General features: G+C 59.4%; 57 protein-coding genes (2 of these 57 running past the window's edge). 27 read left to right on the forward strand and 30 right to left on the reverse strand.

Annotated elements, in window-relative coordinates; all coding sequences use genetic code 11:
• The 4 genes from I9184_RS04000 to I9184_RS04015 all read left to right on the forward strand — a co-directional run.
• On the forward strand, nt 1-365 hold the 3' end of the coding sequence (locus tag I9184_RS04000; protein WP_171115602.1) for an ABC transporter ATP-binding protein. 730 nt of this gene lie to the left of the window's left edge; the window shows 365 of its 1095 coding nt (coding positions 731-1095); its start codon lies off the left edge, out of view; it ends in the stop codon at nt 363-365.
• A 114-nt stretch (nt 366-479) separates the two neighbouring features.
• Entirely contained in the window at nt 480-1262 is a 783-nt protein-coding gene (gene surE, locus I9184_RS04005; protein WP_171632035.1) for a 5'/3'-nucleotidase SurE, read from the forward strand.
• Nucleotides 1259-1909: a protein-L-isoaspartate(D-aspartate) O-methyltransferase gene (locus tag I9184_RS04010; RefSeq protein ID WP_152458180.1), complete on the forward strand. Its 651-nt coding sequence runs from the start codon at nt 1259-1261 to the stop codon at nt 1907-1909. The genes surE and I9184_RS04010 overlap by 4 nt, the downstream gene beginning before the upstream one ends.
• Before the next feature lie 63 nt (nt 1910-1972).
• Complete coding sequence (locus I9184_RS04015; protein ID WP_171723149.1) at nt 1973-3139, forward strand: LysM peptidoglycan-binding domain-containing protein; 1167 nt, start codon at nt 1973-1975, stop codon at nt 3137-3139.
• A 58-nt stretch (nt 3140-3197) separates the two neighbouring features.
• On the opposite strand, the gene I9184_RS04020 is transcribed toward I9184_RS04015, so the two are convergent.
• Nucleotides 3198-3869: a YafY family protein gene (locus tag I9184_RS04020; protein WP_209832910.1), complete on the reverse strand. Its 672-nt coding sequence runs from the start codon at nt 3867-3869 to the stop codon at nt 3198-3200.
• Nucleotides 3870-3890: 21 nt separating this feature from the next.
• The gene (locus tag I9184_RS04025) at nt 3891-4196 is read right to left on the reverse strand and encodes a hypothetical protein (RefSeq protein WP_171231525.1); all 306 of its coding nucleotides are present in this window, start codon (nt 4194-4196) and stop codon (nt 3891-3893) included.
• A 222-nt stretch (nt 4197-4418) separates the two neighbouring features.
• Between I9184_RS04025 and I9184_RS04030 the strand changes: the two genes are divergently transcribed.
• The 4 genes from I9184_RS04030 to I9184_RS04045 all read left to right on the forward strand — a co-directional run bounded on the left by I9184_RS04030 (nt 4419) and on the right by I9184_RS04045 (nt 6936).
• Entirely contained in the window at nt 4419-4634 is a 216-nt protein-coding gene (locus I9184_RS04030) for a twin-arginine translocase TatA/TatE family subunit (protein ID WP_152458176.1), read from the forward strand.
• A 6-nt stretch (nt 4635-4640) separates the two neighbouring features.
• Complete coding sequence (gene tatB, locus I9184_RS04035) at nt 4641-5099, forward strand: Sec-independent protein translocase protein TatB (RefSeq protein WP_152458175.1); 459 nt, start codon at nt 4641-4643, stop codon at nt 5097-5099.
• The gene (tatC, locus tag I9184_RS04040; protein WP_209832913.1) at nt 5096-5977 is read left to right on the forward strand and encodes a twin-arginine translocase subunit TatC; all 882 of its coding nucleotides are present in this window, start codon (nt 5096-5098) and stop codon (nt 5975-5977) included. Before tatB ends, tatC begins: the two co-directional genes overlap by 4 nt.
• A 116-nt stretch (nt 5978-6093) precedes the next feature.
• Nucleotides 6094-6936 (forward strand): ATP-binding protein, encoded by an 843-nt coding sequence (locus I9184_RS04045; RefSeq protein WP_209832915.1) that lies wholly within the window; start codon nt 6094-6096, stop codon nt 6934-6936.
• Between the two features lie 60 nt (nt 6937-6996).
• Here I9184_RS04045 and I9184_RS04050 read toward each other — a convergent pair whose 3' ends face one another.
• The gene (locus I9184_RS04050) at nt 6997-7641 is read right to left on the reverse strand and encodes an SDR family NAD(P)-dependent oxidoreductase (protein WP_171632046.1); all 645 of its coding nucleotides are present in this window, start codon (nt 7639-7641) and stop codon (nt 6997-6999) included.
• 42 nt (nt 7642-7683) lie between these two features.
• Complete coding sequence (locus I9184_RS04055; protein ID WP_152458171.1) at nt 7684-7932, reverse strand: hypothetical protein; 249 nt, start codon at nt 7930-7932, stop codon at nt 7684-7686.
• On the opposite strand from I9184_RS04055, the gene I9184_RS04060 reads away from it, so the two are divergent.
• Nucleotides 7931-8206 carry a hypothetical protein gene (locus tag I9184_RS04060; RefSeq protein WP_209832917.1) on the forward strand — a complete coding sequence of 92 codons (276 nt, stop codon included), beginning with the start codon at nt 7931-7933 and terminating at the stop codon, nt 8204-8206. The two genes, I9184_RS04055 and I9184_RS04060, sit on opposite strands and share 2 nt — an antisense overlap.
• A 24-nt stretch (nt 8207-8230) precedes the next feature.
• Here the strand turns inward: I9184_RS04060 and purF are convergent, their stop codons facing one another.
• From purF to I9184_RS04085, 5 genes are all read right to left on the reverse strand, one after another.
• On the reverse strand, nt 8231-9754 hold the full coding sequence (gene purF / locus I9184_RS04065; protein ID WP_171723152.1) for an amidophosphoribosyltransferase: 1524 nt from the start codon (nt 9752-9754) through the stop codon (nt 8231-8233).
• Between the two features lie 642 nt (nt 9755-10396).
• Entirely contained in the window at nt 10397-10990 is a 594-nt protein-coding gene (locus I9184_RS04070; RefSeq protein WP_171632054.1) for a CvpA family protein, read from the reverse strand.
• A gap of 40 nt (nt 10991-11030) precedes the next feature.
• Nucleotides 11031-12395 (reverse strand): DNA repair protein RadA, encoded by a 1365-nt coding sequence (gene radA / locus I9184_RS04075; protein WP_152458168.1) that lies wholly within the window; start codon nt 12393-12395, stop codon nt 11031-11033.
• Nucleotides 12396-12516: 121 nt separating this feature from the next.
• Complete coding sequence (locus I9184_RS04080; protein ID WP_209832919.1) at nt 12517-13299, reverse strand: DNA repair protein; 783 nt, start codon at nt 13297-13299, stop codon at nt 12517-12519.
• A gap of 150 nt (nt 13300-13449) precedes the next feature.
• The gene (locus tag I9184_RS04085; protein ID WP_209832921.1) at nt 13450-13902 is read right to left on the reverse strand and encodes a paraquat-inducible protein A; all 453 of its coding nucleotides are present in this window, start codon (nt 13900-13902) and stop codon (nt 13450-13452) included.
• A gap of 102 nt (nt 13903-14004) precedes the next feature.
• On the opposite strand from I9184_RS04085, the gene I9184_RS04090 reads away from it, so the two are divergent.
• Complete coding sequence (locus I9184_RS04090; protein ID WP_209832923.1) at nt 14005-14433, forward strand: thioesterase family protein; 429 nt, start codon at nt 14005-14007, stop codon at nt 14431-14433.
• Here I9184_RS04090 and I9184_RS04095 read toward each other — a convergent pair.
• Genes I9184_RS04095 through alr form a run of 3 tightly spaced genes read right to left on the reverse strand, consistent with a single transcriptional unit; the run spans nt 14430 to nt 16986 of the window.
• Nucleotides 14430-15176, reverse strand: coding sequence for an ABC transporter ATP-binding protein (locus I9184_RS04095; protein WP_152458164.1), 747 nt, complete (start codon nt 15174-15176; stop codon nt 14430-14432). The two genes, I9184_RS04090 and I9184_RS04095, sit on opposite strands and share 4 nt — an antisense overlap.
• Nucleotides 15173-15955 carry an ABC transporter permease gene (locus I9184_RS04100; protein WP_171723157.1) on the reverse strand — a complete coding sequence of 261 codons (783 nt, stop codon included), beginning with the start codon at nt 15953-15955 and terminating at the stop codon, nt 15173-15175. The genes I9184_RS04095 and I9184_RS04100 overlap by 4 nt, the downstream gene beginning before the upstream one ends.
• Entirely contained in the window at nt 15952-16986 is a 1035-nt protein-coding gene (alr, locus tag I9184_RS04105; protein ID WP_209832925.1) for an alanine racemase, read from the reverse strand. Before alr ends, I9184_RS04100 begins: the two co-directional genes overlap by 4 nt.
• On the opposite strand from alr, the gene I9184_RS04110 reads away from it, so the two are divergent.
• Together I9184_RS04110 and I9184_RS04115 are read left to right on the forward strand one after the other, a co-directional pair.
• Entirely contained in the window at nt 16985-17248 is a 264-nt protein-coding gene (locus I9184_RS04110) for a hypothetical protein (protein WP_209832927.1), read from the forward strand. The genes alr and I9184_RS04110 overlap by 2 nt on opposite strands.
• A complete protein-coding gene (locus I9184_RS04115) occupies nt 17227-17766 on the forward strand; it encodes an N-acetyltransferase (protein WP_209832929.1) in 540 nt (179 codons plus the stop codon). The genes I9184_RS04110 and I9184_RS04115 overlap by 22 nt, the downstream gene beginning before the upstream one ends.
• 46 nt (nt 17767-17812) lie before the next feature.
• On the opposite strand, the gene I9184_RS04120 is transcribed toward I9184_RS04115, so the two are convergent.
• The 7 genes from I9184_RS04120 to I9184_RS04150 form a co-directional block, all read right to left on the reverse strand.
• A complete protein-coding gene (locus tag I9184_RS04120) occupies nt 17813-18859 on the reverse strand; it encodes a Hint domain-containing protein (protein WP_171632074.1) in 1047 nt (348 codons plus the stop codon).
• Nucleotides 18860-18981: 122 nt separating this feature from the next.
• A complete protein-coding gene (locus I9184_RS04125; protein WP_152458159.1) occupies nt 18982-20472 on the reverse strand; it encodes a replicative DNA helicase in 1491 nt (496 codons plus the stop codon).
• 225 nt (nt 20473-20697) lie between these two features.
• The gene (locus I9184_RS04130) at nt 20698-21378 is read right to left on the reverse strand and encodes an orotate phosphoribosyltransferase (RefSeq protein ID WP_209832930.1); all 681 of its coding nucleotides are present in this window, start codon (nt 21376-21378) and stop codon (nt 20698-20700) included.
• A gap of 142 nt (nt 21379-21520) precedes the next feature.
• On the reverse strand, nt 21521-22702 hold the full coding sequence (locus I9184_RS04135) for an ammonium transporter (protein WP_171632079.1): 1182 nt from the start codon (nt 22700-22702) through the stop codon (nt 21521-21523).
• Between the two features lie 196 nt (nt 22703-22898).
• Complete coding sequence (locus I9184_RS04140) at nt 22899-23375, reverse strand: CinA family protein (RefSeq protein ID WP_209832932.1); 477 nt, start codon at nt 23373-23375, stop codon at nt 22899-22901.
• The gene (locus I9184_RS04145) at nt 23372-23869 is read right to left on the reverse strand and encodes a phosphatidylglycerophosphatase A (protein WP_171723162.1); all 498 of its coding nucleotides are present in this window, start codon (nt 23867-23869) and stop codon (nt 23372-23374) included. Before I9184_RS04145 ends, I9184_RS04140 begins: the two co-directional genes overlap by 4 nt.
• Entirely contained in the window at nt 23866-24996 is a 1131-nt protein-coding gene (locus tag I9184_RS04150; protein ID WP_209832934.1) for a bifunctional 2-C-methyl-D-erythritol 4-phosphate cytidylyltransferase/2-C-methyl-D-erythritol 2,4-cyclodiphosphate synthase, read from the reverse strand. The genes I9184_RS04145 and I9184_RS04150 overlap by 4 nt, the downstream gene beginning before the upstream one ends.
• A gap of 182 nt (nt 24997-25178) precedes the next feature.
• Here I9184_RS04150 and dusB point away from each other — a divergent pair, with 182 nt between their 5' ends.
• From dusB to I9184_RS04175, 5 genes are all read left to right on the forward strand, one after another.
• Nucleotides 25179-26162 carry a tRNA dihydrouridine synthase DusB gene (dusB, locus tag I9184_RS04155; protein ID WP_280922459.1) on the forward strand — a complete coding sequence of 328 codons (984 nt, stop codon included), beginning with the start codon at nt 25179-25181 and terminating at the stop codon, nt 26160-26162.
• Nucleotides 26159-27247 carry an ATP-binding protein gene (locus I9184_RS04160; RefSeq protein ID WP_209832938.1) on the forward strand — a complete coding sequence of 363 codons (1089 nt, stop codon included), beginning with the start codon at nt 26159-26161 and terminating at the stop codon, nt 27245-27247. Before dusB ends, I9184_RS04160 begins: the two co-directional genes overlap by 4 nt.
• On the forward strand, nt 27247-28614 hold the full coding sequence (locus I9184_RS04165) for a response regulator (RefSeq protein WP_209832940.1): 1368 nt from the start codon (nt 27247-27249) through the stop codon (nt 28612-28614). Before I9184_RS04160 ends, I9184_RS04165 begins: the two co-directional genes overlap by 1 nt.
• 123 nt (nt 28615-28737) lie before the next feature.
• On the forward strand, nt 28738-31002 hold the full coding sequence (locus I9184_RS04170) for a PAS domain-containing sensor histidine kinase (RefSeq protein WP_209833709.1): 2265 nt from the start codon (nt 28738-28740) through the stop codon (nt 31000-31002).
• On the forward strand, nt 30999-32408 hold the full coding sequence (locus I9184_RS04175; protein ID WP_171632094.1) for a sigma-54 dependent transcriptional regulator: 1410 nt from the start codon (nt 30999-31001) through the stop codon (nt 32406-32408). Before I9184_RS04170 ends, I9184_RS04175 begins: the two co-directional genes overlap by 4 nt.
• Before the next feature lie 18 nt (nt 32409-32426).
• Here the strand turns inward: I9184_RS04175 and I9184_RS04180 are convergent, their stop codons facing one another.
• Complete coding sequence (locus tag I9184_RS04180; protein ID WP_209832942.1) at nt 32427-32906, reverse strand: hypothetical protein; 480 nt, start codon at nt 32904-32906, stop codon at nt 32427-32429.
• A 96-nt stretch (nt 32907-33002) separates the two neighbouring features.
• Between I9184_RS04180 and trkA the strand changes: the two genes are divergently transcribed.
• The 5 genes from trkA to I9184_RS04205 all read left to right on the forward strand — a co-directional run bounded on the left by trkA (nt 33003) and on the right by I9184_RS04205 (nt 37886).
• A complete protein-coding gene (trkA, locus tag I9184_RS04185; protein WP_152458149.1) occupies nt 33003-34379 on the forward strand; it encodes a Trk system potassium transporter TrkA in 1377 nt (458 codons plus the stop codon).
• On the forward strand, nt 34379-35917 hold the full coding sequence (locus I9184_RS04190) for a potassium transporter TrkG (RefSeq protein WP_171723168.1): 1539 nt from the start codon (nt 34379-34381) through the stop codon (nt 35915-35917). The genes trkA and I9184_RS04190 overlap by 1 nt, the downstream gene beginning before the upstream one ends.
• Nucleotides 35918-36049: 132 nt before the next feature.
• The gene (gene hfq / locus I9184_RS04195; protein ID WP_005982826.1) at nt 36050-36289 is read left to right on the forward strand and encodes an RNA chaperone Hfq; all 240 of its coding nucleotides are present in this window, start codon (nt 36050-36052) and stop codon (nt 36287-36289) included.
• Nucleotides 36289-37566: a GTPase HflX gene (hflX, locus tag I9184_RS04200; RefSeq protein WP_209832944.1), complete on the forward strand. Its 1278-nt coding sequence runs from the start codon at nt 36289-36291 to the stop codon at nt 37564-37566. Before hfq ends, hflX begins: the two co-directional genes overlap by 1 nt.
• A gap of 14 nt (nt 37567-37580) precedes the next feature.
• Nucleotides 37581-37886 carry a putative quinol monooxygenase gene (locus I9184_RS04205; protein ID WP_209832946.1) on the forward strand — a complete coding sequence of 102 codons (306 nt, stop codon included), beginning with the start codon at nt 37581-37583 and terminating at the stop codon, nt 37884-37886.
• Nucleotide 37887: 1 nt separating this feature from the next.
• Here I9184_RS04205 and I9184_RS04210 read toward each other — a convergent pair whose 3' ends face one another.
• The 4 genes from I9184_RS04210 to hemB all read right to left on the reverse strand — a co-directional run bounded on the left by I9184_RS04210 (nt 37888) and on the right by hemB (nt 42740).
• Complete coding sequence (locus I9184_RS04210; protein ID WP_171632108.1) at nt 37888-38283, reverse strand: nuclear transport factor 2 family protein; 396 nt, start codon at nt 38281-38283, stop codon at nt 37888-37890.
• A 109-nt stretch (nt 38284-38392) separates the two neighbouring features.
• A complete protein-coding gene (locus I9184_RS04215; RefSeq protein ID WP_209832948.1) occupies nt 38393-40855 on the reverse strand; it encodes a penicillin acylase family protein in 2463 nt (820 codons plus the stop codon).
• A 168-nt stretch (nt 40856-41023) separates the two neighbouring features.
• The gene (locus tag I9184_RS04220; RefSeq protein ID WP_209832950.1) at nt 41024-41599 is read right to left on the reverse strand and encodes a YSC84-related protein; all 576 of its coding nucleotides are present in this window, start codon (nt 41597-41599) and stop codon (nt 41024-41026) included.
• A 142-nt stretch (nt 41600-41741) separates the two neighbouring features.
• Nucleotides 41742-42740 carry a porphobilinogen synthase gene (gene hemB / locus I9184_RS04225; RefSeq protein WP_171231541.1) on the reverse strand — a complete coding sequence of 333 codons (999 nt, stop codon included), beginning with the start codon at nt 42738-42740 and terminating at the stop codon, nt 41742-41744.
• A gap of 120 nt (nt 42741-42860) precedes the next feature.
• Between hemB and I9184_RS04230 the strand changes: the two genes are divergently transcribed.
• Complete coding sequence (locus I9184_RS04230) at nt 42861-43385, forward strand: component of SufBCD complex (RefSeq protein WP_152458141.1); 525 nt, start codon at nt 42861-42863, stop codon at nt 43383-43385.
• A 21-nt stretch (nt 43386-43406) separates the two neighbouring features.
• A complete protein-coding gene (gene mfd, locus I9184_RS04235; protein WP_209832952.1) occupies nt 43407-46865 on the forward strand; it encodes a transcription-repair coupling factor in 3459 nt (1152 codons plus the stop codon).
• Between the two features lie 141 nt (nt 46866-47006).
• Here mfd and I9184_RS04240 read toward each other — a convergent pair whose 3' ends face one another.
• The 4 genes from I9184_RS04240 to I9184_RS04255 form a co-directional block, all read right to left on the reverse strand.
• Nucleotides 47007-48665 (reverse strand): hypothetical protein, encoded by a 1659-nt coding sequence (locus I9184_RS04240; RefSeq protein WP_209832954.1) that lies wholly within the window; start codon nt 48663-48665, stop codon nt 47007-47009.
• A gap of 58 nt (nt 48666-48723) precedes the next feature.
• Nucleotides 48724-49932 carry a multidrug effflux MFS transporter gene (locus I9184_RS04245; RefSeq protein WP_171723176.1) on the reverse strand — a complete coding sequence of 403 codons (1209 nt, stop codon included), beginning with the start codon at nt 49930-49932 and terminating at the stop codon, nt 48724-48726.
• Nucleotides 49933-50008: 76 nt separating this feature from the next.
• Nucleotides 50009-50668: a DsbA family oxidoreductase gene (locus I9184_RS04250; RefSeq protein WP_209832956.1), complete on the reverse strand. Its 660-nt coding sequence runs from the start codon at nt 50666-50668 to the stop codon at nt 50009-50011.
• Nucleotides 50665-52182 (reverse strand): class I adenylate-forming enzyme family protein, encoded by a 1518-nt coding sequence (locus tag I9184_RS04255; RefSeq protein WP_209832958.1) that lies wholly within the window; start codon nt 52180-52182, stop codon nt 50665-50667. The genes I9184_RS04250 and I9184_RS04255 overlap by 4 nt, the downstream gene beginning before the upstream one ends.
• Before the next feature lie 64 nt (nt 52183-52246).
• Here I9184_RS04255 and I9184_RS04260 point away from each other — a divergent pair, with 64 nt between their 5' ends.
• Entirely contained in the window at nt 52247-52870 is a 624-nt protein-coding gene (locus I9184_RS04260) for an XRE family transcriptional regulator (RefSeq protein ID WP_171167898.1), read from the forward strand.
• Here I9184_RS04260 and I9184_RS04265 read toward each other — a convergent pair.
• Nucleotides 52859-53098: a hypothetical protein gene (locus I9184_RS04265; RefSeq protein WP_170344111.1), complete on the reverse strand. Its 240-nt coding sequence runs from the start codon at nt 53096-53098 to the stop codon at nt 52859-52861. The two genes, I9184_RS04260 and I9184_RS04265, sit on opposite strands and share 12 nt — an antisense overlap.
• Nucleotides 53099-53183: 85 nt before the next feature.
• Here I9184_RS04265 and I9184_RS04270 point away from each other — a divergent pair, with 85 nt between their 5' ends.
• Nucleotides 53184-53711: a hypothetical protein gene (locus I9184_RS04270; RefSeq protein ID WP_209832960.1), complete on the forward strand. Its 528-nt coding sequence runs from the start codon at nt 53184-53186 to the stop codon at nt 53709-53711.
• On the opposite strand, the gene I9184_RS04275 is transcribed toward I9184_RS04270, so the two are convergent.
• Nucleotides 53657-55474: an extracellular solute-binding protein gene (locus tag I9184_RS04275; protein ID WP_209832962.1), complete on the reverse strand. Its 1818-nt coding sequence runs from the start codon at nt 55472-55474 to the stop codon at nt 53657-53659. The two genes, I9184_RS04270 and I9184_RS04275, sit on opposite strands and share 55 nt — an antisense overlap.
• Nucleotides 55475-55771: 297 nt before the next feature.
• Between I9184_RS04275 and I9184_RS04280 the strand changes: the two genes are divergently transcribed.
• A protein-coding gene (locus I9184_RS04280; protein ID WP_171204850.1) for a 3-hydroxybutyrate dehydrogenase crosses the window boundary here: on the forward strand, nt 55772-56195 show its 5' portion. 350 nt of this gene lie beyond the right edge of the window; 424 of the gene's 774 nt are visible here — the first part of the coding sequence; the start codon lies at nt 55772-55774; the stop codon falls past the right edge of the window.

The raw sequence follows: 56195 nt of genomic DNA on the forward strand, positions 1-56195 counted from the left end.
TCAACGTGTTGCGGGCGCAGGTGAACGGAGCGCTGGCAGACACGCCGTTCGGCCAGTTTCTGGCACCGGGTATTCCGGATGGAACGGATGTCGAGATCGTATTTCGCCCCCAGCATGTCAAACTGGATTTCGACCGTAACGGCAAGGGCCCGCTGCCGACCGCAACTGATGGCGTTGCCGCGCGGGGCGTGGTCGAGCGCGCGCGTTTTCTGGGAAACGAAAGCCTGGTCGAGTTTCGCATGGACTACGACGGCTCGATCCTCAGGGCGACGGTCCCCAATGTCTTTGTGCCCAATCCGGGCCGTGTCATGTGGCTGACCATTCGTCGCGACAAATGTTTCGTTTTCCCCGAGGCGCAGAGTTAACCTCGCGATTTCCGTGCAAGTGGTGCGCGAAAGCCTCAGATTGCAGGGTCGCGTCGCTTGCCGCATCGCGGGGCTGGGTCTATCAAGGGCCAAACGCGGGGGTAAATCGGGCACATGCGTATTCTTCTGACCAATGATGACGGGATCAACGCTCCGGGTTTGATCACGCTGGAGGCGATCGCTGCCGAACTGGCAGGTCCGGATGGTGAGGTCTGGGTGGTCGCGCCCGCCTTTGAACAATCGGGTGTTGGGCATTGCATCAGCTATACCCATCCCACGATGATCGCCAAGTTGGGCGAACGGCGTTATGCGGCGGAAGGGTCGCCTGCGGATTGTGTGTTGGCGGGGCTGCATGACGTGATGTCAGACTGCCCGCCGGATCTGGTCCTGTCCGGCGTGAACCGGGGCAACAACTCGGCCGAGAACACGCTTTATTCGGGCACTATCGGCGGCGCGATGGAAGCGGCGCTGCAGGGGGTTCCTGCGATTGCTCTGTCACAGTATTTCGGCCCGCAAAATCTGGGGCTGGACGACCCGTTCGAGGCTGCCGCGCGGTTCGGGGCCGATCTGGTCCGGCGTATTCTGGATGCAACCCCGGTCGAGCAGGGCGATTACCGCCTGTTTTACAACGTGAACTTCCCCCCTGTTCCGGCAGATGAAGTGCGCGGTACGCGCGTTGCCGCGCAGGGATTCCGGCGCGACACGCATTTTACGGTCGAGCCGCACAGCTCGCCCTCGGGGCGGCGGTTCCTGTGGATCAAGGGTGGCTATCAGCATAACCCGACTGCGCCGGGAACGGATGCTGCGGTCAATCTCGAAGGCTATATCTCGGTTACACCGATGCGCGCCGACTTGACCGCATATGACATGCTGGAGGCATTGAAGGCGGTCGAATGAGCGGACTGGACCCGGAAACCGTGATGCAGTTCCTGTTTGCCCTGCGCAAACGGGGGGTCACGGATGCGCGCGTTCTGGAGGCAATGGAACAGGTTGATCGGGGCCGCTTTGTCACCGGCCTGTTCGCAGATCGCGCTTACGAGGACATGCCATTGCCGATCTCTTGCGGTCAGACGATCAGTCAGCCGTCGGTCGTTGGTCTCATGACGCAGGCGCTGGACGTTCGGCCGCGCGATACCGTGCTCGAGATCGGAACCGGGTCAGGTTACCAGGCCGCAATCCTGTCGAAACTGGCGCGCAGGGTCTATACGGTCGAACGCCATCGGCGGCTGGTCAGCGAGACAGGGAAGCTTTTTGCCGATCTGGGGCTTACGAATATCACGGCCATGTTGTCGGATGGATCCTTTGGCTTGCCGGAACAGGCTCCGTTTGATCGGATCATCGTGACGGCCGCAGCCGAAGACCCTCCGGGACCGCTCTTGGCGCAGCTGAAAATCGGGGGTATTATGGTATTACCCGTGGGTCAGTCGGACACGGTGCAGCAGTTGATCAAAGTAACGCGCACCGAGGCCGGCCTGGACTATGAAGAATTGACGTCGGTCCGTTTCGTGCCCCTGCTTGAGGGGCTTGGCAAGGACGAGGCGTAACAGGCTTGATAAATTTGGTCGCCGGAACCCCGGACAACAGGGGCGGGCGTTGAGGACAGTATTATGAGTGCAGTATCCAAATCAGCTATGCGTCGCTGCGCGACCGGAGTGGCCGCTCTGGCCATTCTGGCCGGGTGTGAGGGGCCACTGGATTACGACCTGCGCGGTCAGGTCGGCGGATTTTCGACCACTGATGCAGTGCAGTCGGCAACAACGTCGCGCCCGTCGCCCGACAGCCGGGGGGTGATAACCTATCCGAACTACCAGGTTGTCGTGGCCCGACGCGGCGACACGGTGCGCGATGTTGCCGCGCGTGTCGGCCTGCCCGAGGGTGAGCTGTCGCGGTTCAACGGCCTTCAGACAACCGATACCCTGCGAGAGGGCGAAGTTCTGGCCTTGCCGCGTTCGGTAGGTGCAGGCAGTGGCGTAGATATCGCATCAGTTGCCGGAGCCGCCATTGATCAGGCCCCTGAAACGGGGGGCGTCCGGACGACGACGCTGGAGCCCGCCAAGCCAGCCCCGGCGCCCGTCGCAAGCGGGCCGGAACCTGTCCGCCACAAGGTCAAGCGCGGCGAGACGGCGTACACAATTTCGCGCCTCTATCAGGTTCCGGTGGAATCGCTGGCGGAATGGAACGGCCTGGGGTCCGACTTCACCGTGCGTGAAGGTCAGTTTCTGTTGATCCCGGTCAAGAACCAATCCGCGCCACGTCAAAGCGCTGCTGCAACGGCACCGGTTGCGGCCACCGAGGTAACGGAGCCGGGGCGGGGGTCGCCGACGCCGACGCCTCCAAGTGCCACGCAGCCCTTGCCCGACGAAAAGGTCGCGCCGCGCGCTGAAGCCCCTGATGTGACGGCCGAAGCCCCGACAAACACGCGATCTACGGCCCTGTCCCTGCCGGTCAGCGGCACCATCATCCGCGGCTATAAAAAGGGCAAGAACGAAGGTATCGACATCGCTGCGGCCCCCGGGACAGCCGTCACCGCGGCTGAGGCCGGAACCGTAGCGGCGATTACCGCGGACGCGGATCAGGTTCCGATCATCGTGGTCAAACACAAAAACGATCTGCTGACGGTCTATGCCAATGTTGATGGCATCACCGTCAAGAAAGGGGATCGTGTACGCCGTGGACAAAAGCTGGCGCAGTTGAGGGGCGGAGACGATGCCTATGTGCATTTCGAGGTGCGCAAAGGGTTTGAATCAGTGGATCCAGATCCCTACCTGAAATGATACATCGCTCGTTTCGGGCTGTGCCTCTGCCCGAAACACTTCTGAATACGGCTGCCTGTCAGGCGTTTGGGTCGTAGTCGCTCAGGCGTTTTCCTGGCTCGTCTGCGAAGATCTCTGGCAGCGGCGAGACGGATTCGATCAGGTCGATACGGAAGACACGGAAACCGTTTCGCAATTCGCACCATGCGGTAAGTGTCCAGACCCGTCCCCAGTATTCCATATGCAAGGGACGGATTGTGCGTTCAGTCAGAACGCCGTCAATGCGGCGGTAGGACAGCCGAAGCTTTTGGCGTGATTTGATGGCCGCGCGGATCGGAGCCATATGTGCAAGCCCGCGGGCTGCATCTGCAAAAGGGTAGACCGCGAATTTCCAGCTTTCGGCTTCGGCCACAACCTGTGTGGGCAGGACGGCATCGATCTTGTCTGCCAGAGAGTTCGCGGCGGCTTTCAGGTCTGGATCTGCGGCTTCGGCCACGATCGCCATGCCGAGGTTCAGGGCCTCAAGCTCGGCCGGGGTCAGATTCAGCGGCGGCAGGGTGATCTGCTCGCGCACCATGTAACCCACACCCCGCTCTCCTTCGACAGGAACACCCGAGGCGACCAGCGTGTCCATGTCGCGATAGATGGTACGGACCGACACCTCGAGCCGGTCCGCGATGTCCTGCGCGCGGTGCAGTTTTCCGTCGCGCAGGATCTGGATGATATCGAACAGGCGGTCAGTTCGGCGCATGACACGCCGTCCGGACCGCGCCTAGGCAGTCATGTTCCATAAAACAGCCTCATGGCGCATCTGAACGCTTTCAGGGTTGATGGCCGCCATCATGCCTGCTGCACATTCCTGTTGCGGGAACTGTGCCGCAGCGTCCTGCGCGGCCTTCATGTCCGTCCAGACGACATAGTCAGTCCAGCGGCCGTCTGCGCCCTGGCTGAGCTGTCGATGGGCAAAGCCAGGTGCGCTGCGAACAAAGGCTTCGGATGCCTTGCTGAGCTTTACGAACTCTTCAGGGGTGGTGCCGTTGGCAAGAGTGAAGGTGACGATTTCAGCAACATGGGTCATGTGAGTCTCCGTTGACCAGGTTTCGATGCCATCGTTCTAGCCACTTCCAACTGACATAAACCTGTCAGTTGGAAAATGCGAGCCCATAGTTTTTTGCAGATGAGGTCAATTTTCGCCCTCAATCTGTGCCGGATCCCTTTTGGGACAGGGCCTGGGGGCGTAAACACGGACCCAGTTCATATTCCCGGCGCACAAGGGCGCCGATGAAAAAGGAGAAATGAGATGCTGAACAATATTGGCCTTCCCGGTCTTCTGCTGATCGCCGTTGTGGTTCTGGTTCTGTTTGGTCGCGGCAAGATCAGCTCGCTGATGGGCGAAGTCGGCAAAGGCATCACCGCGTTCAAGAAGGGCGTGAAGGACGGTTCGGAAGAACTGGAACAGGACGCGTCGGAACTGGCCAAGGACGTGACGCCTGAAACCGAGAAAGACAAGGCGTAAGCGCAGATGTTTGATCTGGGCTGGACCGAACTTCTGGTCATCGGCATTGTCGCCCTGATCGTTGTCGGGCCGAAGGACCTGCCGGTTTTGTTCCGCAATGTCGGGCGGTTTGTCGGCAAGGCCCGTGGCATGGCACGCGAATTCAGCAGCGCCATGAACGAGGCCGCCGATCAGGCCGGTGTGAACGAGATCAAGAAAGGTCTCAACGCCGCCGCGAATCCGGTTGGTTCGGCCATGGACGGCGTGAAACAAGCCGCGCAGGATATGGCAAAAAGCATGGATCCCACCAAGTTCGATCCTGACAGCGAAACCGGTAAACTGGCAGCCGAGCGAGCCGAACAGGCCAAGAAAATTCAGGCCTCAACGGCCCGCGCTGCCGCCGAGCGCAAGGCCAAGGAAGCTGCCGAGGCACTGGCCAAGGCCGAAGAAGCCGAAGCGGCGCTGAAGACTGAAGGCGAAACATGACCAAGACCGACGAGATCGAAGATACCTCGGCCCCATTGATCGAGCACCTGGCCGAGCTGCGTACGCGGTTGATCCACTGCGTCGTGGCTTTTCTGGTCGGGATGATCATCTGCTTTACGGTGGCCACGCCGATCTTCAATTTTCTGACCAACCCTTTGTGTGAGGTCCTGACCGAGCGCGGACAGGATTGCGGCCTGATCTTCATCTCGCCGCAGGAAGGGTTCTTTGTCGCGATCAAGGTTTCGCTTTTGGGGGGCTTCATTCTGGCGTTTCCCTATATCGGGATGCAGATGTGGCGCTTTGTGGCTCCGGGCCTCTACAAGTCAGAGAAGAATGCGTTTCTGCCCTTCATGCTGGCTTCGCCCTTCATGTTCCTTCTGGGCGCCAGCTTTGCTTTCTATGTCGTCACGCCCCTGGCCTATGACTTCTTCCTTGGGTTCCAGCAATTCGGCGCTGAAGGCGAAGCCGTGGCCGATGGCGCAACGGCTGCACCGCTGAGCGTGGTGTTTCAGGGTTCGGCACAGGAATACCTGAACCTGACGATCAAGTTCATCGTGGCCTTTGGGCTGTGCTTCCAATTGCCGGTTCTTCTGACCCTCATGGGCAAGGCAGGTCTGGTCAGCTCTGAGGGTCTGGGGGCCGTGCGCAAATATGCGGTGGTCGGCATTCTGGTGCTGGCGGCGATCGTGACGCCTCCTGACGTGATCACGCAGATTATCCTTTTTGTGGTGGTCTATGGCCTTTATGAGATTTCGATCTTCCTGGTGGCCCGGGTTGAAAGGAAGCGGGAAGAGCAGTTGCGGGCTGAAGGTTACTACGACGATGAAGAAGCCGAAGCGGACGAAGATCTGATGCGGGAATTCGAAGACGACAAGTAACCTGCTGAAACAACAGCCGAGGCGCGCCCCGTTCGGGCGCGCCTTTTTCGTTCGCGGGCCTTGTTGCGCCAATCAGAACATGCTTTGAACCGATCCGTATCTGACCGGAGAAGCCGATGGACGACCAAGCCCTGAACCGTATTGCTGCCGCGTTGGAGCGCATGGCGCCGGCGCCTTTGGCCACACCGGATTTCAATGCGGCCCCTGCCTTTGTCTGGCATGTGGAACCGGAACGCCTGGAACCGGTCGAACAGATCAATCGCGTCGATCTGGATCTGCTGGTCGGCATAAATCGGTCGCGCGACACGTTACTTGACAACACCCGCCGCTTCGCGGCCGGCTACAAGGCAAACAATGCACTGTTGTGGGGCGCGCGCGGGATGGGCAAATCCAGCCTCGTAAAGGCCGTCCACGGCACGCTGAGCGCAGATCATCCTGACCTGAAGCTTGTGGAACTACAGCGCGAGGATATGGCCTCGGTCGCGCGTCTGCTGAACCACCTGCGCGCGGCGCCTTATCGGTTCATCCTGTTTTGCGACGACCTTTCGTTCAGTCACGATGACCAGCATTACAAATCGCTCAAGGCCGTTCTGGATGGCGGTATCGAAGGTCGCCCGGAAAACGTGGTGTTCTACGCGACCTCGAACCGCCGTCACCTGATGCCGCGGGACATGATTGAAAATGAACGTTCCAGCGCCATCAACCCGTCAGAGGCGGTCGAGGAAAAGGTATCACTGTCCGACCGCTTCGGTCTGTGGCTGGGATTCCACCCCTGCGATCAGGACGAATATCTTGCCATGATCGACCGCTATTGTGCCGCCTATGGCGTTTCGGTCGATGCCGAAATCCTGCGCGCCGATGCAATTGAATGGCAGGCCACGCGCGGATCGCGTTCAGGCCGTGTCGCGTGGCAGTTCTTCGTCGATCTGGCCGGGCGGAACGGCGTTCATATCGCCTGATTCCAGCTTCATCTGGCTAAAAATATCCCCGCCGGAGGCATGGCCCGTCAGGGCCATTTCCTAAAGCAGCGCCAGGATCCGCGCAGCTTCATCTGCGGTGCTCGTCAGTGCATCGCGATCTTCGCCCGGGTGGAACCGGGCACGCACGGCGGTCGGCATCGGTGCTGGTTCCACGATCGAAACGCGCGGACCGGTGCGTTCGGTCTCGGCCGCCCAACTGCGGGCCAGCGCCATTTGCGCGGCCTTGGTGGCACCATAGATGCCATAGAACTTGTGACCGGCTTTCGGGTCATCGAAAAACACCGCGTGGCCGTTTTCACCCAGCAGCGGCGCGACATATGGGATCAGGACCGAGGTTGCGTTTGCATTCGTGTTGACTGCCTTGGTCCATTCCTTGGGGTCAACGAAATGTACCGGTGTCAGCGCCGAAGTGTGAATGGCCGTATGCAGCCACAAATCCACCTTGCCCCAACGGTCATGGATCCCGCGGCACAGGGTTGCCATCGCGTTCGGATCAGTGATGTCCATCGGTGCCAGCGTGGCAGAGCCACCCTTGGCCTTGATGCGATCGTCCAGTTCTTCCAGCCCGCCAGTGGTCCGGGCGACGGCGACAATGTGGTATTCGGGCGCCAGCGCTTCGGCCAGGGCAGCGCCCAGCCCGCGCGAGGCCCCGGTTATCAGGGCGATTTTGGTCGTATCGGTCATGCCTGCGGTTTGAACCCCCGCGCGCGGGGCGTCAAGATGTGATCAGCCGCCGGGGATGGCGATACGCCGGGTCTGGCCGCTTTGTCGCAGCATTATGCCATGCTCATCAATCGCGATAACTGTGCCCGAGGCAACGCGGCTTCCGGGTTTTACTTCTTTCACGCGGCCTGATGACAGGCGCATCAGGGCGCGCATATCCGCTTTCGGCCCGAATACGCCCAGAACCGAGACGGAATTCTTCTTCAGCGCGCCCCGCTGTGTGGCCGCGCTTTGGACTTTGGCGTTTGACATGATCCGCGGACCGGGCTGTGGCCCGGACCCCTTTTTGAGTGAGTGGTCGCGGCCAGATAGCAAAACGCTCAAGCGAACAAAAGCGCTGCACGGACAGGTGTCATCACGATTTGGCGCCCTTGAAAAAAGCCCTTGTGATTGCGTGGAATTCGCCGACTGGTTGTGGCAGATTTCCACTCATTCACATCCCATGACAGCAATCAAGCCGGTCGACAGCTATCGGTTGGCCGGGATGTTCCGCCGTTTTGATTCGCTTTTCAGAATGGAAAACTGACGGTGTCAGTCCCGTTTCGTCCGCTCAGCCCGAGGCCAGTTTCGCCGCGTTCCAAGACTCGCCCGGAACCTGCATGTCGGCGCGCTTCTGGCTGACACGGCTGCTGTTCTCCAGATTGTCCAGATAACCTTCGCTGACGCTGCCCGTGATGTACTTGCCGTCAAAACAGGAACAGTCGAAGGCTTCGATCTCGGGATTGCCCTCCTTGGCGGCCCAGATCAGATCTTCCAGGTGCTGATAGAACAGGGCGTCGGCACCCAGTTCTTCGCGGATCTCTTCGATTTCCTTGCCGTTCGCGATCAGTTCGGCCTTGGTTGGCATGTCTATACCGTAGACATTGGGGTATTTCACCGGCGGCGAGGCGCTGGCGACATAGACCTTCTTGGCCCCGGCATCGCGGCACATCTGAACGATCTTCTTGATGGTGTTGCCCCGTACGATGGAATCGTCGATCAGCAGAACACTGTGGCCGTCAAATTCCAGCGGCACGGCATTCAGCTTGCGGCGGACGGATTTCTGCCGCTCTGCCTGACCCGGCATGATGAACGTACGCCCGACATACCGGTTTTTCACCAGCCCTTCGCGATAGGGGATGCCGGTGATCTTTGCGGCTTCCAGGGCCACGGGGCGGGCGCTGTCGGGCACCGGGATGATCCGATCGATTTCCAGCCCCGAGTCCTGAATCTGTTTCGCCAGCGTCTGGCCCATGCGCATCTGCGTCTTGTAAACCGAAACACCATCCAGCAAAGAATCCGGGCGCGCCAGGTAGACATACTCGAATATGCAGGGTGTCAGCTTGCCTTCGACCGCCTGAAACTCGTGCATATTGCCGTCCAGATCGATCAGGATCGCCTCACCCGGGCGAAGATCACGCAGCTTTTCAAAGCCGTTGATGCCAAAGGCCACGTCTTCCGAGGCAAAGGCGTAATCATCACCGTCTCCGTCCACTTCGCGTTTGGCGACCGAAAGTGGGCGAATGCCAAACGGATCGCGGAAGGCCAACATACCGACACCCGCGACCAGACAGATCACGGAATAGGCGCCCTGAACGCGTTCCATCGTCATCTTCACACCGGCAAACAGATTGCGGATGGGTTCGCCGTTGCCATTCACCTTGATCGCGTCCGCCACTTTGTCGGCCAGCACGTTCAGAAGGATTTCAGAGTCTGACGTGGTGCGCAGGTGACGGCTGTATTTGCCGGTAACCTTTTCGCGCTGTTCGGCGGTGTTGGTGATGTTGCCGTTGTGAACCAGATAGATGCCGTAAGGGGCGTTCACGAAAAAGGGCTGCGCCTCGGCCGCGCTGAGGGACCCCGCCGTCGGATAGCGCACATGCCCCATGCCCACACGACCCAACAGGGTTTCTGCATCCTGGGCGTTGAACACATCCTTTACCAGACCGTTGGCCTTCTTTTCCCGGAAGAATTCGCCGTTGTAGGTCACGATCCCTGAGGCATCCTGACCCCGGTGCTGCAACATCAGCAGCCCGTCATAGATTTCGGCAAACACATCATGTGTCCGGCTTGCGATTCCCAAAATCCCACACATTTAAGGGGCTCCAACTTCTATGACGATTTGACCTGAGGGTTGACCGCCGTTCGGCATCGGATCCTCTGCAAGGCGCGTGCGGTCGGTTTGGTGGCAGGCGACAAAGACGCCAATAGGGCGACCATCACAACGACCAGCGCGCATTCGAACAGAAAGAACAAGATCGGTGGCTCCGATTCCGTGGCGGGTTGGCCTCCACATAATGCCTATTGGCGTGGCTGTCATCAAAGTATCACACTCACCTATTGCCGCAGGTCGGGATTTCGCGGATCGGGGCAGGGTCAGGAAGAAGATGACATGTGCAATCAAATGTGCTGTCATGCTAATTAATATGTGCAAAACAGGATGGGTGAAGCACGCAAAGGGCCGGAATGTGGCAACATAAACCTCAAAAGAAGCAGGACCGGATCAAACAACGGTGCCACAGGTGCCGGGGAATGGGCCGGGCGCCCTGTCAGATCTGCAACGGGGCGGGCGAAGTTGTCAAAAGCCGGGATATTCTTGGCAAACCGATCTCCAGCCGATGCGACGGGTGTTTTGGGCTGAAAACGATCCGCTGCACGGTCTGTGGCGGGGAAGGGTATGTTTGAATCGAAAAAGCCCGGACAGTGCCGGGCTTTCATCACGCAATGCACCCCAAGATTACCCGTCAGTTGGTGCTGTGGTTTCGGGTTGTTCGTTTCCTGCCGTGCAGCTGGCGACCAGTTCTTCGTATTGTGCAGTCACCCAACCCAGAGCGGCTTCGGGGTTTTGCTCTTCAATCTGGCTGCTGAACTGCTCGAACACTTTGGCCGAGCGGCTTTCGTCCACGATTGTATAGGATTGGCCGGTCATGACCGTATCATAGACAAAGAAGGCGATTGCAACCAGCAGAATGCCGCGCGCGATGCCGAAGAACAGCCCCAGCGCCTGATCCAGACCGCCCAATGCCGAGCGCTGCACCAGCGATGAAAACAGCGGTGTGAAGATACTGACCACAATCAAAGCCACGGCAAAGACGGCTGCAAAGCCGGTGATCACCGACAGTTCACAACTGTCGCGCAGGAAATCTCCGACCACAGGGATTTCTTTGACCAGCGGCACAGCCTGTGGGGCAAAGATGAATGCCAGAACGGCCGCCGCGACCCAGCCTGCAATGGCCAGAACTTCGCGCATGAAGCCACGTGAGTAGGCCAGCAAGCCCGACAGCACGATGATCAGGGCGACGACCCCGTCAATTATAGTAAAACCTTCCATGGCCCTCGCCTGTTCTTTTTCTGCCCCTCGGGGCGCGACTTTAACCTGCTCCGAAGGTTTCGCCAACAAACCCCACCAAATCAGAGGGTCGGGTGAGTGTCAGACCTGCCACAGTGCCGGTTTTGCCACCAGCCGGAGCAATTGCCGCCGTGAAACCAAGTTTTTGCGCTTCTTTCAACCTGTTTTCGGTCTGTGGGGCCGGTCTAAGTGCCCCGGACAGCGAGATTTCTCCGAAAACGACCGTGTCGGCGGGCAATGCTGTGTCTTCTCGGGCACTCAGAAGGGCGGCAGCCACAGCCAGATCGGCGGCGGGTTCGCTCACTTTCAAACCTCCGGCAACGTTGAGATAGACGTCGAGCCCGGCAAAGGGAATGCCGCAGCGGGCCTCGAGCACCGCAAGGATCATTGCCAACCGCCCGCTGTCCCACCCAACAACGGTGCGGCGGGGCTGTGAGTGGGGCGAGGGTGCGACCAGAGCCTGCAATTCGACCAGCACGGGTCGGGTGCCTTCAATGCCCGCAAAAACTGCAGAGCCGGGGCTTGGCCTGCCACGTTCGGACAGGAACAGGGCCGAGGGGTTGGTCACTTGCGCCAGACCCTTGCCGGTCATTTCGAACACGCCGATTTCGTCCGCTGGTCCAAAACGGTTCTTGACCGCGCGCAGGATGCGGAACTGGTGGCCGCGCTCGCCCTCGAAATAAAGGACGGTATCAACCATGTGTTCGACCACGCGAGGGCCCGCGATCTGGCCTTCCTTGGTGACGTGGCCAACCATGATGATCGAAACACCGTGCCGTTTCGCAAACGTGGTCAGTTCATGGGCCGCGGCCCGGACTTGTGATACGGAACCGGGTGCGCTGTCGACATTGTCTGCCCACATCGTCTGAATCGAATCGATGATGGCTAGGCCTGGTTTTTCGGCTTCCAGCGTCGTGAGGATGTCGCGCAGGTTGGTTTCGGCGGCAAGTTGAACGGGGGCGTCCTCAAGCCCAAGACGGCGGGCGCGCATACGCACCTGTGCGCTGGCTTCTTCGCCCGAGACATAGATGGTTTTCACGCCCGCACGCGCGAAACGCGCTGCGGCTTGCAGCAGCAGGGTCGATTTCCCGATGCCGGGGTCTCCTCCCACCAACAGGGCGGAGGCCGGGACCAGCCCGCCGCCCAGAACACGGTCCAACTCCTCGACCCCGCAGAGGGTGCGGGGCGGCGGTGTTTCCTCGGTGGACAAATCCGTGAGTGCGATGGACTGGCCGCGTTTGCCGCCGAGGGATTTTCTGGCCGGGCCAGTCGATATGGGCGCGTCCTGAACGATGGTGTTCCATTCGCCGCAACCGTCGCAGCGTCCGGACCATCGTGTATGCGTCGCACCGCAGGCCGAGCAGGAGAAGGATGTCGTCTTTGCCATGACGCACTTGGTGCCCGAGCTTGGGCGGTTCTTCAAGCCCTTGCGGGCGTTCCTCACCGCCGATGGCGCGCTGCGGCCTCAGGCCCGGTTGGGCCATCGTCCGCAGCGGGCGCTGACGCGCCTATTCCGCCGGTCGAAGGGGCGACATTGCAACCACGCTGGACGCCTTTGAGGCGCCCTTGTTGCGCGGTGTGTGCAGTTGGGTCGACAATTCGGGCAGAAGCTCGAACAGCTCATCCCGCAGGCGGGTAAGTTGCGACCTGGCGATCGTCTCTTCCATTTCCACATCCCGCGTCCATTGGCGCAATTCGTTCTGGATGACCTGCGCCTCTTCCAGACGCTGTTGAAACAGTTCGATCTCTTCCTGTCGCTGTTGCAGGAACATCCGCGCGCGTTCGACCTGCGCATCGCCATAGGTCCGGGCCAGTTCGTGGCTGATCTGGCTCATCTGTGCGGCCAGTTCCAGGATCTCGGGCTCGAGCGATTGCAGGTCGGGGTGCTGGCGCAGAAACCCCATGCGTTCCTTGACGGCGTCAAACTCGGACGACATCATGAACAGCCCGCCGCGATCGGCGGCATGGGCCATTTGATACGCGTCCGCGATGTCATGCATATTGAGCGCAAATTTGCGGTGGTTGTTTTCCAGCGCCATCATTCGGGCATTGGCCGGCAGGTAAAACGCCAGCATGAGAATCAGCGCTGTCAGGCCAATCTGGATGGACATGCCGGCATCCTTTGCCGGTGCCTCGCCAAATCCGGCCTGCATCGAGAGCCAGGGCAATACGCCCAAAGCGGATAACAATGTGGCTGAAACGGCCAACAAGGCCGCCAAACAGATCAGGAAAAAAGTCAGTCTTAAAAAGGCATTCTGAAATTGCAATGTGATACTGTGGAGGGCGGCCATGATCGTCGTACTCCTTCTTCAAACCGGTACACACCGGGCCGAAGCGGAAGGTAATCAAACGATTGCGTACGATCCGCTGCGGACCCGAAAACTACAAAACACTGCTGCTCGAAATATGAAGATGATACTTAGATTTGTGTTTTCAATCAATTAGGTCTGAGCTTTTCGTGAAGTGGATGTCATCTCTGTAATATGACCCAGTGCGATCGAAGCCAAAATGCAGGCCGTGAACAGGTAGAGACCCCATGCCGTCTCAATGGTGGCGTATGAGATGCCCTTGGCCAAAGTGATGTAAAGCGCAATCAGGAAAATGTCGGCCATGGCCAGCTTGCCAAGGATATTGAGCGCAGGTTGGACGCGGGCATCCAGCAGGTTCCATTGGATCAGCGCGGTGCCGATGGTTTTGATGTACGGGGCGAAGAGCGCGAAGATGGTGACGATCAGCGCGAGGAAAACGTCGGATTTCCATAAGGACTGGAGGCCGGTGATGACACTGATTTCGCTGAGGCCGAAGATCGGCAGAAACCCCGCGCGCATTAGCGGGGCGAACCATGCGATGGGGTAGAGGATCAGGAGGGAGAGGGTGGCGAGGCGGAGAGGCATGACTGGGCGTCTAGGTAAGATTTCGAAATTTGCGGCGATGATTTGATATGGTTACCTTAAACCAGCACTCGCCACTGAGTTATTTTTAGACGGGGAGGAATGATGTCGGGTTTTGTGGCCTTCAAGTCAATTGTCGATCCATCGGACTGTGATTTTCTGGGGCATATGAACGTGTCCAAGTATTTTGCGGCATGTTCGGATTCCGTTTTTGCGTTGCAGGCAGAGTTGGGGCTGACGTCCGAAGACATGCGGTCAGGAAGAAAGCTATCCTTTGCGGTGGTCCATGCAGAAAGCAATTTCCTTGCGGAATTGAGTGCTGGCGAGGCGATCCAAATGGAAAGCGAAATCCTGAAAGTAGGAACGAAGTCCATGACTTTCAGCCACAAATTAGTTCGAGTGATGGACGGTGAAACGACATTTTCGACGGTTTTTATATGCGTCTTGCTCAACCTGCAGACAAGGCGCGCCGAAGCTATTCCTCAGGACGTTCTCGAACGCTCGGCAAAGTGGCTGGCAAAGAGCGAAGGTTAACGCACCGCCTCAATCGGTCCCTCTGCGCTCCCGCTGATGAACTGCTCAACATAGGGATCACCCGAGGCATCCATCTGGCTGACCGGGCCGGTCCACTGGATCACGCCTCCGTGCAGCATGGCGACGTTGTCGGCAATCGCGCGGACGGAACTCATGTCGTGGGTGATGGTCATCGCGGTGGCACCCATCTCGGTCACGATTTCGCGGATCAGATCGTTGATGACGCCGGACATGATCGGGTCGAGGCCGGTGGTGGGTTCGTCGAAAAAGATGATCTCGGGCTCGGCGGCGATGGCGCGTGCAAGACCCACACGTTTTTGCATGCCGCCTGACAGTTCCGCCGGAAAGCGGTCGGCCACGTCGGATTTCAGACCTACGCGGCGCAGTTTTTCGATGGCGATTTCGCGGGCTTCCTCGGTTGGACGTTTCAGCGAGCCGCGCAGCAGGCGGAAGGCGACGTTCTGCCAGACGGTCAGTGAATCAAACAGGGCCGCGCCCTGAAACAGCATACCGAACCGGGCCAGAAAGGCATCACGGTCGCCCTTGCTGGCGTCTTTGCCGTCCACATAGATCATGCCGCTGTCGGGCTTGATCAGGCCCAGAATGCATTTCAGGGCGACCGATTTGCCGGTGCCCGAACCGCCGATGATGACCATCGAGGTGCCCTTGGGGATCTCAAGGTTCATGCCTTGCAGCACGTGGTTGTCGCCAAAGGCCTTGTGTACGTTCTCCATCCGGATCATAGCGAGAAGAATACCCCTGTGAGAACGAAGTTTGCGGCCAGGATCAGTACGGCGGCGGCCTCGACGGAGCCTTTGGTGGCGCGGCCGACGCCTTGTGCGCCACGGCCGGAATTCATGCCGTAGTAACAGCCCATGATGGCCGCGATCAGGCCAAAAGCTGCACCTTTGACCAGCGATGAGACGATGTCGCGGGTTTCCAGGAAATCGACCGTGTTTTTCAGATAGGCGGCCGGGTTGAAGCCCAGATTTTGCGTGGCGACGGTGTAGCCGCCGGCAATTCCGATGATGTCACCCACTGCCACCAAAGCCGGCACAGTGATCAGGGCGGCCAGAACGCGCGGGGCGGTGAGGTATTTCATCGGGTGGGTCGACAGCGTGACCAGCGCGTCGATCTGTTCGGTCACTTTCATCGTGGCGATTTCGGCCGCGATGGATGAGGTCACGCGCGCAGCAATCATCAGGCCGACCAGAACCGGGCCAAGCTCTCGCACCATGCCGATGGCGACGATCTGGGGCACCACGGCTTCGGCGTTGAAACGCGCGCCGCCGGCGTAGATCTGCAACGCCAGCGCACCGCCGGTGAAAATCGCGGTCAGGCCGACGACCGGCAGAGACAGCCAGCCGATGTTCAGCAGGGCCATGCCAAATTCGCGCGGATAGAAGGGGGGGCGCAGAATATGCGAAATCGCATCAAGCGCGAACAGTGCCACCCGGCCAAAGGCCGCAAGCAGGCTCAGAACCGTGCGGCCCAGACCTTCGAGCGCGGTGAGAGGGTTCATTCCACATAGCCCCGCGAGTAGCGATTGCCCATTGATGTGAGGATCTCATAGCCAATTGTCCCGGCAGATTCAGCCAGATCATCGATGGTCTGATGGCCATTCAGGATACGCAGGCGTTCCGGGTCTTTGGGCAGGTCCGTGACATCCACCGTGATCAGGTCCATCGAGATACGGCCAACAACCGGGCAGGGCTGATTGCCGGCGAAGGCGTCGATGCCGCCCCCGATGGCGCGATGCAGGCCGTCTGCATACCCGGCCGCGACTGTGGCTATACGGGACGGCCGGCGCGCAACCCAGCTGTTGCCATAACCAACAGTTTCGCCCACGGCCACCTTGCGCACCTGGATGACAGGCAGATCGACCGTGACAACGGGTTTGGCATCCGCAAAGGGCAGGCCGCCATACAGGCCGATGCCCGGGCGGCAGAAATCGAAATGGAACTCGGGCCCCAAAAGCAAACCGCCGGTCGCAGCCAGAGAACGCGGCGCGGCGATACCGTCGGTCATCTCGCGGAAGGTTTTTAGCTGCTGCCTGTTCATCGGGTGGTCTGGCTCGTCCGAGCAGGCCAGATGAGACATGACAACGGCTGGGTTCAGGGCCTCGGCCCTTGGGCGCAGTTGGGCCCAGTCGGCGGGTTCCAGCCCCAGCCGGTTCATGCCACTGTCCAGCTGAATGCCAAAGGGATGGTCGGGCAGGGCCTCCATATGGCGCTGATACTGCTCGCCCGAATTGATCAGCGGCGTCAGATCATTGGCGCGCAGAAGGTCTGTGTCGCCCTCCATATGGCCGGAAAAGACAAAGATCATCGGGCCGGGGCCAACCGCATTGCGGACAGCGGCGCCTTCTTCTGCGGCCGCCACAAAAAACTTGCGAACGCCTTCCTCGGCCAGCGTATCGCTGACGGGCCCGGCACCCAGCCCATAGGCATCGGCCTTGACCACGGCGCCGGTTTCGACCCCGGTTTTCGCGTCGAGCGCCCGCCAATTCCTGGCGAGCGCCTGAAGATTGATCGTCAAACGTGCAGTACTCATGGCACTGTTCATGACATTGCGCCGCTTAAGGTCAAGAGGGAATGGCGCATTTACCTGTCGGTTTATGTTGGTGTTTGGTCTGTTGTTACGGAAAACACCAAAAAACCAGAAGAAATGGCAGCATTCCGCCATGGTTGCAGGTTTTTGGGATTGTCTTCACGTCAAGGTTAAAGCGATCCTGAGAGCCGGATCGTTCGGTTCCGGTAAAGACCGGGCGCAACGTCAACTCATGAGGGAGCCATGGATTTTTCTACCGGTTTGACCCGGGACCCGTCGGAGATCATCCGTCTTTTTGCCGACGTTTTTTCCGCATCGGAAGGGCCAGAGGAAGGGGCGGCAATAGGTGCATTCGTACGTGAATTGCTCAACACCACGCCGCCTGAAGATATCCTTGTGTGCACGGCTCTACAGGATCACGAGCTGCTTGGCTGTGCCATCTTTTCCCGGATGACGTTTTCGCAGGATACGCGCAATGTGTTCATCCTGTCGCCGATGGCCGTGCAAACGGGCAAGCAAAAAACAGGTATTGGACAGGCGCTGATTACCTATGGTCTGGATCGCTTGCGGGCGGCAGGTGTGGACGTGGCACTGACCTATGGCGACCCGGCCTATTATTGCAAAACGGGTTTTGTGCAGATCACCGAGGATACTGCTCAGCCACCGCTGAAACTCAGCCATCCGCACGGCTGGTTGGGACAGGCGCTAGACGGTATTGACCTGAAACCGCTGAAAGGCCCGTCGGGATGCGTTTCCGCGCTGAACAATCCATTGCTGTGGTAGGCGGGATCGGTTTATTCGCTTTGGTCGATGGCCTTGGTTCCACAGCCTAGAACAGGGCCTGATCTATGATCGCCTTGCTGTTCCGGACATGTCGGGCCACCAGCTTTTTCTGTCGCCTGCCGCTGGGGATATAAAAGGCAGGGTCCATATCCTTATTGCAGTCGAGACCCGGAAAAATCTGCAACAGCTCTTGCAACGCTTCGGGCGGAAGGGATTTGAGGGCTTCGGGGCCGGTGAACAGGCTTTCACTTGGCGCGCCTTCGGCAAGAAGAACCACGTGACGGTCACAGACAACGTGATGATAAACCACCTGCGTCGCATCGTAATCCACGTAAACGCCCGGCAGGTCTGTTAGTCGGATGGCCGAGACCAAAACGTCTCTTGTGTCGAACATGCGCTGCGCGATGTCCGATCTGACCAGCATTCTGTGCTGTCGCGAAACCGTCAGGTCTCGGCGGGGCAGGCCGTGCCCCAAGGCGCCGGCCGTAATGCGGACTGGGCGCAGTTCGGGTGATTTCAACAGATCGGCCTGGCGCAGGGACCGGGATAGAACAAGCCGAACGGTTGCCGAGCTGCGTTCGGTCGTCATCACCTTGTCACCGGGGCGGATATCCTGAACGCTGATTTCGCCACGGTCCGTCAGGATCAGGGTGTCCGAAACGAAACAGGGGGCGCCGGGGCTGGGATTGGGATCCTCAACAAAGTTGACCCCGTCCTTCGATGACAGAGACGCGGTATCGTCCGTGCCGTTGCTGCCGATCTGGGTCGAAGTCTGGCCACTGGCCGGCCCCTGTGTCGCAGTTACCTGCGAGTCGAAGGATACAAAGCTGAGAACCGAACCATTGTCCGAAAGAGAAACCGCCCCAAACCGGTTGATGCGCGCCGAAATCACGTAATAGTCGAACCCGCCCACGGTGGTCATCGTTCCGTTGTCGACATCCGTCGAACTGCGCACCGAGCCATTGGGGTTGTAAACATCGACCTGCAAGCCGGTGACGTCGGTTCCGGTCGGAACCCGGATTTCAATGAAATCTCCGTCCGGAGCAAAGTTCGGGCCGTTGCGATATCTTATTTCCGATATGATCGCGGGCAAATCAGTGGGTCTCCGGGCGGGTTTGGCGCGTTGGGTTGAACGTCACCGTCACGTTAACACCGGGCAGGAAAAACACCAAAGGACTTGGCGTTCAATATCTGGGGCAGGTGTTCTGCCCGCGATCAATAACCCTCGATTTCACCACCCTGTTGCCAAGGCTTGACCAGATTGCCAAAGCGGGTGAATTGGGCCTCGAACGACAACTCGACCGTGCCGATTGGGCCGTGACGTTGCTTGCCGACGATGACTTCGGCCTTGCCGTGCAGACGTTCCATCGCCTGCTTCCACTCTTCCATCTTTTCCAGTTCGTGATCGCCGGGCTTTTCGCGCTCTTTGTAGTATTCCTCGCGGAACACAAACATCACAACGTCGGCGTCCTGCTCGATCGAGCCGGATTCACGCAGGTCGGACAGCTGCGGGCGCTTGTCGTCGCGGTTTTCCACCTGGCGCGACAGCTGTGAAAGAGCAATGACCGGGATGTTCAGTTCCTTTGCGATAGCTTTCATGCCCATCGAAATCTCGGCGATTTCGTTCACCCGGTTGTCGGCCATGCCCCGGCAGAGCTGTAGATAGTCGATGACCAGCAAGTCCAGCCCGTGGGTCCGTTTCAACCGTCGTGCACGGGCGGCAAGTTGCGAGATCGGCAAGGCAGGAGTGTCGTCAATAAACAGGGGACAGGCCTCAAGCTCTTTGGCCGCATCCACAAATCGACGGAACTCGGCCTCGGTCATGTCGCCCTGACGGATTTTGTGGCTGGAAATCTCCGAGGCTTCCGCCAGAACCCGGCCCGCAAGCTGTTCCGCGCTCATTTCGAGTGAGAAGAAGCCTACAACACCGCCATCGATCGCGCCTTCGCTGCCGTCGGGCTTTGTGCCACGCTTGTAGGCCTTGGCAACGTTGAAGGCGATGTTGGTCGCCAGCGAGGTTTTACCCATGGATGGACGGCCGGCCAGAATGATCAGGTCGGACGGGTGCAACCCACCCAATTGCTTGTCCAGATCGGCCAGACCGGTGGAAATCCCGGCCATGCCGCCGCCGCGCTGGTAGGCCTCGTTGGTGACGTTGACGGCTTCGGTGACGGCCTTGAGGAAGGACTGAAAGCCTTGCTCGGTCTGGCCCTGCTCGGACAGCTGATAAAGCTGCTGCTCGGCCTCGACGATCTGTTCTTTCGGCTCGCTCGAAACATCGACCCGCGCCGCCTTGTCCGAGATGTCGCGACCCAGCCGGATCAGCTCGCGCCGGATGGCAAGGTCATAGATCATCTGGGCATAGTCGTGCACCGCGAATGCGCTGATCGAAGCGCCCGCCAGTTTGACCAGATAAGCGGGACCGCCCAGTTCTTTCAGGCCCTCATCCTCGGCCATGAATGATTTGAGCGTCACGGGCGAGGCAAGCGCGTTCTTTGCAATACGGGCCGAGGCCACCTCGTAAATCCGGGCATGGACTGGATCATAGAAATGTTCAGCCCCGATGATCGAGGCGACCCGGTCGTACAGGTCGTTATTGGTCAGAATCGCGCCCAGCAATTGCTGCTCGGCCTCGATGGAATGCGGCATGGTTTCGGCATTCTGAATCTGTGCCGCTGCCTGCTCGATACTGCTGATCTCGTTCATTTTGTCCCCGCTGCCCGTTCCGAGGTTCTACACGCGAAACGTCACCGCAAGCTATCTGGAAATACCTGTGGCTAACTTGGGGTAAAGCCTAGGGATAACTTTCCAGACCGCTTGGATGCCTGCATATGCATCGCTTATTATGTAGGAATTGTCGGAAAAGTCACCATATATCGTGGCGAACTGCCCGATTCTTCCGGGTTTATCCCCAATCCTTCCACAAGAGGTTTACGCTGGTTTATTGGCCTCTTGCCATCCGCGCGGGTCGTTCAGGAAAGCTTCGACAGCCTCAAGTGTTTCCTGATCAAAGGCTTTCTGTGCCTTGGCCTCGGCCAGAACATCCCACCACGTGCAGAGCGAGTGCAGCTTGACGCCATGATCACCCAGCGTTTTCTCGGTCTCGGGGAAGATGCCGTAGTAGAAGATGACGGCGGTGTGCCCGCAGGTGGCACCGGTTTCGCGGATCGCATCGACAAAGGACAGTTTCGAGCCACCATCAGTGGTCAGGTCTTCAACCAGCAACACACGCTCGCCTTCGCTCATCGCCCCCTCGATTCGGGCGTTGCGGCCATAGCCCTTGGGTTTCTTGCGCACGTAGGTCATGGGCAGAGCCATACGCTCGGCGACCATAGCGGCAAAGGGGATGCCCGCCGTTTCCCCGCCTGCGATGTTGTCGAATGCCTCAAAGCCAGCATCACGCATCACCGTGACGGTCAGGAAATCCATCAGGGTCGAGCGGATACGCGGATACGAGATCAGTTTGCGGCAGTCGATATAGGTCGGGCTAGGCAACCCGCTGGCCAGCGTGAACGGTTCCCGCGAGTTGAAATGCACGGCCTTGATCTCCAGCAGCATCCGTGCAGTCAGGCGGGCGATTTCGGTGCTGTCGGGAAAAGAACTGGGGATCATGGCGCAAACCTCGGGGCTGAAAACACGTTGCGGGCTGATAGCCCGACCCTTGGGCTGGAGTCGAGAGGGATTGGGCAAAAGAAAAGCGGACCCCCAAGAGGTCCGCTTTTGCCCTTACGGGCGATGGGCAGCCAAGGTGGGCTTAACTGCTCATGTCATAGGCCCGCTCGCCATGTACCGAGAGGTCGAGGCCATTTGTCTCGGTCTCGGCGTCTACGCGAAGTGGCGTGATCTGTGCAACCAGTTTGACCAACACAAACGTGACAACTGCCGTAAAGGCACCCACGACAATCAGCCCGCCCAACTGAGCGGTCCAGGTTCCAAGGCCAAAAAGGGCGATCATGAGCGTGCCAAAGATACCGCCGACACCATGCACGGCGAAGACATCCAGCGTGTCGTCGATATTCAGTTTGTTACGCACGACGCTGACGGCTTCCTGACACAGAACACCGGCCACCGCGCCAATGATCAGGGCCTGAACCGGACCGACGAAACCCGATGCAGGCGTGATCGAGGCCAGACCCGCGATTGTGCCGGTGACCAGACCGACCATCGAGGCCTTGCCAAAGCGGATACGCTCCCACAGGGCCCAGCTTAGCGATGCCGTAGCCGCGGACAGGTGCGTGACGGTCAGGGCCATCGCCGCTCCGCCATCGGCGGCCAGTTGCGAACCACCGTTGAAACCGAACCAGCCGACCCACAGCATTGCTGCGCCGACCATGACGTAACCGGGGTTGTGCGGCGGAGTGGTGCGGTTGCGACGCGGCCCGAGGATGACCGCGACAATCAGCGCTGCCAGACCAGCGGTTTCATGCACCACGATGCCACCCGCAAAGTCGCGAACGCCGATCTCGCCCAGAATGCCGCCATCAGCCAGCATCCCGCCGCCCCAGATCCAGTGCACCACGGGCGCATAGCACAGCAGCATCCACAGCGCCGAAAAGGTCAGGACAAAGCCAAAGCCCACACGTTCGACATAAGCGCCAACGATCAACGCAGGGGTTATGATGGCAAAGGTCATCTGGAAAGCAAAGAACAGGATCTCGGGCAGGGTTCCGGCAAGGCTGTCAACATCGACGCCGTTGAGGAAGGCCTTGCCCAAACCACCCCAAAGCCCGCTTTCACCGGGTCCGAACGCGATGGAATACCCTGCGACCAGCCACAGGACGCTCATCAAACAGGCAATGGCAAAGCAATGCATGAAAACGCTGAGTACATTTCGGGCACGCACGAGCCCGCCATAGAACAGGGCGAGGCCCGGCACTGTCATGAAAAGGACCAACGCGGTTGCAACGATGATCCAGGCTGTATCGGCTCCGTTCATGGGCCATTCTCCCTTCCGAATGAGTGCGCGGATCCGTGGAAACTGGGCGCGGATCGGCGCTGCGTGAGCGGTGTGGGCTGTTTCAAGCCACCGTCGGTTGGAGAAAAAAGAGGCATGGCAAAAAAAAGCGCCTGTTTTGGCGGCCTTTTTTCAACTGACTTTAAAAGCAGCGGTTCTATTGGCAGGTGCTGAAAGATTAGGCACCTGCGGAAAGGGCCGTATACAGCAGGGCCAAGGCGTGGTCACGCGCCGCGCGACGCACGGCATCGCGACCGGGTGCGCCGAATTCGATGGTTTCGACATGCGTCGGCCGCCCCTCGGCGGCCAACCCGAAACACACACGCCCTTCAGGTTTGAATTCGGACCCGCCTGGCCCGGCAATACCGGTGATCGCGACGGCAAGTTGCGCCAGTGAATTGCGCAGCGCACCTTCTGCCATTTCACGGGCCACCTGTTCGGAAACCGCACCGTGCGCGTTCAGCGTTTCGGCCTGAACGCCCAGCATGTCCTGTTTGGCCTCGTTGGTGTAGGTGACGAAACCCCGATCCACGACGGCAGAGCTGCCGGGAATATCGGTCAGGGCCGCAGCGACCATGCCGCCGGTGCAGCTTTCGGCGGTGGCGATCATCACGCCCTGCGCCTTGGCGCGGTCCAGCAGGTCTGTCACGTTCATAGCCCCAGAACTCCGTGTGCGATACCTGCCAGAACCATCACTCCGATGGCTGCAAATATACCTGCAATCACGTCATCCAGCATCACGCCCATCGGATCGCCACGCCGATCGGCCCAGCCGACAGGGCCGGGTTTGGTGATGTCGAACAGACGAAAAAGGATGAACCCGGCAACCCAGCCGGGCCAGAGCGCGGTAATGTCGATTCCATGCGCCCAGGACGGATAGGAAATTGCCCAAAGCGCGATGAACTGGCCTGCGACCTCATCAATGACGATTTCGGATGGGTCGTGGTCATCCTGACCTTCGGTCATCACGCGTGTGGCCCAGAGGCCACCGACAAAAACCGCAACCGTTGCGAGGGCCAGCAACGGGAAACCACCCAGCATGTGCAATACCCAGGCCATCGGCAGGGCCACCAGCGATCCCCAGGTGCCCGGGGCAGGGCGCAAATGGCCGACGCCGCCGACAGTCCCGATCATCTGTGCCGCGTTCATGCTTTCACCAGACAGGCTGTGGCCAAAGAGGCGATGCCCTCGCTGCGGCCGGTGAAGCCCAATCGCTCGGACGTTGTCGCCTTGACCGAAACTTGATCTGCACGCAGGCCCATGATTTCAGACATCTTTTCTCGCATGGCCACTGCGTGCGGGCCAATCTTTGGATATTCGCAGACCAGCGTGCAATCGACATTCGAGATGCGGTATCCCATCTGCCCTGCCAGCTCGACCGCGTGGCGCAGGAAAATCTCGCTGGCGGCGCCTTTCCATTGCGGGTCCGAAGGCGGGAAATGCTGCCCGATATCGCCCTGTGCCAGAGCGCCATAGATCGCATCGGTGACCGCGTGCATTCCGACATCGGCATCCGAATGGCCTTGCAGTCCGCGGTCATGCGGCACTTTCACACCGCAAAGGATCACATGATCCCCATCGCCAAAACGGTGCACATCGTACCCGTTGCCCAGCCTTACATCCATTTCCGTTCCCATTATGCGTTCCGCCCGGGCAAAATCCTCGGGTCGGGTGATCTTCAGATTGTCCGCGTCGCCCGGTACGATGCAGACATCAAGTCCGGCGGCGCGGGCCACTTCGACATCGTCCGCAGCTTCGCCCGGATGGGCGGCGTGGGCGGCGATGATCGCGTCATAGTGAAACCCCTGCGGAGTTTGCGCGGCGAACAGGTTTCTGCGATCCTGCGTGCCGGTCACGGCCTGTTCATGCCCAACCCACAGCGCATCCGTCACCGCCAGCCCGGGCGCCGCCGCCGGACATGTTTCCAGGGCTTTCAGAACGTCGGTGATGATGCGGGGTGTGACGCAAGGCCTTGCAACGTCATGGATCAAAACGCGCTGTACGTTCCGGCCGGCCAGTGCAGCCAATCCATTGCGTACCGATCCCGCGCGATCCGTTCCGCCCGAAGCCAGGATCAGGTCGGTTTCACGGAATTCTTCCCATGCGACGCTGTCTTCGTCGGACAACACCAGAACAATGTGATCCACCTGTCCGCGAAAGCGCTCGATCGTCCAATCGGCCACCCGCCGGCCCGCAAGGCTGCGCCATTGCTTTGGCACGCCACCCCCGGCGCGCGACCCGCGACCGGCGGCAACTATGATGGCGGCAGTTGTCATATGTGCGCGCTCTCCTCGTGATGGGCATTGTTTAGGCGGCGGTGAATGCAGAGGCAATCACCCATGGTCATGTGATCAATAATTAGGCAAATGATGATTTTGCGGGCTTGCTGCGTGCCGATTTGTTGTTCATATGCGCAGAAAACGATATCAAATCCACAACTGCCCAAGGATTAAGCACGTTGACACTGCACCTTGCCGACAAAGAAATAACACCGCCTGTTTTGCTGGCCCCCATGGCCGGAATCACCGACCGCCCGTTTCGCGATCTGGTGATGCGTTTCGGTGCGGGTATGGTCGTCAGTGAAATGGTCGCCAGTCAAGAGATGGTGCAGGCCAAGCCCGGTGTGCGGGAACGGGCGGAACTGTCCGCGGATGTGGAAAACACCGCCGTGCAACTGGCCGGGCGTGAGGCCCATTGGATGGCCGAGGCGGCCCGTCAGGTGGCCGACCGTGGCGCGCGGGTGATCGACATCAACATGGGGTGCCCCGCCAAGAAGGTAACAAACGGTTATTCCGGCTCGGCCCTTCTGAAAACACCGGATCACGCGCTGGCACTGATCGAGGCCGTGGTGGGCGCGGTCGATCTGCCGGTGACGCTGAAAACCCGGCTGGGATGGGACGACACTCTGTTGAACGCGCCCGACGTGGTACGCCGCGCTCAGGACGCGGGTATTCAGATGGTCACGATCCATGGCCGCACACGCTGTCAGTTCTACAAGGGTCACGCCGATTGGCGGGCAATCCGGGCGGTGAAAGAGGCCGTATCGATCCCGGTCATCGCGAACGGAGATATCGTGAACACTGACGCCGCCCGATCCGCGTTGCGCCAATCCGGCGCGGATGGGGTGATGGTCGGTCGTGGCGCCCAGGGCAAGCCTTGGGTGTTGGCGCAAATCTGTCACGACCTGTACGGGGCCGAGGCGCCCGAGATTCCGACCGGTCATGATCTGGTTGATATGGTTTGCGCGCATTATCAGTCGATGCTGGATTTCTACGGCGCCGATCTGGGTTTGCGTGTCGCCCGCAAGCATCTGGGATGGTACATGGACGACGCCGCAACGCCCGCGCCCTTGCGTCGGGCTGTGCTGACGTCACGTGATCCGGCGGAAGTTCTGCGCCTGTTGGCGGATGCACTCAGCGACACGGACGAGGTGGCGGCATGAATTCCGATGCCAGCATCTGGAACTCGCTGCCGGTTCCGGCGTTCATTATTGATGAACAGGATCGGATATCCGATGTGAATGCTGCGGGTGAGGGGTTTCTGAACGCGTCGCGCAAATCGGTGATCAGCCATCCGGTGTGGGATCAGATCGCCGTCGACGCGCCGTTGGAAGAGGCGTTCGAGCGCGCCCGCTGGCAGGGCACGCCATTGTTCGTGAATGATGTGGATGTGGGGTCGGGTAGCCGGGCGCCGCTGCAATGCGCGTTGCAGATTGCGCCTTTGGTCGGGCATCCGGGCTCCATGATCATGATCATCTCGCCTCGTGAACTGGCAGGTCGGATGACGCGGGGGAATACGGTCAAATCCGCGGCACAATCCGCCATCGGCATGGCGGAAATGCTGGCGCACGAGATCAAGAACCCGCTGGCCGGGATCACTGGTGCGGCGCAGTTGCTCAGCATGAATATACCGCCGCAAGATCTTGAACTAACGGATCTTATTGTTGCCGAAAGCCGCCGGATCGTGAAGTTGCTGGAACAGGTCGAGCAATTCGGGAACCTTCAGAAACCTGACTTCAAGCCAGTCAACATCCACGATGTGCTGGATCGCGCAAGACGGTCGGCATTGTTGGGATTTGGCGCTGACATGACGATCGTCGAAGACTATGACCCGTCGCTGCCGCTGGCTTACGGAGACCCGGATCAGATTCTGCAGGTGATCCTGAATCTGCTCAGGAATGCGTCCGAAGCGGCAGGACCGCAGGGCGGAACGATCCGCCTGCGGACCTATTTCGAACATTCCTTCCGGTTGCGTCGCAGTGACGGGTCAGGGCATTCGCTGCCCTTGCAGATCGAGATCATCGATGATGGTCCGGGCCTGCCAGAAGACATCCGCGGCGATATTTTTGATCCCTTCGTATCCGGCAAGGAAAACGGCACCGGCCTGGGGCTGGCGCTGGTCAGCAAGATCATCTCGGACCATGACGGCTGGATTTCGGCCGAATCCGTGCCCGGGCGAACGGTATTCAAACTGTCGCTGCGCCGCGCGCCGCGAGACGCAATCGAGGACAAGAAGGAGAGCACCTGATGGATGGCACCGTACTGGTCGCGGACGACGATCGCACGATCCGCACTGTTCTGACACAGGCCCTGACGCGTGCCGGGTGCAAGGTGCATGCGACCTCATCACTGACCACGTTGATGCGCTGGGTCGGCGAGGGAAAAGGCGACGTGGTGATTTCCGACGTGGTCATGCCCGATGGAAACGGTCTTGAGATGCTGCCGAAGATTGCCGAAGACCGCCCCGGTTTGCCGGTGATCGTGATTTCCGCACAAAACACCATCATGACGGCGATTCAGGCGACAGAGGCGGATGCGTACGACTATCTGCCAAAACCCTTCGACCTGCCGGATCTGATGAAACGGACGGCGCGGGCGCTGGATCAGAAGCAACGCGCCCAGCCAGAGCCGGCCGTGGGCACAAGCGAGCGCCCCGAAGAACTGCCACTGGTCGGGCGAACACCAGTGATGCAGGCTCTGTACCGGTTGGTCGCCCGGGTGATGAACACGGACCTCTCGGTCATGATTTCCGGTGAAAGCGGCACGGGCAAGTCACTGATAGCGCGGGCCATTCACGATTTTTCCGACCGTCGAACCTTGCCCTTTGTCACTGTCACCGCTGCCGAACTGCGCGATCTGGAAGGCCCGGCCCGTGTGATGGCGCGGGTTCGCGGCGGCACGCTGTTGATAGACGAAATCGCAGATATCGAAGATGAGGTTCAGGCGCGCATCGTCCGCATGATGGATACTCCGGGCGATCACGTTCCCCGTTTCATGGCCACCAGCCAATCAGACCTGACCGAAGGGATGGAGAACGGGCGCATCCGTCAGGACCTTTATTATCGTTTGTGCGGGGCGACGATCCACGTTCCATCACTGCGTGAAAGGGTGGATGACATTCCGCTGCTGGCCGAGCACTTTCTGGCTCGGGAAGAGCGGGAAAACGGCACCAAACGCTGGCTCAGCCCCGAGGCGGTGGAACTGGTGCGGCGCTATTCCTGGCCCGGGAACGTGCGGCAACTGGAAAATGCCGTGCGCCGGTTGGGTCTGACCAGCCGAGCCGATGAAATCACCAAAGCCGAAGTGGAAACGGTGCTGGGCAGCCAGCCAGAGGCGGAACCGGTCCTGAGCGGCGGCGAACGCGAAAAGCTTTCGACTTCGGTCGAGCGGCATTTACGAAGGTATTTTGACCTGCACGGCAACATTCTGCCGCCCCCGGGCCTGTATCAGCGCATTTTACGGGAAGTTGAGGCCCCGCTGATCGAAATCGCGCTGGATGCAACTGGCGGAAATCAGGCGAAATGTGCCGATTTGCTGGGAATCAACCGAAATACGTTGCGAAAAAAGATTTCGGATCTCGATATTCAGGTGACACGTCGACGCAAACTGATGTAATATCGCCACACAAACCGTGGCATCCCGGCATCTGTTGGGAAAAGATCACGATATATGGCGGTAAGCCGCGCAAGCGGCACATCAGGATGAGGGCAGACAGTGGCAACCCGAGCACAGAGCGGGATGATCCCATCGATCAGTCGATGGCGTAAATCACGGAAACTGCGCAATTTTGGCACGTTTGGCCTGGTTCTCATGGGGCCTGTTCTGGCGCTGGCCACTTACCTTGTTATCGGTCCTTTCGATCTTGGCGCCACGGCACCGACTTTGCGGCTGATTCTGTTGGCCGATCTCGTATACGTTCTGGTTGTTGCTGCACTTGTGCTTGGGCAGGTTGGCAGCTTGATTGCCGCACGTCGGGCCAAGTCGGCGGGTTCGCGCCTGCATTTGCGCCTGATCGGGGCGTTTACTCTGCTGGCGCTGGTTCCAACCGTGACCGTGGCGATTTTTGCCGGATTGACCGTCAATATCGGCCTTGAGGGCTGGTTTTCCGACCGCGTACGTCAGGTTGTGGGATCTTCGCTGACGGCAGCAGAAGCGTATGAACAGGAACACCGTCGGGGGTTGACGCAAGACGCGTCTGTTCTTGCGCGATATCTGGATAATGCGCGATCGCTGGACTTCTATATCTCGGACGCTGAACTGCGCGAAGTTCTGGCGCAGGGGCAGGCTCAGATTCAACGGGGGCTGCGCGAAGCCTATGTCATCGACGGTGGTGGCGAAATCAAGTCGCGCGGGGACCGGTCCTACCTGTTCAACTACGAAGCCCCAACCCCCGAGCAGATTGCAGAAGCCACGGACAAGGGCCTGCTGATCATCGCCGACTGGCCCAACAATGAGTTCCGGGCGCTGGTCCCTCTGAAGGCTTATCTGGATCGCTATCTCTATGTCAGCCGCGAGGTGGACGGACAGTTGTTGACGCTGCTGGACGATACCAAGGAAACGGCACAGTTCTACCAACAACTTGAAAGTGAACGGGGCCGGGTGCTGTTCGAGTTCGGCCTGTTGTATCTGGGCTTTGCCTTGATCCTGATCCTTGCGGCAATGTCCCTGGGCATGTGGTTTGCCGAACGGCTGTCGCGTCCCGTGGGGCGGTTGACCACTGCGGCACAGAGGGTTGGGGCCGGTGACCTGAGCGTCCAGGTTATTGAAGAAGCCAGCGACGACGAAATCGCGATGCTGGGCCGGTATTTCAACCAGATGACCCGGCAGTTGAAAGGACAGCGCGATACGCTGTTGGAGAACACGCGGCAAATTGAAAGCCGGCGCCGTCTGTTCGATTCGGTGCTCAGTTCGGTCACTTCGGGTGTCGTTGGAGTGGACCCGGAAGGATGCATTACATTCGTGAACCGTTCGGCCGAGCGGTTGCTGGATTGGACCGGGGGCGAGCAGCATCTGGCCATCGGCATTGCGGTGCCGGAATTTCTGCCCCTGTTCGAAAGTCTGAAAGACAGCGGGCAAGAGGCCGTTCAGGGCGAAATCAAAGTGACCCGCAAGGGACGGCTTGAGAACCTGTTGGTCCGCATGGCCATCCGTCGCGGAGAAGATGGTGGCCTGGAAGGTTATGTGGTTGCCTTCGATGACGTCACCGATCTGGTCAGCGCCCAACGGATGGCGGCCTGGGGTGACGTGGCCCGCCGCATCGCGCATGAGATCAAGAACCCTCTGACCCCGATCCAGCTGAGCGCGGAACGGATCAAGCGCAAGTTCTCGCGCAAACTGGACGACGAAGACAGCAGCAGCCTGGATTCGATGACGAACGTGATTGTGCGGCAGACCAACGACCTGCGTCGCATCGTGGATGAATTCTCGAAATTTGCACGGATGCCTGAACCTGAACGCAGGGAAGAAAACCTTGTTGATCTGGTGCACGAGGCTGTCCTGCTGCAACAGGCCGGGCAGCCGGATGTGCAGATTGATGCCGATCTGCCGCAACAGCCCATCATGGCCGATGTGGATGCAACCATGCTGAACCAGGCGCTTACCAACCTCATCAAGAATGCCGGGGAAGCCATTGCAACCCTTAAGGAAAAAGGGGCGCCCGACAACCTTCAGCCCCAGATCAAAGTGGCGGTCACCAGTGATGATGCGGGTACGGTCATAACCATTGCAGACAACGGGATCGGCCTGCCCGAAGATCGGGCACGGCTGTTTGAGCCCTATGTAACGACACGTGACGAAGGGACCGGGCTGGGCCTGCCCATCGTCAAGAAGATCATTGAAGAGCATGGCGGCGCGCTGACCCTCGAGGATGCGCCCGTATTTGACGGACAGGACCATTTTGGCGCGATGGCCGTGATCCGATTGCCGGGGATTACTGGGTCCCAAGCGGCAGCGCCACAGAAGCAGGCAATTAGAACCAACAAACTGAAAGCAGGCCAAAGATGAGTGACATTCTGATCGTAGATGATGAGCGCGATATTCGCGAGCTGGTGTCCGACATTCTGGAGGACGAAGGCTATTCAACCCGGCTGGCGGCCAACTCGGACGAGTGCATGGCGTCAATCAACTCGGAGCCGCCGGGGTTGTTGATCCTGGATATCTGGCTGAAAGACAGCCGAATGGATGGCATCGATATCCTGAAAGCGGTGAAACGCGACAACCCGGATGTGCCGGTGGTGATCATTTCCGGCCACGGCAACATTGAAATTGCCGTCGCCGCAATCAAGCAGGGCGCCTATGATTTTATCGAAAAGCCGTTCAACATAGACCAGTTGATGGTGGTGATCCGCCGCGCGATGGAGACCTCTCGCCTGCGTCGCGAGAATGCGTCTCTGAAGCGGAAAGAAGTCAATAATTCCGACATGATTGGCAAATCCGCGGCGTTCCGCGCCATGCAGGGGCAGTTGGACAAGGTGACCAAGTCGAATGGCCGCGTGATGCTCAGCGGCCCAGCTGGGTCCGGCAAAGAAATTGCAGCACGGTATATCCATGCCCATTCAAATCGCGCCAACGCGCCATTTGTCACGGTAAACTGTGCCGGGATCGAACCCGAACGTGTGGAAGAGGTGCTGTTTGGCCGGGAATCGGCGGAACGCGGCGTGGAATCGGGTTTGCTGGAAGAGGCGCATGGAGGCGTGATCTATTTTGACGAAGTCGCCGACATGCCCCTTGGGACACAGTCAAAAATCCTGCGGGTGCTGGTGGATCAGCAGTTCCAGCGTGTCGGTGGCAGTGACAAGGTGCGCGTGGACCTTCGCGTGATCTCGTCAACAAGCAAGGATCTTGACGAAGAAATCGCGGCGGAACGGTTCCGGGAAGAGCTGTACCACCGTCTGAACGTCGTCCCGATTGCCGTGCCGTCACTGGAAGATCGGCGCGAAGATATCCCGGTTCTGGCGCAGCACTTTATTGAGATGTGCAACGAAACCCAGGGTTTGCCGATCAGGGAATTGTCGGAAGAGGCCGTCGCTCTGTTGCAGACGATGACATGGCCCGGCAACGTGCGCCAGCTCAAAAACCTGATCGAGCGGGTTCTGATCCTTGGCGATGGCTCCGGCCCGATTGAGGCGCGTGAGTTGCCTAACGAAGAAGAAAAGGCAGAAGATTCAGGTCGTGTCGTATTGTCTGGCGCACTGGCCACCTTGCCGTTGCGCGAAGCCCGCGAGGCGTTCGAGCGAGAGTATCTGCTGACACAGATCAACCGGTTTGGCGGCAATATCAGCCGCACGGCCAGCTTTGTAGGCATGGAACGCAGCGCCCTGCATCGGAAGTTGAAATCGCTGGGCGTGGTGACTTCGAACAAATCCGGTGCGCGCGTGGCGCAAATCGATGAACCCGAACCGGCAGAATAATCTGCCGGTCGCACGGCCTCAGCCGGCCTGGCCAGGCGTTATGATCTGAAATGAGCCGTCATCGAATTTCACAAAGCACGACGCGCTGTTGAGCGGTGGCAAAGTGGTTGTTCGCGTTGCGGGCACGCGTGATTTCACGTTCTGTTTGCACGGCGGCAGGCTTACGGGTCGAAACCCTTTCTGTGCCATGCATTGCGCTTCGACCGAGTTGCGCAGGCCCTGATTCACATCCACGGTATAAACACGGCCGGGCTGCCACCAGCCGGGTGATTGATAGCAACGACCCCTGCCATCGCAATATGTGCGCCCCGGCCAATAGGTTGGCGGGCTTTGGCGGATCTGATTGGCTACCGGCACTTCTTTGACCGCCTTCAGCTGGCACTGAGTTGTCTCTTTTTGCAGGCGCGATACGGTTTCACCTTCGCGGTAGTACAGCGAAAGTGGTCCGCAAGAAGACAGCACCATCAAAGGTAACAGCATAGGAAACAGCGTTTTCATATGCTTATCATGCCTCAGCCGGGCTGCGATGACAATTCAATTGACCGCTCTGGGGGCATCTGTCATTCAATCCTTTCAGGCAGAAGGGCCAGAAGCATGAAGGTCATTATTTGCGGTGCGGGTCAGGTCGGCTGGCAGATCGCGCGGCATCTTTCGGGCGAGCTGAACGATGTTACCGTCGTGGACAACAATCCCGACCTTGTAAGGCGGGCGACTGAAACGCTTGATGTGCAGGGGATCGCCGGGTTTGCAAGTTATCCGGACGTGCTGGAACGGGCAGGGGCCCGTGACGCTGACATGATCATTGCCGCCACCCATTCGGATGAGGTGAACATGGTCACCTGCCAGATGGCGCACTCGGTCTTTTCGATCCAGCGCAAGATCGCGCGCCTGCGGTCGAAATCCTATCTCGAGGCGATCCACTCGGATCTGTACCGTCGTGATCATCTGCCGATTGATGTGGTGATCAGCCCCGAACGGGAAGTTGCCGCCGCCGCCATGCGCCGCCTGTCCGCCCCATCCGCCTTTGACACCGAGATTTTCATGGACGGTAAGGCGCAGCTGCTTGGGGTGCGGGTGGAAGAGGATTGCCCGATCGTGAATACACCGTTGCGGCAGCTGACGGATCTGTTCTCGACCCTCAGTTCCATCGTGGTTGGGGTGCGGCGCGAAGGCACGCTGTTTGCGCCCGAGTCCGAAGATCAGCTGTTCGTGGGCGATGAATGCTATGTCTTCACCAACGTCAAGGACGTGGATCGCACCATGGAGGTGTTCGGCAAGGCGCAGAAGCGGCAGGATCGCGTGGTGATCGTGGGCGGCGGAAATGTCGGGCTGGAAGTGGCCAGAACGCTGGAAGAACGCGAAAGCCGCGTGCGGGCCAAGATCATCGAACGCGACCGCCATTGCGCTGAACTTGCCGCCGAAGCTCTGGAACGGACGATCGTGCTGCATGGCGACGGGCTGGATGCCGGGTTGCTGAGCGAAGCGGGGATCGAGCGGGCGGATGCGATGCTGGCAGTTACGGATGACGACCGTACGAACATGCTGGCTGCGGTGCGTGCCAAGGCCGAAGGCTGCGCTCTGGCGATTGCATTGATCAACGATCCCAGCATGGTGGCCCTGATGGGGCCTTTGGGGATCGATGCCTATATCAACCCGCGGGCCACGACCGTCAGCTCGATCCTGCGGCACATCCGGCATGGACGGGTGCGTCAGGTCTATTCAATCGGGGACGCCGAGGCCGAAGTGATCGAGGCCGAGGTTCTGTCGACCTCGCCTATGGCCGGGCAACGTCTGCGCGATATCGACTTCCCCGAGGGGGTGCTTGTGGGCGCGGTCCGCAAGGGAGACGAGGTTCTGCGACCGACAGGCAGCCTGCGGATCGATGAAAAAGATGTGGTCGCAATCTTTGCCATGGCCAAGGACGTGCCAGAGGTTGAACGCCTGATGCAGGTTTCAATCGATTTCTTCTGATGGCGCATGCAGGGACACAACAGGTTGGATTGTTGCGGCGGTTGCCGTTGTTCCTGCTGATCTGGGGCATTGCATCCCTGACCATGTGGATTCCGGCGATCTATGCGTTGGCTCTGGACGATCACGACACGTCACGATCCTTTCTGTATTCCGGGATTCTCGGCTTGTTTCTGGTAGCCACCATCGCGATGGCGTCCTCCAACCGGATACCCCGGCGCGGCACGTTGGGGCAGCTGGCGGTGATGCTGGCCTGTTTCACGCTGCTGCCCATATTTCTTGCGATCCCATTTCACGACGCGCTTGGTACGACCACCTTTCTGAACGCCTATTTCGATATGGTCAGCTCTCTGACGACCACGGGGGCGGACCTGTTTCCGGATCCGGCCCGCCTGACGGCCCCGTTGCATTTGTGGCGCGCCATGGTCGGTTGGATGGGCGGCCTGCTGATGTGGATCGCCGCTGCGGCGATCCTTGCGCCGCTGTCGCTTGGCGGGTTCGAGGTCACTGCCAAAGGCCAGCCGGGGCGCCCGGTGTCAGGGGTGGCGCAGAGCGAACGCGTGGACCCGCGTGGCCGTCTGATCCGTGTCGCCAGGACCCTGACGCCAGTCTATGTCGGGCTGACGACCGTGATCTGGGTTCTTCTGTTGATCGCCGGTGAAGTCGGTCTGACGGCGGTGTGCCATGCGATGGCAGTGATGGCCACGTCCGGCATCTCTCCGGTCGGGGGCATGGAAGGGGCGCAGGCCGGGTTTACGGGCGAAGCCATCCTGTTTCTTTTCCTGTTCTTTGCTCTCTCGCGTCTGACTTTTTCGAAGGATACCGCGACAACAGGCTATTCCCGTCTGGATACGGACCCCGAGTTTCGTATTGGTCTGATGATTGTCCTGGGCGTCGCAATCCTGTTGTTCTTCCGGGTTGTTGCGGGCGTGACGGAAATCGGTGGTCAAATGGAACCATTGCAGGCCTTGCAGGTCATCTGGGGGATGCTGTTCACCGTTCTGGCTTTCCTGACGACGGCCGGATTCGAAAGCGCGAACTGGAACGACGCACAGCAACTGTCGGGTTTGGGAACGCCCGGTTTGCTTTTGATGGGGCTGGCATTGATCGGCGGCGGGGTCGCGACGACAGCCGGAGGGGTCAAGCTGTTGCGGGTCTTCGCGCTGTATCTGAATGGCGCACGAGAGATCGACCGCCTGATCTATCCCTCATCCGTCAGCGGTGCAGGGGGGGGCAATCGCCGCATTCAAAGCGATGGTGCGTTCATCGCCTGGATCTTTCTGATGCTCTTTGCGCTGACCCTTGCGGTATTCAACCTTCTGCTTGCGGCGATGGGGTCCGGATTCGAACAGGCCATGGTGCTCAGCGTGGCCACGCTCAGCACGACGGGGCCGTTGATCGAGTTGGCCACCGACGTACCAATTCGCCTGATCGATCTTTCTGCCAGCGCCAAGCTGACGCTGTGCGCGGCCATGGTCATCGGGCGTCTGGAAACGCTGGCGATCATCGCCCTGATCACCCCGTCGCTTTGGCGGGATTGAGCCGGGCACATCGTGCGGCGGCTAACGCCTGATTTTTCATCTGGAATATCTGTGCGTAGCACTCCATACTCTGCCGGAGGGAGCGCGTTGGTCCGCAGCGCGTAGCAAGAACAATGGCGAGATTATAAAAATATGGCTTCGGACAGACAGAATCTTCAGGATGCCTTCCTGAACAATGTACGGAAAGCTAAGGTTCCGGTCACGATTTTCCTGATCAACGGTGTGAAATTGCAGGGTGTCATCACCTGGTTCGACAATTTCTGCGTATTGTTGCGCCGCGACGGACAGTCGCAGCTGGTCTACAAACACGCGATTTCGACCATCATGCCGTCACAGCCGATCAACCTGTATGAGGGCGAAGACGCCTCTTGATGGAACATGAGCGGGCGCGCACCCGGGCCTGGGTGCTGCATCCCGAAATCAAATCAGACGAACAGCGCCGTGTCCCCGAACCGGCGCTGGAAGAGGCGGTGGCACTGGCTGCCGCATTGCCCGATCTGGACGTGATCGGGTCAGAAGTCGTGCGACTTCAACGCGCGCAGGCCGGGTATTTGTTCGGCAGCGGCAAGATTGAAGAACTTGGTGCGCGTTTTCGCGACAACGAGGTTGAGCTGGTTCTGATCGACGGGCCGGTGACCCCGGTGCAGCAGCGCAATCTGGAAAAGGCGTGGAAGGTCAAGATCCTCGATCGGACCGGGTTGATCCTTGAGATTTTCAGCGATCGCGCCCGCACGCGGGAAGGGGTATTGCAGGTCGAGATGGCCGCGCTCAGCTATCAGCGGACGCGACTGGTACGGGCGTGGACTCACCTTGAACGTCAGCGCGGTGGTTTGGGATTTGTCGGCGGACCCGGCGAAACCCAGATCGAAGCCGACCGCCGCGCCATTGACGAGCAACTGGTGCGCTTGCGGCGGCAGTTGCAGAAGGTGGTCAAGACCCGGACACTGCACCGGGCCGCCCGGGCCAAGGTGCCTTATCCAATCGTCGCACTCGTCGGGTATACGAACGCAGGGAAATCGACGCTGTTCAATCACCTGACCGGGGCCGAAGTGATGGCCAAGGACATGCTGTTCGCCACACTGGATCCGACCATGCGCCGCGTACAGTTGCCCGACGGCCCCGAAGTGATCCTGTCGGACACGGTGGGCTTTATCTCGAACCTCCCGACCGAGCTTGTGGCGGCTTTCCGGGCGACGCTGGAAGAAGTCCTGGGGGCCGACCTGATCGTCCATGTGCGTGATATCAGCCACGAGGAAACCGAGGCGCAGGCGCAGGATGTCGAGGCGATCCTGACCTCGCTGGGCGTCGACGAAGAGAGGCCCCGGCTTGAGGTCTGGAACAAGATAGATCTGCTGAGCGCTGATGAACGCGAGGCGACATTAGCGCGGGCGGACCGAGATCCTGAGATATTTGCGATTTCGGCTGTAACCGGGGAAGGCATCGCACCTTTGCTGTCCGAGATCGCGATGCATCTGCAAGGTGCACGGCGTGAGGCGGTGTTGGATCTGTCTTTCTCGGACGGGGACAAGCGGGCCTGGTTGTTCCGGCAGGATGTGGTGTGCACAGAAGAACAGACCGATGACGGTTTCCGCATCACGGTATTGTGGACCGATAAACAGGCGGCTCAGTTCGAGGCGCTGAAGAATTAGCGATGGGGCCTGATATGTCCGACAAGCCGGACCAAAGAGTGTTCCTGACCGTCCATATCGATGTGCCTGTGGACCGTCTGGAAGAGGTGCGCGCGGCGTTGCCGGACCATGTGAAACTGACCCGTGCTGAACAGGGCTGCGTATCCTTTGACGTGATCGAAGATCAGACCTGTCCGGGTCGGTTCAACGTGTCAGAAGTATTTGCAGATCAGCAGGCTTTCGATGCACATCAGGCCCGGACACGGGCGTCTGACTGGTCGCGGGTCACTCAGGGGATACCGCGGGACTACAGGATAGAACGCGCATCCTGCGGACGTTGAGTCAGGCCCCGTCAATCTGCCGTTGATGGTCATCGGCGTCGAACCAGCCCGATGATGATTGTACAAGGTAATCTGACGTCAGTTCCCACTCTTCCCAGCCGCGCGCTATGACGTGATTGCCGGTTACGGAATGGTGCCCTTCGCGGGTCCAGACAAATATGGCATGAGATCCGGCCCATCGCATCATGTCGCAACGCAGCTCAAGATCCGGAAAATCCGCGTAAAAACTCCGGGCCATGTCGGCGATCGCCACGCGCCCCTCGATCGGGTCGCCCCGGTTGATGGTGACCTGCCCGTTTGACGCGAAGAAGCCGGCAACCGCGTCGGGGTCACCCGAGCTCCAGGCTATTGCGTAGTCTCGCGCGAGGTTATTCAGAGTATCCCGAATGCTGGCCATACTCGCCCCCTTTTGGTCCCACATGATCGGTGCCGTTATGTTAGGCGAATAAAGCTGTCGGTGCCACGATGCCCCCGCGAACAGGGCGGGGACTTGCCGAATAGGCGGATTATCGCGGGATCAGATTGGTAACCCCGACAGCCGCAGCGCGGGCCAGATCAAGATCCAGTGACATGGGTATGTATTCTCCACGCCGCCACAGCTGCGCCTGATCGTCATAGTAACGCGACAGGAAATGACCCGATTGCCCGGTCGCCGTAATGAAGACCGAGCTGTTGGGGTCGGCAAAGTCATAAACCCCGCGATACCCGGCGCCGTGCACATTCTGGAACGGATCAGGCCCTTCGCCCGATGTTCGGCCACGCAGCAATGTGTTGTCGCCGCCGCTGGTCGATTGGCGAATGTTCACAAAAAAACGCAATATCGGGACAGAGCCCAGCACGGGGTGATCATGCGTTGCCTGATGCGCGTCGCCCCAACGCAGGGATTCAAGTGCGCTGCCATATCGTTCAGAGATCCAGATCAGTGCGTCGTCCAGCGCAAGCCGTGCCATCTCGGTGCATGTCTCGACCGGTGCGCTTTGGATCACGTCGCACCAGACACCCGCGCCGTCAATGTCGCGGTAGACTCGTTCGATGAACAGCGGTTCGACATGTTTGTATTCGCTGGCCAAAGGCCCAAGCTCGTCCGAAATCAGCCGGATTTGCAGCGCACGCAGCCAGGCCGCATAGATCAACGGCTCGGGCAGGTGTTCGTTCATCTCACCGTTCCAGTCCGCAAGCAGCGACAGCGCGATCTGGCGCTGGCGCTCCGGCGTTCCTTCGGGGGCCGAAGCCCCGGTGAACCACAGATCGGCACCGATCAGCGGCAGCAGAGACCGTGCGGTAAAGCTGACCGTGTCCAGCTGTGCCTCGATAAAGCTGTCGCGGGTATGCACCTCGCGCGATTGCATCAGGCGTTCCCAGCGATGCACGCGCTGCGTATCGCCCCATTCATACGAGACGTGATCCGGGAACGGGCGGTCTATGATCTTGTTGTTCGTGTTGCCCAGAACACCGCCGACGGGGGCCACGAATTCCGGGTTGCCGGCATAGGGCAGGCGGCCTTGCCAGCGATTGGCCTCGATCCAGCCGGGCGAGGGGATGCGCCCCCGGCTTTGGTTTAGCGGATCACGCCGAGGCATGGCGCCGATCAGCTTCATCCCGATGGTCGTTTTGTCGACCAGCGACAGGTTCTGAGAAGGCGCGATGAACTGCTTACCGACCGCGATGGCCTGCTCCACGTTGTCGGCGTTCATCAGCGCCATGGACGCCGACATCGACGTGTCCCGCGGGCTGAGCGCCGTCCAGGACAGCGACGCCACATGGCCCGGCGGCGTGATCGTTTCCAGCTTGTAATCCGTGCCCGGCAGCACTGGCCCATTGTCTGTCCAGCGCAGGGTCAGCGTAACCGGAGCTTCCCCCTTGATCTCGATGATCGAAGGGCGGGTCTGGAATTCCTTGAAGCCGGTCGGGGTCAGGTATTCCTCGGGGTTGTCAGGATTCAGTTGCTCGATATGTACGTCCTGATCGTCAAGATACGAGGATGTAAGCCCCCATCCCAGCCGGTCGCTGCGTCCGGTCATGATGGCGGGCACACCGGGGATCGAGGCCCCGATGACACCGCCTTTTTCCAATCCGAGATGTGCCAGGTACCAAATCCCGGGCGCAGTGAAACCCAAATGAGGGTCGTTGGCCAACAGGGTTCCGCCACTTGCAGAACGTGACGGCGCGGCGGTCCATGCGTTTGAAGCTCCGGCCAAACCACGTTTGGGAAGGGGCGAAAGAGGTGTGTCGGGAATGTCCGTTCCCGCCGCATACCGCGGAAGATTTGGGAACAGGGTGGCATATTCCGGCAACGCCGCGATCCCGGGTCCGGGAACGTCGGGCAGGATATCGGCCAGACGCTCGGGGTTGTTCAGCATCAGGGACGTGCGCGCACGCAGAACTTCATCGGTCAGGTGGCCTGACAGTTGCAGCGCCATCAGCTTGATCATCGCGATACTGTCACCCGGTTGCCAGGGTGAGACCGGGGCGTTGAACAGGAACATCTCGGGTGCGCCGCGACCCAGCGCCTCTTCGTTGACCTCGGTCAGGCGGGCATTGACCCCGGCGGAATAGGCGCGCAAGGCGGCCTTGGTATAATCGTCCTGCACCTCGACCGAGCGGTGGGCCAGCCCGTAAAGGTCCAGTCTGCGCAGCAGCTTGTCGATGTGAAGCGTGCGCGGGCCAAAGACCTCGGACAGTCGGCCTTGCGCGGTACGGCGCATGACGGTCATCTGCCACAGTCGGTCCTGAGCATGGGCATATCCCAATCCAAAGAACACATCGGGATCGGTCTGACCCAGAATATGCGGCACGTTGGCGGTGTCGCGTACGATTTCAACCGGGCCGGTCAGACCGTCGACCTCAAGCGTTTGGTCATAGTCCGGCAGGGATTGGCTGGCCAGAAAATAGACAAGGCCCATGGCGGCGAGGATCAGGATGATCAGACCCGACGCGATGCGCACCAGCCAGCGGAAAACAAGACCCATTACTGCCCCAGATTCTTATTCAGATGAAGGTTGGACAAAGACTAGAGGATGGTGGGTCTGACCGAAAGAGGAACGCGGCAAGAACCTGCGTGGAAAGGGTTAAAACGAATGCCCCGCCGCAGTTTTACGCTGCGACGGGGCCGTTTGAGGGGGAAGTGGTAATCCGGGTTAGGGAATGATGCGGGTGTATTTCGTACCTTCGACGGTCGCGCCGAATTTAAGACCGGCCTGGCCAAAGACCACCGCCAGCACCGGCGAACGCAGTGTTGTCGTGTCCGTGGACAAGGAATTCCCGGTTGCGTCAACCACATATCCAATATCGGCACCGGCTGTCCATCCACTGGAACGGCGGAAATCGTTCAGCGCATCTTCGGTCATGAAGAACAGGATATGCGCATATTGCTGCGCACCGATTTGCAGACCAGCGGTTCCGGAAATTGCAGAATAGTAATCGACCGTGGCGCCGTTGATGCGCAGCGCGCCTTGGCCATAGGCACCGCCAAAGAAGATCAATCCGGCGTCGGTGATCAGGGGCATAACCAACATGCCGTTGGCTTTATTCGCGATTTCCACGGTGTTGGGGTACCGGCTGTACATTTCGGTCAGCGTGGCATCGACGCGGGCGTCGATGTTGGCCGAATTTGAATTGCCGACGCCGTTGCCACAGGCAGCGGTCAGGGTCAGGCCTGCCATGCCCAAGGCAAAGCCGCGACGGTTCAGTCGGGGGGAGTTGGAACTGCTCATGGTTTTTTTCTCTGTAACTGTGCCTGATATGTCGGGTGATCCCGATCTTGCCGGCAAGGATACGCCGATTAGGGCGTTGTGTCACGGGAAAGCTGCCCGCTCAAGGGGGGATGTCGGCGAAAAGTTGCGACTCTTCGGGGTTTTAGCCCTGCAGGATGCGGGCAACCTGAGGCGAGAAATAGGTCAGAATACCGTCGCACCCGGCGCGTTTGAAGGCCAGCAGGCTTTCCAGCATCGCCTTCTCTCCGTCGATCCAGCCATTCTGCGCGGCCGCCTGGATCATCGCGTATTCCCCCGATACCTGATAGGCATAAGTGGGCGCACCAAAGCTGTCTTTCACACGACGGCAGATATCCAGATAGGGCATTCCGGGTTTGATCATCACCATGTCCGCGCCTTCGGTCAGATCGCGTTCGATCAGGCGCAGGGCTTCGTTCGAGTTGGCCGGGTCCATCTGATAGGTTTTCTTGTCACCGGTCAGCGCGCCCGAGGCGCCGACGGCGTCGCGGAAGGGCCCATAAAAAGCGCTTGCGTATTTCGCGGCATAGCTGAGGATCATCACGTTGTGATGCCCGGCACCTTCCAATGCGCGGCGCATTTCCCCGATCCGGCCGTCCATCATGTCCGACGGTCCTATGATGTCGGCACCGGCATCGGCCTGGGCAAGGGTCATCTTGACCAACGCTTCGATGGTCTGATCATTCACGATCTCGCCGTCGACGACATAACCGTCATGACCATTGATATTGTACGGGTCCAGCGCCACGTCCGTCATCACCGCAATGTCAGGGGCTGCCGCCTTGATCGCCCGGATCGCCCGGTTCGACAGGTTGTCGGGGTTCCAGGCCTCGGCGCAATCCTCGGTCTTGAGCGCGGAATCCGTGTAGGGAAAGATGCATATCGCCGGGATTCCAAGCGCTTGCGCTTCGACGGCCGCTTTTGCAATCAGATCCACCGACCGGCGAACCACGCCCGGCATCGAGGGAACGGGTTCTTCAACCCCTTCGCCGTCGCGGACGAAAACGGGCCAGATCAGGTCATCCGTGGTCAAGGTGTTCTCGCGCACAAGTCCGCGGATTGCCCGGGATTGACGGGCACGCCGAAAGCGGGTCATGGGATAGGGGGCAATGGTCGGTTTCATGGCGCGTTCTCCTTGAACATTCGTGCATTGGGTGGCATGAATTCACAAAGGTCTCAAGGGTATCAATGGACGCGGCAGCGTGGCCAATCCTCCCTGAGTGGTTTGAATAAAGGGTTGGGTTTGGACTGGTACTCTTCGATCTTTGAAGTCATCGACATGCGCAGCTTTTCGAATCTCTGGTTCTGGATCGTGCTGGCGGTTGTCTGGTCTTCGGCGAGTCACTGGGTAATGGGCATTCCCTACGATCTGGTGGTACGTGCCCGACGCATTGGCGGGCAGGTCGAGATCGACCTACTGGACATCGTTCGCATACACACCAACCGGATCCTGTTGATCGTCGACATGTCAGGCACCATCCTGTTGGCATTCGGGTGTTTTCTGTTCACCGGTCTGGCCACACTTGGGTTCTATTACGGTGTCGAGTTCGCGCAGGCCGTGTTCCTTCTTCTGTTTCCATTGACGCTTGTTCTAGTGGTGAACATCGTGCATGCGCGACGATTGCGGCGGCAGGAACTGACGCTCGAGTCCGTTTCGAAAACCATTGCGCGCTGCCGGCTCTATACCCAGATCATAGGCATGATCTCGATACTGGTCACTTCGTTCTGGGGCATGTATCAGAACATCTCGATTGGCGTTCTGGGATAGCAAAATCTGAAAGGCGAGGCGATGAAGGCTCCGAACCACGTGACAGTTGGCGGCGCCCCCGAAGGGTTTGACGCGCAGCTTGTGCTGAACGAAATCGCCCGCAGCAACGGGCCGGTGGCCCATGTCGCACGTGACGACAAGCGGATGGAGGCGATGCGCGCGGCACTGGCCTTCTTTGCCCCCGACATGCCGGTCTTCGTGTTTCCGGGCTGGGATTGTCTGCCTTATGACCGGGTGTCACCCAATGCCGACATTTCAGCGGCCCGCGTTGCGACGCTGGCGGCGCTGGTTCACCAGATGCCGCAGAAATTCGTGTTGTTGACGACATTGAATGCGGCAACCCAACGCGTCCCGGCGCGAGACGTGCTGCGCGAAGCTGCGTTCACCGCCCGTGTCGATCAGCGCATAGATGAGGCCGCGCTACGCAACTTCCTGGTGCGCATGGGCTTCACGCAAAGCCCCACCGTGATGGAGCCAGGCGATTACGCCATTCGCGGCGGAATCATCGATATCTTCCCGCCGGGTGAATCGGGCCCCGTCCGTCTGGACCTGTTCGGAGACGTACTGGACGGCGCGCGCCGTTTTGATCCCGTGTCTCAGCGCACGACCGAAAAGCTGGACGTGGTTGAACTTGCGCCGGTGTCCGAGGTCATTCTGGATGATGCGGCCATTACGCGGTTCCGCCAGAACTATCGGATCGAATTCGGCGCCGCGGGCACGGATGATCCGCTGTACGAAGCGGTAAGCGCCGGTCGCAAGCATCAGGGTATCGAACATTGGCTGCCCTTCTTCCACGACAAGCTTGAAACACTGTTTGATTATCTGCCGGATGCCACGATCACCGTAGATGATCAGGTGACACCGGCCAGACTGGCCCGATGGGAGACGATTGCCGATCAATATGAAACTCGGCGTCTGGCGCTGGAAAACCGATCCCGCATGGATACGGTCTATAAACCCACACCTCCGGGGTTGCTGTATCTGGATGATGCCGCGTGGGAGGCGGCTGTCGCGGATCGGCGCGTCATGCAGTTCAGCCCCTTGCCACAGGCCTCGGGTCCGGGTGTCATCGATGCCGGCGGGCGGATAGGGCGCAACTTTGCTCCGGAACGTCAGCAGGAAAGCATCAGCCTGTTCGGTGCTTTGGCCAGCCACATCAGCGCCAAGCTTGACAAAGGTCCGGTGCTGATCGCGTCCTATTCAGAAGGTGCGCGCGAACGTCTGACTGGCCTGATCGAGGATGAAGGTCTGGCCGAGGCGATTCCCATTGCCAATGGAACGCGCATCGGAAAGCGCGGCCTGCACCTTGCCGTCTGGGCGCTGGAGCACGGGTTCGAAACTCCTGATCTAACGGTGATCGCTGAACAGGACGTACTGGGCGACCGCTTGATCCGGCAACCCAAGAAGCGCCGCAAGGCCGAGAATTTCCTGACCGAGACCCAGTCGCTCAGCCCCGGCGATCTGGTGGTGCATGTGGATCACGGCATTGGTCGTTATATGGGGATGGAGGTCGTCACGGCCGCCGGTGCCGCCCATGAATGCCTGCTGCTGGAATATGCCGAGCAGGCAAAGCTGTACCTACCGGTCGAAAACATCGAACTGCTGTCGAAATACGGCCATGACGAAGGGCTTTTGGATCGACTCGGCGGTGGCGCCTGGCAGGCCAAGAAAGCCAAGCTGAAAGAGCGCATTCGCGAGATGGCGGACAAGCTGATCCGCATCGCGGCGGAACGTGCGCTGCGTAAAGCCCCCGTGATGGATCCACCGCCGCACGCGTGGGAGGAATTCAGCGCGCGTTTCCCCTATCAGGAAACCGATGATCAGTTGCGCGCCATCGCCGAGGTGATGGAGGATATGCACTCGGGCGCGCCGATGGACAGGCTGATCTGCGGTGACGTCGGCTTTGGCAAGACCGAGGTGGCGATGCGCGCCGCCTTTGTCGCCGCCATGTCCGGCGTGCAGGTTGCGGTGGTGGCACCGACAACACTGCTTGCCCGACAGCATGCCGCAAGCTTCAGGGAACGGTTTCGCGGCTTCCCTCTGGAAGTGCGGCAATTGTCGCGTTTCGTCTCGGCCAAAGAGGCGCAGCAGACACGTGACGGGCTGGCCAAGGGCACGGTCGATATCGTGATCGGGACCCATGCGCTGTTGGCCAAGAACATACGGTTTCACAATCTGGGTCTGCTGGTCATCGACGAAGAACAGCATTTCGGTGTTGGACACAAGGAACGGCTGAAGCAACTACGCAGTGACATCCATGTTCTTACCCTGACCGCAACCCCGATTCCGCGAACCTTGCAATTGTCACTGACAGGGGTGCGCGATCTGTCGATCATCGGCACACCGCCCATCGACCGTCTGGCGATCAGAACCTATGTCAGCGAATTCGACGCGGTCACGATCCGAGAGGCGCTGCTGCGCGAACACTATCGCGGCGGGCAGAGTTTCTACGTGGTTCCGCGCATCTCGGACCTGCCCGAGATCGAGGAGTTCCTGAAAAGCCAGCTGCCCGAACTGACCTATGTGGTTGCACACGGCCAGATGGCGGCGGGTGAACTCGATGACCGAATGAACGCGTTTTATGACGGAAAGTATGATGTGCTGTTGGCCACAACTATTGTGGAAAGTGGTTTGGACATTCCAACGGCGAACACGATGGTCGTGCACCGCGCCGATATGTTCGGTCTTGCGCAGCTTTATCAGATCCGGGGCCGGGTGGGCCGGTCCAAAACCCGTGCCTATGCCTATCTGACCACCAAGCCACGACAGAAACTGACCGCCACTGCCGAGAAACGCCTGCGGGTTCTGGGCTCGCTGGACACGCTGGGCGCCGGGTTTACTTTGGCCAGTCAGGACCTCGACATTCGGGGCGCTGGCAATCTGCTGGGCGAAGAACAGTCTGGCCAGATGCGCGATGTGGGCTATGAGCTTTATCAATCCATGCTGGAAGAAGCGATTGCCAAGATCAAGGCCGGCGAGATGGAGGGGCTGTCAGATGCCGACGACCAATGGGCCCCACAGATCAATCTGGGCGTGCCGGTTCTGATACCCGATGATTACGTGCCCGATCTGGATGTTCGTCTCGGCCTCTACCGCCGCCTGTCGTCGCTGTCGACCAAGGTCGAATTGGAAGGCTTTGCCGCAGAGTTGATCGACCGTTTCGGCAAATTGCCGAAAGAGGTGAATACTCTGATGCTGGTCGTGCGCATCAAGGCCATGTGCAAACGGGCGGGCATCGCCAAGCTGGACGGAGGCCCGAAAGGCGCGACGATCCAGTTCCACAATGACAAGTTCGCATCCCCTCAGGGATTGGTCGAATTCATTCAGAACCAGCGCGGCATGGCCAAGGTCAAGGATAACAAGATCGTCGTGCGCCGGGATTGGAAGAAAGACAGCGACAAGATCAAAGGGGCCTTTGCGATTGCCCGCGACCTTGCTGAAAAAGTGGTCGCGGAAAAGAAGAAGACCAAGGCTGGCTGATGGGCAAGATGGGGCTCTGCCCCCGCTGCGCGTTCCGCGCATCTCCCCCGGGATATTTGCGGCCAGATGAAGTCACGGATCCCAGCTTCATCTGGCTGAAAATATCCCCGCCGGAGGCATCGCGCGGCAGCGCGATCCCGCCTATACTCGCATTGCAGCCTGCGCGCAGAAGCAAGACGCTGCAACCGCCCGATCAGCACGGGCCAGAGCCAGATCCAGGCGTTGTTTGACTTGTCGCATTTCAACATCTTCCCCGCGGGCTTTGAGACAATCGTACAGTCCCTTCAGGCTCCAGACGTTGTCGGGATGGATCGAAGCGCGGCTGAGCGAGCCGCCAAGGCCAAGATCTTCGCGATAGACGGCTTCTGCTTCTGCCGCATGACCTTGTTCGAACAGCAATGCGCCAAGCGCGTGGCGGGTGGGCTGCATCCAGCCCCAGGGTTCGTCATAGGGCAGGGTGTCGTCCAGTTCGACCGAGCGGCGCAGATGGGCAAAGGCGATTTCGAAATTGCCTTTTCGGTACTCGATCTCACCGCGCAGCATCTCCCCCGCGATTTCCAGCAGGTCGATCACACGATTGTTGTGCAACCTGCGTGTTTCCGGAACGCATTCCCTAGCTGCCAGAAACAGGTTCTCTTCCGCTTCGGCATGGACAACATCACCCGTTGCGGCATGCGCGATGGCGCGGGCGTAGTGGGTCGTGGCCGTCAGGGTCCGGTAGAGATCCGGATCGGAGGGCAGCTCCAGCGTCTTGGCCTCTTCCCAGCGGCCAAAGCGGATCAGGATGTGCGGCCCCATGGACATGTAGCTTTCGAAGTAATCCGCCATTGGGGGACTTTCGATGCGCAGCATCTCCTCTGGCGTTGTATCCCACAAACCCCGATTGGCGCGTAGGGCAGGTTCGATCTGACCTAGAAACAGCGCGCCATAGATGGCGAAGTGATAATTGTGTTGGCGGTATCCGGTGTAGATATTGAACGCGCCTTCGCGTTCGTAATACTTCAGATCCGCATCCGAGGCTTTTTCGTTCCACTGCACCACATTGTGATAATGGCCGCACAGCACGTCAATATGTGTCGGCATATGCACCAGGTGCCCCGCATCGGGCACCAATGTGCGCAGGACATCGCCGGCTTTCAGAGCTTTTTCCGGAGTGGGCGACATCTCCATCAGGTGAACATAAAGATGCAGCAGGCCGGGATGTGACATGGCGGCCGGATCGTTGGCCATGGCCCATTCCAACGCCTCTTGCGCTTCAAGCGTTGCAGCGCCTTGTGCCGGTTGGCCGGTTTTCAGGTCCCACATTTTCCAGGGTGTCAGGTTCAAAAGCGCCTCGACGTAGATCGCGCGCAGGTCCGCATGATCGCGGTGCGCAGCGAAGGCTGCGCGCATCGCTTCGGCAAAATCGTGATCCCACCGATGCATGTCCTCTGCCGGATCTCGTTGCGGATAGCGCGCAGGGAGGGCTCGGATCAGAGCTTGCTCGACGGGCGTACAGCCGTCTGCCAATCGAAGGGCGTTTTGCATGGCATCATAAGCCAGCGCCAGCGCCTTGCGGCGTCCCCGCTCGTCCTGCAAGTCCCATGGCAGGTTGTAATTCGGCCCCGCCGCGTAGGCGACGCCCCAATATGCCATGGCGCATTGGGGGTCGTGTTCAGCTGCGCGCTGGAAACAAACCACGGCTTCTTCGTGATTGTACCCATAGGTCCAGTTCAGGCCGCGGTCGAACCACAGCTGAGCCTCGGGAACGGAGGTCGTTACCGGACAGGAATAGCTGCCCAGATCATAATATTCACGCATCAGAAGCCCTCCGCTTGGTTCACGTCGAGGGTAGCGTGTTTCTGACGAGTTGCACAGATCAGGCTGGCAGACGTTCTTCAACGCGGCCCATATGCAGCATAAGCCCGAAGGCCAGAATGCACATGCTCAGGATACCAAAGGTCAAAGGCGTGATCGAACCGTCGAACAACAGCCCGATCGGGGCGGCGATGGCAGCGGCCAGCACCGTCGAAATCGATCCGATGACCGAGGCTGCCATTCCGGCAATATGCCCCATCGGCTCCATCGCGATGGCGTTCAGGTTGCCCAGCGTCACGCCGGCCATGAAAAACACCATGGTTTGCCAGAACACGAACAATGCGAACGAGGCGTCTGGCGAAAGATGCGCGGCGTTCAGGGTCATGACAAAGGTGGTAATCAGGATTTGCCCCCCCAGCGCCCATGTCACCATCCGGCGCATGCCCACACGCACCACTAGTGCCGCGTTCAGCAAACTGGCCGACCCGGACATCAGCGCCACGAACCCGAACCAGAACGGAAAGCTTTCGGCGCGGTCATGGATAACGTCATAAACGGGCTGAACCATTGTCAGCATGGTGAACAGCACCCCCATGCACAGGGTCTGAACCATGATCGAAAGGCGCACGGTCGGATGCGAGAACATTTCCTTCGTGGCCGAGAACATCAACGGAATGCGAAAGGGGCGACGGTTTTCCCGGGCCAGAGATTCCGGTAACCGAACGCCCATCCAGGAAATGATGATCAACGCAAACAGAATGAAAGACACAAAGATCCCGCGCCATCCGAACAAAGCGATTACTCCGGCGCCCAGCATTGGTGCCGCCGCGGGTATCAACGTGAAAATCATCATCGCGATTGAGATGATCCGCGCCATTTCGCGGCCTGAATACAAGTCGCGGATGATCGCCATGGCCACCACGCGCGGACCTGCGGCGCCCAGGCCTTGAACCACACGTGCAATCAAGACCAGTTCCAGTGAAGAACTGGCCCATGCGACAGCAGACGCCGCAATGTACAAAGCCGCGCCGCCGTAAATGACCGGCTTGCGTCCCAGCGCATCCGAAAGCGGGCCGGTGAAAAACGTGCCGATCCCCATGCCCAACACAAATGACGTCAGGATCAGTTGGGCACGGTTAACGTCATCGGGGCTGAGCTGCGCACCGATCTCGGGCAACGCAGGCAGCATCGAATCGATCGAAAAGGCGATGGTGGCGAACATCATTGCAATCAGTGCAATGAACTCTGCCTTCGACATGCGATTGGCCATGAAGACCTCCTAACCCGTTCGCGCTATCACGGCGGGTCGGCATAGGCCAGACTGGAAATTTGCACAGACCTCTGTGCTATTCTGCAGGGGAAGCCTCAAGTTGAGACATGATTTCAGCGATCACTTTCTCCCACATTTCAGGAGGTTGGGCGCCGGGAACCGCATGTTGATTGGCGACAATGAAGGTCGGGACCGAGCTCACACCCATGTTGCGTGAATGAGCATCGCGATTGCGGATATCCTCGCGGTCGGCGTCTGATTTCAGCAGCTTCATGACCACGGCGGCGTCCATTCCGGCGCTGTCCGCGATATCGGCCAAGACTTCGTGGTCGCCGATGTCGCGACCCTGCACGAAATAGGCGTCAAACAGCGCATCGACGACGGCATTCTGCTTGCCTTCGATGCCAGCCCAATGGATCAGGCGATGCGCATCCAGCGTGTTGGGGGTACGTTTCATGGCCTCGAAGTTGATGTTCAGACCGGCCTTTTCGGCGTGTTCCACCACCGGCGCATAGGCGCGAACCGCGCCGTCCTTGCCGCCGAACTTGCGCTCGAGATACTCGCGCCGATCCATTCCCGCATCCGTCATGTCAGGATTCAACTGGAACGGATGCCATTCAATGACAAAGGGGTGGTCGGGTACGTTGGCCAGTGCCTTGTCCAGTTGAGTCTTGCCGATATAGCACCACGGGCAGATCGGATCGGACAGGATGTCGAGCTTGACGGTCTGGGTCATTTTGTTGGTGCCTCGAAATAGGCCGGCAGCGCCCGGCGCAGGAGTTTGCCGTTTCCGCCGGTCGGCAGGGCGGGCAGATGGATGAAGGCGCGTGGTTGTTTGTAACGCGCCAGGTTGGCTTCGACATAGGTGCGCAAGGCCGCATCGTCCAGCTTTTCCGGGCCCGTATAGAAGGCCGCTATCACAAATGTGTCCGGTTTGACCTCGACCGCGGCGGCGCCGACCTGAGTGATGCCCGGAAAGCGGGACAGGGCGGCTTCGACCTCGACCGGGGACACGCGATAGCCACCCGCGTTCATCATATCGTCGTCGCGGCCCAGATAGCTGATCTGACCATCCACGGCCATGACGCCCTGATCGCCCGTCAGAAACCACTCTCCCTGCATCCGCGTTTCAACCTCATCGGGTGCGTTGAGATAGGTCAGCATCAAACCGGGGTCAGAGCGGTGAATGGCGATGGTGCCTTCTTGGCCCTTTGGCACCGGACCGTCCGGACCAAGGATCGCCACACGACGCCCGGGTTGCGGTTGTCCTAATGCGTCGCTGCGCGCGGGGTGATCCGGGCTGGAGGAAATGAAGGTAGAGCATTCGGACATGCCATAGGCTTCGAACAACTCGGTGCCGGTGGCCTTTCGCCATTGTTCGTGCAGCGCGCGCGACAGTTTCTCACCCGCGCACAAGCCGTGGCGCAGGTCAGGCAGCTCCACCCGATCGCACCCTTGCACCATCTTGCGAAAGACCCCGGGGGCCGCTGCAAAGATCGTTGCGCCATGCTGGCGCAGCAGGGCAGGCAGGGCCGTGATTTCCGTGCCGGGCGCGGGGATCAGGGCAGTTGCGCCCATGGTCCATGGATCCATCAGACCGGTGCCCAGCGTATAGGTCCAGTTGAATGCTCCGGCGTGACACAGCCGGTCGGTCTCGCGAAGGCCATACCAGCCATCGACCATCATCTGCCGCGCCCAGATTGCTCGGTGGGCATGGGCCACGGCACGAGGCTTGCCCGAGGTTCCAGAGGTATAGACGACATAGGCCATACGTTCCGGATCGCCCATGTCAAATTCTGCCGGGGGCAGGTTTCGCATGGCTTTCAACGCGTCCAGCCCGATCTGTTTGGAATGCGAGGCGCAGGCGACGCCCGGATCACGCAGAATCACCGCCGGAGAAAGCTCGTCGATCATCTTGGCGGTTTCGGGTTCCGTCAGTTGTGACGATGTCGGCACCGGTACGATGCCCACGGCAATTGCCCCCAGATAGGCAATCGGGAAATCCACCGTGTTTCCCAGCCGCATCAGCGCGATATCACCGGGTTTCAACCCGGCCCGCAGCAACCCCATGCCTGTGCCCAGCACAGCCGCTTTCAGATCGCGATAGGTCCAGTCTTGCGCGCCGTTCGGGCGCAATATCGACAAAGCCACTTTATCCGGCGCGTGATCGGCGCGGCCCAGAACATGGGCCGCCAGATTGAATGGCGTGGGGCAGGGTGCGGGCGACCCCTGATCGAAGATTGACAACATGGCCTCTGGCTATCGCGCCGCCTGCCGCGTTGCAAGCATGGCTGGCCGGGCCTATAGAAGGGTCATGAGCACTCAAGATCCCAAATCTCTGATCCGAATTGCCCGCGATTCTGGCGACCATACCGAAGTCGAACCCTTGGACCTTGGCGCCCGTGTGCGAGAGCTGCGCAAAGCGCGGGAATGGACATTGGAACAGGCCGCCAGTCAGGCCGGATTGGCACGCTCGACCCTCAGCAAGATTGAAAACGGGCAGATGTCGCCGACTTACGACGCGCTCAAGAAGCTTGCGACCGGGCTGGAGATTTCTGTTCCGCAACTGTTTACGCCGCCCCAGCGCGATCAGGTGATCGGACGCATGGCGATCACCCGTGTGGGCGACGGCACGGCTCATGCCACCACCACCTATGAGCATGAGCTGCTGGCCGAAACCCTGACCAAGAAACAGATGCTGCCCTATCGTGCGCGGGTCCGCGCAAGATCAATGGATGAATTTGACGGCTGGGTGCGCCATGACGGCGAAGAATTCATGTATGTGCTGACCGGTGTCGTCAAGCTTTACACCGAGTTTTACGAGCCGGTTGAGATGCGCAGAGGGGACAGCGCGTATTACGACGGCAGCATGGGCCACAACGTGATTTCCGTCAGTGACGAAGACGCGACGATCCTTTGGGTTACATCACTTGCCTAAAGCGGTTCTGCTGAATTCCCGGTTCAGCCCTTCGGTGAACAGGAAATCTTCGACCTCTTCATGCGCCTCATTCATCGTAAGTTGGTGACGTTCGGCCAAATAGGCTTCAAACCCTTTTCGATCCTTCAACACGCGCATCATGTCCTTGTCACGTAGGTTCGGAAAACGCCGCTTTGCGCGTTCGCATGCCGCATTCCAGTCGTTTGTAAGATCGGTCCAGTTCATCATCAATGAGCTTCCCTTAGCAACGATTAGGACTGCTCTCCCCCACACCAGAGTACGGACAGGGTGCCGCCACGTAAGACATGACAAAATGTCGCAGCGCTGGACCGCGCTTTTTTCAAGGGGATTTGTGCCCGCTGCGAAGTTTCCGCAACGGGCCGACGGGCCTACATTTGGTGTGAGTGGTGGCGGGCCCGGTTGTTCTGTAATCCGCAGCGCCATATTATCCCGGCAGGCAGAGAGGCGGGGTCATCGCCAGCTCGACATTAAGCCTAAATGCCCAATTTATATGCATATTTTCCAGAAAAGTAAAATTGTTTGTGGGTGTTTCTTTCCGGATCGCTTGCATGTGACGATGCTGGACGCTGATTACGATGCTTCCAATGCGGCCAAACGATATCTTGTGTGGGATGGTAATGTGCTGAAATTTGCCGATTGGCGGAAATTTCCCGAGCGCTGTTTGTATGAAATTGCTGGCACTTTAAGCTTCCGTCTTTCGGAAACTTCAGTTGGAAAGACCAGCCGGATTCACATGTACAACGGCTGGTCTTGGGTTTGCGCCTTTTACTGGGCGTCGTACCACCAGACTTCGGGCAAGTATTGCGGACCGTCGCCATAGATGGGCAGAGTTTCCGGGTGCTTCAGCTCTTTGACATGCGCGATGCGCCCGATGTCAAAGCTCCAGATCGGGATGACATAGCGGCCTGCGGTCAGTACCCGGTCCAGCGCGCGGGTGGCCGCGGTAAAGTCATCGCGGGTTTTTGAGGCCAGCATGGCATCGATCATGGCATCAACTGCGGGCGAAGATACGCCCATCAGGTTACGAGTGCCGGGGGCATCGGCAGTTTCGCTGCCCCAATAAAGACGCTGTTCATTGCCAGGAGACAGGGAAAGCGCCCGGCGGAACGTCGTGACGTCAAAGTCCAGCTCAGACGTGCGCCCGACATATTGGGCATTGTCGACCTGTTCCGTCGTGACCCCGATGCCGAGACGTTCCAGCGCGCGGGAATAGATCTCGACCACGGTTGCCATCTCGCTGTCACCCTGTTGCAGCAGGAAAGTCATCTGAAAGGCATCACCATTTGCATTGCGCAGCACGCCTTCCTGAACGGTCCAGCCTGCCTCGGCCAATAGTCCCGCGGCCTTGCGGAGGTTTGCCCGGTTCCGGGCCGATCCGTCGCCTTTCGGCAGTTCATACCCTTCCAGCGTGCCGGGCAACAGGATGTCAGCATAAGGAAGCAACAGATCTTTTACCCGCCCCTGGGCCGGGCCGGGCTGCATGGCAAGGTCGGACCCCGAGAAATAAGACGCGATCCTTGGTTGCGCACCACCGGTTACCGTGTCGTTGATGAATTCGAAGTTGAACGCAAGCGTCAGCGCTTCGCGCACGCGCCAGTCGTCGAACGGAGCCTTCCTTGTGTTCATCACGAACCCGGTCATTCCCGAAGGTTTTCCATGCGGAATTTCGGTCTTGATGACATCGCCGCGCTGCACGGCGGGAAAGTTGTATTGCGTGTCCCATTTGTCGGCGTTGAATTCACGCACGGCTGAAAGCTCTCCGGCTTTGAACGCTTCGAACAAGACGCTGCCGTCGCCGTAGAATTCGATCCGCAGCTCATCAAGGTTCATGGTGCCGCGGCGAAACGGGATGTCGTTCCCCCAATAGTCCGGATTGCGTCGCAGATTCACAAAGCGTCCCGCTTCGTAGCTTTCAATCACGTAGGGGCCGGTTCCAATCGGCACATCATGCAGTTGTGCATCCGCGAAATTCTTGCCCTCCCATTGCGCTTTTTTCAGGATCGGGCGCATCCCGGCCAGCAGCGCAAGCTCTCGGTCGGGTTCATTGAACGTGATACGCACCGAACGCGGGCCGGTTTGTTCGATACTGTCGATCTTGCCCCATAGACCGCGATAGCGCAGATGCCCCTGCGTGCCCAACGTTTCGTAAGACCAGATAACATCATCGATCGTGACCGGACTACCGTTGGAAAACCGCGCCTCCTCCCGCAGGGTGAATTCGACCCAGGACCGGGCTGGATCGGTCTCAACTGATTCGGCTAACAGCCCATAAAGTGTGAAAGGTTCGTCCCATGACCGCCCCATCAGGCTTTCATGGGTCCAGAAAGGCAATTGCCAAGGCGAGGTGCCTTTTTGCAAAAACGGGTTCAGGCTGTTAAAGCCGCCAGTGTTTCCGAACACGGCGTTGCCGCCTTTGGGCGCATCCGGGTTGGCGTATGGGAGGGACACAAAATCCGGTGGTAGGGCCGGGTCCCCATACATAGCTATGCCATGAGACGATTCTGCATGGGCGACAGAGATCACGAAAATGGTGGCGATTCCTGCCACAAGTGATCGAAACGGACGGAGAAAATCCGGGCTCATTTTGGAAACAATCCTGCTCTGGCCTTATTTTGTTGGTATTCACCGTAGTGATGATTTTTCTTATTATCAAACTTTTAGCTTGGACCAAGGCGCAGAATTGCTTATAAAGGTTGCACTGCTCGATAGGTTTCTTGCCTGTATGAAACCTGCCTCAATAACTTAACGCCCGCTTCGTGCGGGCGTTTTTTTTGCCTGTGGAAGTCTCAGGCCGGTATTCCAATCCCACATGTTTCCCCGTTTTCTTTGCAGGTGCAGCATGGCATGGTGCGCCTGATCAACGCTTGAGGGAGAATGGACATGAGCCTGTCCGGCAAAACGGCAATCATCACGGGATCAAATTCGGGCATTGGCCTGGGCGTCGCACGCGAGCTGGCCAAGGCCGGTGCCGATGTGGTTCTGAATTCCTTTACCGATCGCGATGAAGATCACGCGCTTGCCGCGCAGATTGCGAAAGAGACCGGAACCAATGCGCGCTACATCAAGGCCGACATGTCCAAGGGCGAGGAATGCCGATCCTTGATCGAACAGGCGGGGTCTTGTGACATTCTGGTGAACAATGCCGGGATTCAGCATGTCTCACCGATTGACAAATTCCCGGTTGATAAATGGGATGCGATTATCGCAATCAACATGAACTCGGCCTTTCACACCACGGCGGCCGCGTTGCCGATGATGCGCAAGGCAGGTTGGGGACGTGTGGTGAACATCGCCTCGGCCCACG

This window comes from Ruegeria sp. HKCCE3926 (assembly GCF_017872515.1).
Classification (GTDB): Bacteria; Pseudomonadota; Alphaproteobacteria; order Rhodobacterales; family Rhodobacteraceae; genus Ruegeria.

Bases quoted from the DNA above. Each gene is read 5' to 3' on its own strand.
- surE (WP_171632035.1), top strand. From the start codon at position 480: ATGCGTATTCTTCTGACCAATGATGACGGGATCAACGCTCCGGGTTTG.
- I9184_RS04010 (WP_152458180.1), top strand. From the start codon at position 1,259: ATGAGCGGACTGGACCCGGAAACCGTGATGCAGTTCCTGTTTGCCCTG.
- I9184_RS04015 (WP_171723149.1), top strand. From the start codon at position 1,973: ATGAGTGCAGTATCCAAATCAGCTATGCGTCGCTGCGCGACCGGAGTG.
- I9184_RS04020 (WP_209832910.1), bottom strand. From the start codon at position 3,869: ATGCGCCGAACTGACCGCCTGTTCGATATCATCCAGATCCTGCGCGAC.
- I9184_RS04025 (WP_171231525.1), bottom strand. From the start codon at position 4,196: ATGACCCATGTTGCTGAAATCGTCACCTTCACTCTTGCCAACGGCACC.
- I9184_RS04030 (WP_152458176.1), top strand. From the start codon at position 4,419: ATGCTGAACAATATTGGCCTTCCCGGTCTTCTGCTGATCGCCGTTGTG.
- tatB (WP_152458175.1), top strand. From the start codon at position 4,641: ATGTTTGATCTGGGCTGGACCGAACTTCTGGTCATCGGCATTGTCGCC.
- tatC (WP_209832913.1), top strand. From the start codon at position 5,096: ATGACCAAGACCGACGAGATCGAAGATACCTCGGCCCCATTGATCGAG.
- I9184_RS04045 (WP_209832915.1), top strand. From the start codon at position 6,094: ATGGACGACCAAGCCCTGAACCGTATTGCTGCCGCGTTGGAGCGCATG.
- I9184_RS04050 (WP_171632046.1), bottom strand. From the start codon at position 7,641: ATGACCGATACGACCAAAATCGCCCTGATAACCGGGGCCTCGCGCGGG.
- I9184_RS04060 (WP_209832917.1), top strand. From the start codon at position 7,931: ATGATCCGCGGACCGGGCTGTGGCCCGGACCCCTTTTTGAGTGAGTGG.
- I9184_RS04055 (WP_152458171.1), bottom strand. From the start codon at position 7,932: ATGTCAAACGCCAAAGTCCAAAGCGCGGCCACACAGCGGGGCGCGCTG.
- purF (WP_171723152.1), bottom strand. From the start codon at position 9,754: ATGTGTGGGATTTTGGGAATCGCAAGCCGGACACATGATGTGTTTGCC.
- I9184_RS04070 (WP_171632054.1), bottom strand. From the start codon at position 10,990: ATGGAAGGTTTTACTATAATTGACGGGGTCGTCGCCCTGATCATCGTG.
- radA (WP_152458168.1), bottom strand. From the start codon at position 12,395: ATGGCAAAGACGACATCCTTCTCCTGCTCGGCCTGCGGTGCGACGCAT.
- I9184_RS04080 (WP_209832919.1), bottom strand. From the start codon at position 13,299: ATGGCCGCCCTCCACAGTATCACATTGCAATTTCAGAATGCCTTTTTA.
- I9184_RS04085 (WP_209832921.1), bottom strand. From the start codon at position 13,902: ATGCCTCTCCGCCTCGCCACCCTCTCCCTCCTGATCCTCTACCCCATC.
- I9184_RS04090 (WP_209832923.1), top strand. From the start codon at position 14,005: ATGTCGGGTTTTGTGGCCTTCAAGTCAATTGTCGATCCATCGGACTGT.
- I9184_RS04095 (WP_152458164.1), bottom strand. From the start codon at position 15,176: ATGATCCGGATGGAGAACGTACACAAGGCCTTTGGCGACAACCACGTG.
- I9184_RS04100 (WP_171723157.1), bottom strand. From the start codon at position 15,955: ATGAACCCTCTCACCGCGCTCGAAGGTCTGGGCCGCACGGTTCTGAGC.
- I9184_RS04110 (WP_209832927.1), top strand. From the start codon at position 16,985: ATGGCACTGTTCATGACATTGCGCCGCTTAAGGTCAAGAGGGAATGGC.
- alr (WP_209832925.1), bottom strand. From the start codon at position 16,986: ATGAGTACTGCACGTTTGACGATCAATCTTCAGGCGCTCGCCAGGAAT.
- I9184_RS04115 (WP_209832929.1), top strand. From the start codon at position 17,227: ATGGATTTTTCTACCGGTTTGACCCGGGACCCGTCGGAGATCATCCGT.
- I9184_RS04125 (WP_152458159.1), bottom strand. From the start codon at position 20,472: ATGAACGAGATCAGCAGTATCGAGCAGGCAGCGGCACAGATTCAGAAT.
- I9184_RS04130 (WP_209832930.1), bottom strand. From the start codon at position 21,378: ATGATCCCCAGTTCTTTTCCCGACAGCACCGAAATCGCCCGCCTGACT.
- I9184_RS04135 (WP_171632079.1), bottom strand. From the start codon at position 22,702: ATGAACGGAGCCGATACAGCCTGGATCATCGTTGCAACCGCGTTGGTC.
- I9184_RS04140 (WP_209832932.1), bottom strand. From the start codon at position 23,375: ATGAACGTGACAGACCTGCTGGACCGCGCCAAGGCGCAGGGCGTGATG.
- I9184_RS04145 (WP_171723162.1), bottom strand. From the start codon at position 23,869: ATGAACGCGGCACAGATGATCGGGACTGTCGGCGGCGTCGGCCATTTG.
- I9184_RS04150 (WP_209832934.1), bottom strand. From the start codon at position 24,996: ATGACAACTGCCGCCATCATAGTTGCCGCCGGTCGCGGGTCGCGCGCC.
- I9184_RS04160 (WP_209832938.1), top strand. From the start codon at position 26,159: ATGAATTCCGATGCCAGCATCTGGAACTCGCTGCCGGTTCCGGCGTTC.
- I9184_RS04165 (WP_209832940.1), top strand. From the start codon at position 27,247: ATGGATGGCACCGTACTGGTCGCGGACGACGATCGCACGATCCGCACT.
- I9184_RS04170 (WP_209833709.1), top strand. From the start codon at position 28,738: ATGATCCCATCGATCAGTCGATGGCGTAAATCACGGAAACTGCGCAAT.
- I9184_RS04175 (WP_171632094.1), top strand. From the start codon at position 30,999: ATGAGTGACATTCTGATCGTAGATGATGAGCGCGATATTCGCGAGCTG.
- I9184_RS04180 (WP_209832942.1), bottom strand. From the start codon at position 32,906: ATGAAAACGCTGTTTCCTATGCTGTTACCTTTGATGGTGCTGTCTTCT.
- trkA (WP_152458149.1), top strand. From the start codon at position 33,003: ATGAAGGTCATTATTTGCGGTGCGGGTCAGGTCGGCTGGCAGATCGCG.
- I9184_RS04190 (WP_171723168.1), top strand. From the start codon at position 34,379: ATGGCGCATGCAGGGACACAACAGGTTGGATTGTTGCGGCGGTTGCCG.
- hfq (WP_005982826.1), top strand. From the start codon at position 36,050: ATGGCTTCGGACAGACAGAATCTTCAGGATGCCTTCCTGAACAATGTA.
- hflX (WP_209832944.1), top strand. From the start codon at position 36,289: ATGGAACATGAGCGGGCGCGCACCCGGGCCTGGGTGCTGCATCCCGAA.
- I9184_RS04205 (WP_209832946.1), top strand. From the start codon at position 37,581: ATGTCCGACAAGCCGGACCAAAGAGTGTTCCTGACCGTCCATATCGAT.
- I9184_RS04210 (WP_171632108.1), bottom strand. From the start codon at position 38,283: ATGGCCAGCATTCGGGATACTCTGAATAACCTCGCGCGAGACTACGCA.
- I9184_RS04215 (WP_209832948.1), bottom strand. From the start codon at position 40,855: ATGGGTCTTGTTTTCCGCTGGCTGGTGCGCATCGCGTCGGGTCTGATC.
- I9184_RS04220 (WP_209832950.1), bottom strand. From the start codon at position 41,599: ATGAGCAGTTCCAACTCCCCCCGACTGAACCGTCGCGGCTTTGCCTTG.
- hemB (WP_171231541.1), bottom strand. From the start codon at position 42,740: ATGAAACCGACCATTGCCCCCTATCCCATGACCCGCTTTCGGCGTGCC.
- mfd (WP_209832952.1), top strand. From the start codon at position 43,407: ATGAAGGCTCCGAACCACGTGACAGTTGGCGGCGCCCCCGAAGGGTTT.
- I9184_RS04240 (WP_209832954.1), bottom strand. From the start codon at position 48,665: ATGCGTGAATATTATGATCTGGGCAGCTATTCCTGTCCGGTAACGACC.
- I9184_RS04245 (WP_171723176.1), bottom strand. From the start codon at position 49,932: ATGGCCAATCGCATGTCGAAGGCAGAGTTCATTGCACTGATTGCAATG.
- I9184_RS04250 (WP_209832956.1), bottom strand. From the start codon at position 50,668: ATGACCCAGACCGTCAAGCTCGACATCCTGTCCGATCCGATCTGCCCG.
- I9184_RS04255 (WP_209832958.1), bottom strand. From the start codon at position 52,182: ATGTTGTCAATCTTCGATCAGGGGTCGCCCGCACCCTGCCCCACGCCA.
- I9184_RS04260 (WP_171167898.1), top strand. From the start codon at position 52,247: ATGAGCACTCAAGATCCCAAATCTCTGATCCGAATTGCCCGCGATTCT.
- I9184_RS04265 (WP_170344111.1), bottom strand. From the start codon at position 53,098: ATGATGAACTGGACCGATCTTACAAACGACTGGAATGCGGCATGCGAA.
- I9184_RS04270 (WP_209832960.1), top strand. From the start codon at position 53,184: ATGTCGCAGCGCTGGACCGCGCTTTTTTCAAGGGGATTTGTGCCCGCT.
- I9184_RS04275 (WP_209832962.1), bottom strand. From the start codon at position 55,474: ATGAGCCCGGATTTTCTCCGTCCGTTTCGATCACTTGTGGCAGGAATC.